The sequence below is a fragment of the Mesorhizobium sp. WSM4840 genome, from assembly GCF_055811755.1.
In genome coordinates this window covers 1-57,671 of the sequence record NZ_JBVVQD010000026.1, presented here as the reverse complement: position 1 = coordinate 57,671, position 57,671 = coordinate 1, and the positions used below count along the sequence as shown (strand labels likewise).

The 57,671-nt window shown below is 60.4% G+C and carries 46 protein-coding genes and 2 pseudogenes (1 of these 48 running past the window's edge); 29 read left to right on the top strand and 19 right to left on the bottom strand.

Annotation, left to right across the window (positions count from 1 at the left end; genetic code table 11):
• The 7 genes from AC0L3I_RS27620 to AC0L3I_RS27590 all read right to left on the bottom strand — a co-directional run.
• Window positions 1-329, bottom strand: partial view of a TrbL/VirB6 family protein gene (locus AC0L3I_RS27620; protein WP_473528975.1) — the start only. It extends 679 nt beyond the left edge of the window; the window shows 329 of its 1,008 coding nt (coding positions 1-329); it begins with the start codon at window positions 327-329; its stop codon lies off the left edge, out of view.
• A 212-nt stretch (window positions 330-541) separates the two neighbouring features.
• A complete protein-coding gene (locus AC0L3I_RS27615; protein ID WP_473528974.1) occupies window positions 542-1,276 on the bottom strand; it encodes a type IV secretion system protein in 735 nt (244 codons plus the stop codon).
• 11 nt (window positions 1,277-1,287) lie between these two features.
• Complete coding sequence (locus tag AC0L3I_RS27610; protein ID WP_473528973.1) at window positions 1,288-2,448, bottom strand: transglycosylase SLT domain-containing protein; 1,161 nt, start codon at window positions 2,446-2,448, stop codon at window positions 1,288-1,290.
• Entirely contained in the window at window positions 2,432-4,834 is a 2,403-nt protein-coding gene (locus AC0L3I_RS27605) for a VirB4 family type IV secretion/conjugal transfer ATPase (RefSeq protein WP_473528972.1), read from the bottom strand. The genes AC0L3I_RS27610 and AC0L3I_RS27605 overlap by 17 nt, the downstream gene beginning before the upstream one ends.
• Window positions 4,831-5,124, bottom strand: a complete 294-nt coding sequence (locus tag AC0L3I_RS27600) for a VirB3 family type IV secretion system protein (RefSeq protein WP_095488713.1) — start codon at window positions 5,122-5,124, stop codon at window positions 4,831-4,833. Before AC0L3I_RS27600 ends, AC0L3I_RS27605 begins: the two co-directional genes overlap by 4 nt.
• A gap of 3 nt (window positions 5,125-5,127) precedes the next feature.
• Window positions 5,128-5,442 carry a TrbC/VirB2 family type IV secretion system protein gene (locus AC0L3I_RS27595; RefSeq protein ID WP_473528971.1) on the bottom strand — a complete coding sequence of 105 codons (315 nt, stop codon included), beginning with the start codon at window positions 5,440-5,442 and terminating at the stop codon, window positions 5,128-5,130.
• A gap of 18 nt (window positions 5,443-5,460) precedes the next feature.
• The gene (locus AC0L3I_RS27590) at window positions 5,461-6,138 is read right to left on the bottom strand and encodes a lytic transglycosylase domain-containing protein (protein ID WP_473528970.1); all 678 of its coding nucleotides are present in this window, start codon (window positions 6,136-6,138) and stop codon (window positions 5,461-5,463) included.
• An 88-nt stretch (window positions 6,139-6,226) separates the two neighbouring features.
• Here AC0L3I_RS27590 and AC0L3I_RS27585 point away from each other — a divergent pair, with 88 nt between their 5' ends.
• The 3 genes from AC0L3I_RS27585 to AC0L3I_RS27575 are packed head-to-tail and all read left to right on the top strand — an operon-like array spanning window position 6,227 to window position 7,546.
• Window positions 6,227-6,847: a cystatin family protein gene (locus tag AC0L3I_RS27585; protein ID WP_473528969.1), complete on the top strand. Its 621-nt coding sequence runs from the start codon at window positions 6,227-6,229 to the stop codon at window positions 6,845-6,847.
• Window positions 6,848-6,884: 37 nt separating this feature from the next.
• Complete coding sequence (locus AC0L3I_RS27580) at window positions 6,885-7,385, top strand: thermonuclease family protein (RefSeq protein ID WP_473528968.1); 501 nt, start codon at window positions 6,885-6,887, stop codon at window positions 7,383-7,385.
• Entirely contained in the window at window positions 7,382-7,546 is a 165-nt protein-coding gene (locus AC0L3I_RS27575) for a hypothetical protein (RefSeq protein WP_167697625.1), read from the top strand. Before AC0L3I_RS27580 ends, AC0L3I_RS27575 begins: the two co-directional genes overlap by 4 nt.
• Here the strand turns inward: AC0L3I_RS27575 and AC0L3I_RS27570 are convergent.
• Window positions 7,543-7,833 carry a hypothetical protein gene (locus tag AC0L3I_RS27570; RefSeq protein WP_292363412.1) on the bottom strand — a complete coding sequence of 97 codons (291 nt, stop codon included), beginning with the start codon at window positions 7,831-7,833 and terminating at the stop codon, window positions 7,543-7,545. The two genes, AC0L3I_RS27575 and AC0L3I_RS27570, sit on opposite strands and share 4 nt — an antisense overlap.
• Window positions 7,834-8,010: 177 nt before the next feature.
• Between AC0L3I_RS27570 and AC0L3I_RS27565 the strand changes: the two genes are divergently transcribed.
• From AC0L3I_RS27565 to AC0L3I_RS27540, 6 genes are all read left to right on the top strand, one after another.
• Window positions 8,011-8,664, top strand: coding sequence for a response regulator (locus AC0L3I_RS27565; RefSeq protein ID WP_473528967.1), 654 nt, complete (start codon window positions 8,011-8,013; stop codon window positions 8,662-8,664).
• A gap of 4 nt (window positions 8,665-8,668) precedes the next feature.
• Window positions 8,669-9,373 carry an FkbM family methyltransferase gene (locus tag AC0L3I_RS27560; protein ID WP_473528966.1) on the top strand — a complete coding sequence of 235 codons (705 nt, stop codon included), beginning with the start codon at window positions 8,669-8,671 and terminating at the stop codon, window positions 9,371-9,373.
• Window positions 9,374-9,407: 34 nt separating this feature from the next.
• A complete protein-coding gene (locus AC0L3I_RS27555; protein ID WP_128176377.1) occupies window positions 9,408-9,920 on the top strand; it encodes a hypothetical protein in 513 nt (170 codons plus the stop codon).
• On the top strand, window positions 9,917-11,164 hold the full coding sequence (locus AC0L3I_RS27550; protein ID WP_473528965.1) for an ATP-binding protein: 1,248 nt from the start codon (window positions 9,917-9,919) through the stop codon (window positions 11,162-11,164). The genes AC0L3I_RS27555 and AC0L3I_RS27550 overlap by 4 nt, the downstream gene beginning before the upstream one ends.
• Window positions 11,165-11,501: 337 nt before the next feature.
• Window positions 11,502-12,170 carry a helix-turn-helix transcriptional regulator gene (locus AC0L3I_RS27545; RefSeq protein ID WP_473528964.1) on the top strand — a complete coding sequence of 223 codons (669 nt, stop codon included), beginning with the start codon at window positions 11,502-11,504 and terminating at the stop codon, window positions 12,168-12,170.
• A 10-nt stretch (window positions 12,171-12,180) separates the two neighbouring features.
• Window positions 12,181-14,328 carry an acetate--CoA ligase family protein gene (locus AC0L3I_RS27540; RefSeq protein ID WP_473528963.1) on the top strand — a complete coding sequence of 716 codons (2,148 nt, stop codon included), beginning with the start codon at window positions 12,181-12,183 and terminating at the stop codon, window positions 14,326-14,328.
• 272 nt (window positions 14,329-14,600) lie between these two features.
• Here AC0L3I_RS27540 and AC0L3I_RS27535 read toward each other — a convergent pair.
• The 5 genes and pseudogenes from AC0L3I_RS27535 to AC0L3I_RS27515 form a co-directional block, all read right to left on the bottom strand.
• A pseudogene (locus tag AC0L3I_RS27535) lies at window positions 14,601-15,071 on the bottom strand (transposase family protein); the annotation flags it as partial.
• Window positions 15,072-15,330: 259 nt separating this feature from the next.
• Window positions 15,331-15,837, bottom strand: coding sequence for an aminomethyltransferase family protein (locus tag AC0L3I_RS27530; RefSeq protein ID WP_473528962.1), 507 nt, complete (start codon window positions 15,835-15,837; stop codon window positions 15,331-15,333).
• Window positions 15,830-18,787, bottom strand: coding sequence for a sarcosine oxidase subunit alpha family protein (locus AC0L3I_RS27525; protein ID WP_473528961.1), 2,958 nt, complete (start codon window positions 18,785-18,787; stop codon window positions 15,830-15,832). The genes AC0L3I_RS27530 and AC0L3I_RS27525 overlap by 8 nt, the downstream gene beginning before the upstream one ends.
• Window positions 18,787-19,061, bottom strand: a pseudogene (locus tag AC0L3I_RS27520) (sarcosine oxidase subunit delta). The gene AC0L3I_RS27525 and the pseudogene AC0L3I_RS27520 overlap by 1 nt, the downstream one beginning before the upstream one ends.
• An 18-nt stretch (window positions 19,062-19,079) precedes the next feature.
• The gene (locus tag AC0L3I_RS27515) at window positions 19,080-20,330 is read right to left on the bottom strand and encodes a sarcosine oxidase subunit beta family protein (protein WP_473528960.1); all 1,251 of its coding nucleotides are present in this window, start codon (window positions 20,328-20,330) and stop codon (window positions 19,080-19,082) included.
• A 93-nt stretch (window positions 20,331-20,423) separates the two neighbouring features.
• Between AC0L3I_RS27515 and AC0L3I_RS27510 the strand changes: the two genes are divergently transcribed.
• The 5 genes from AC0L3I_RS27510 to AC0L3I_RS27490 all read left to right on the top strand — a co-directional run bounded on the left by AC0L3I_RS27510 (window position 20,424) and on the right by AC0L3I_RS27490 (window position 30,950).
• Complete coding sequence (locus AC0L3I_RS27510) at window positions 20,424-21,431, top strand: GlxA family transcriptional regulator (protein ID WP_473528959.1); 1,008 nt, start codon at window positions 20,424-20,426, stop codon at window positions 21,429-21,431.
• A 222-nt stretch (window positions 21,432-21,653) separates the two neighbouring features.
• Window positions 21,654-22,091 (top strand): transposase, encoded by a 438-nt coding sequence (locus AC0L3I_RS27505; RefSeq protein ID WP_473529012.1) that lies wholly within the window; start codon window positions 21,654-21,656, stop codon window positions 22,089-22,091.
• Between the two features lie 173 nt (window positions 22,092-22,264).
• Entirely contained in the window at window positions 22,265-24,079 is a 1,815-nt protein-coding gene (locus AC0L3I_RS27500; RefSeq protein WP_473528958.1) for a hypothetical protein, read from the top strand.
• Complete coding sequence (locus tag AC0L3I_RS27495) at window positions 24,079-25,623, top strand: hypothetical protein (protein ID WP_473528957.1); 1,545 nt, start codon at window positions 24,079-24,081, stop codon at window positions 25,621-25,623. Before AC0L3I_RS27500 ends, AC0L3I_RS27495 begins: the two co-directional genes overlap by 1 nt.
• Window positions 25,620-30,950 carry an FtsK/SpoIIIE domain-containing protein gene (locus AC0L3I_RS27490; protein ID WP_473528956.1) on the top strand — a complete coding sequence of 1,777 codons (5,331 nt, stop codon included), beginning with the start codon at window positions 25,620-25,622 and terminating at the stop codon, window positions 30,948-30,950. Before AC0L3I_RS27495 ends, AC0L3I_RS27490 begins: the two co-directional genes overlap by 4 nt.
• Here the strand turns inward: AC0L3I_RS27490 and AC0L3I_RS27485 are convergent.
• On the bottom strand, window positions 30,938-31,390 hold the full coding sequence (locus AC0L3I_RS27485) for a hypothetical protein (protein WP_269906734.1): 453 nt from the start codon (window positions 31,388-31,390) through the stop codon (window positions 30,938-30,940). The genes AC0L3I_RS27490 and AC0L3I_RS27485 overlap by 13 nt on opposite strands.
• 132 nt (window positions 31,391-31,522) lie before the next feature.
• Here AC0L3I_RS27485 and AC0L3I_RS27480 point away from each other — a divergent pair, with 132 nt between their 5' ends.
• The 6 genes from AC0L3I_RS27480 (at window position 31,523) to AC0L3I_RS27455 (ending at window position 42,353) form a co-directional block, all read left to right on the top strand.
• Window positions 31,523-32,656: a cysteine desulfurase family protein gene (locus AC0L3I_RS27480; protein ID WP_473528955.1), complete on the top strand. Its 1,134-nt coding sequence runs from the start codon at window positions 31,523-31,525 to the stop codon at window positions 32,654-32,656.
• Between the two features lie 40 nt (window positions 32,657-32,696).
• Window positions 32,697-33,632: a DUF4007 family protein gene (locus AC0L3I_RS27475; RefSeq protein WP_473528954.1), complete on the top strand. Its 936-nt coding sequence runs from the start codon at window positions 32,697-32,699 to the stop codon at window positions 33,630-33,632.
• Window positions 33,629-36,970, top strand: a complete 3,342-nt coding sequence (locus tag AC0L3I_RS27470) for a hypothetical protein (RefSeq protein ID WP_473528953.1) — start codon at window positions 33,629-33,631, stop codon at window positions 36,968-36,970. Before AC0L3I_RS27475 ends, AC0L3I_RS27470 begins: the two co-directional genes overlap by 4 nt.
• A complete protein-coding gene (locus AC0L3I_RS27465; protein WP_473528952.1) occupies window positions 36,967-37,815 on the top strand; it encodes a phosphoadenosine phosphosulfate reductase domain-containing protein in 849 nt (282 codons plus the stop codon). Before AC0L3I_RS27470 ends, AC0L3I_RS27465 begins: the two co-directional genes overlap by 4 nt.
• Window positions 37,816-38,004: 189 nt before the next feature.
• The gene (locus AC0L3I_RS27460; protein WP_473528951.1) at window positions 38,005-40,371 is read left to right on the top strand and encodes a sensor histidine kinase; all 2,367 of its coding nucleotides are present in this window, start codon (window positions 38,005-38,007) and stop codon (window positions 40,369-40,371) included.
• Window positions 40,368-42,353, top strand: coding sequence for a hypothetical protein (locus AC0L3I_RS27455; RefSeq protein WP_473528950.1), 1,986 nt, complete (start codon window positions 40,368-40,370; stop codon window positions 42,351-42,353). Before AC0L3I_RS27460 ends, AC0L3I_RS27455 begins: the two co-directional genes overlap by 4 nt.
• Window positions 42,354-42,446: 93 nt before the next feature.
• Here the strand turns inward: AC0L3I_RS27455 and AC0L3I_RS27450 are convergent, their stop codons facing one another.
• The 4 genes from AC0L3I_RS27450 to AC0L3I_RS27435 form a co-directional block, all read right to left on the bottom strand.
• Window positions 42,447-45,410 (bottom strand): hypothetical protein, encoded by a 2,964-nt coding sequence (locus tag AC0L3I_RS27450; protein WP_473528949.1) that lies wholly within the window; start codon window positions 45,408-45,410, stop codon window positions 42,447-42,449.
• An 89-nt stretch (window positions 45,411-45,499) separates the two neighbouring features.
• Window positions 45,500-46,498, bottom strand: a complete 999-nt coding sequence (locus AC0L3I_RS27445; protein ID WP_473528948.1) for a toll/interleukin-1 receptor domain-containing protein — start codon at window positions 46,496-46,498, stop codon at window positions 45,500-45,502.
• A complete protein-coding gene (gene scpB / locus AC0L3I_RS27440; RefSeq protein WP_473528947.1) occupies window positions 46,464-47,153 on the bottom strand; it encodes an SMC-Scp complex subunit ScpB in 690 nt (229 codons plus the stop codon). The genes AC0L3I_RS27445 and scpB overlap by 35 nt, the downstream gene beginning before the upstream one ends.
• A gap of 2 nt (window positions 47,154-47,155) precedes the next feature.
• Entirely contained in the window at window positions 47,156-48,058 is a 903-nt protein-coding gene (locus tag AC0L3I_RS27435) for a DUF1403 family protein (protein WP_473528946.1), read from the bottom strand.
• Window positions 48,059-48,304: 246 nt separating this feature from the next.
• Between AC0L3I_RS27435 and AC0L3I_RS27430 the strand changes: the two genes are divergently transcribed.
• The 9 genes from AC0L3I_RS27430 (at window position 48,305) to repC (ending at window position 57,231) form a co-directional block, all read left to right on the top strand.
• Window positions 48,305-48,586, top strand: a complete 282-nt coding sequence (locus tag AC0L3I_RS27430) for a type II toxin-antitoxin system TacA family antitoxin (protein WP_473528945.1) — start codon at window positions 48,305-48,307, stop codon at window positions 48,584-48,586.
• Window positions 48,583-49,104 (top strand): GNAT family N-acetyltransferase, encoded by a 522-nt coding sequence (locus AC0L3I_RS27425; RefSeq protein ID WP_287306649.1) that lies wholly within the window; start codon window positions 48,583-48,585, stop codon window positions 49,102-49,104. The genes AC0L3I_RS27430 and AC0L3I_RS27425 overlap by 4 nt, the downstream gene beginning before the upstream one ends.
• 2 nt (window positions 49,105-49,106) lie before the next feature.
• Window positions 49,107-50,258 carry a site-specific integrase gene (locus tag AC0L3I_RS27420; protein WP_473528944.1) on the top strand — a complete coding sequence of 384 codons (1,152 nt, stop codon included), beginning with the start codon at window positions 49,107-49,109 and terminating at the stop codon, window positions 50,256-50,258.
• A gap of 263 nt (window positions 50,259-50,521) precedes the next feature.
• Window positions 50,522-50,731 carry a hypothetical protein gene (locus tag AC0L3I_RS27415; protein WP_473528943.1) on the top strand — a complete coding sequence of 70 codons (210 nt, stop codon included), beginning with the start codon at window positions 50,522-50,524 and terminating at the stop codon, window positions 50,729-50,731.
• Between the two features lie 351 nt (window positions 50,732-51,082).
• Complete coding sequence (locus AC0L3I_RS27410; RefSeq protein ID WP_473528942.1) at window positions 51,083-51,361, top strand: hypothetical protein; 279 nt, start codon at window positions 51,083-51,085, stop codon at window positions 51,359-51,361.
• Window positions 51,358-51,642, top strand: coding sequence for a type II toxin-antitoxin system RelE/ParE family toxin (locus tag AC0L3I_RS27405; RefSeq protein WP_126092831.1), 285 nt, complete (start codon window positions 51,358-51,360; stop codon window positions 51,640-51,642). The genes AC0L3I_RS27410 and AC0L3I_RS27405 overlap by 4 nt, the downstream gene beginning before the upstream one ends.
• Before the next feature lie 1,949 nt (window positions 51,643-53,591).
• Entirely contained in the window at window positions 53,592-54,797 is a 1,206-nt protein-coding gene (repA, locus tag AC0L3I_RS27400) for a plasmid partitioning protein RepA (protein WP_473529011.1), read from the top strand.
• A 67-nt stretch (window positions 54,798-54,864) separates the two neighbouring features.
• Complete coding sequence (repB, locus tag AC0L3I_RS27395) at window positions 54,865-55,869, top strand: plasmid partitioning protein RepB (RefSeq protein WP_473528941.1); 1,005 nt, start codon at window positions 54,865-54,867, stop codon at window positions 55,867-55,869.
• A 156-nt stretch (window positions 55,870-56,025) separates the two neighbouring features.
• Window positions 56,026-57,231: a plasmid replication protein RepC gene (gene repC / locus AC0L3I_RS27390; RefSeq protein WP_473528940.1), complete on the top strand. Its 1,206-nt coding sequence runs from the start codon at window positions 56,026-56,028 to the stop codon at window positions 57,229-57,231.
• 320 nt (window positions 57,232-57,551) lie between these two features.
• Here the strand turns inward: repC and AC0L3I_RS27385 are convergent.
• Window positions 57,552-57,671, bottom strand: a 120-nt coding sequence (locus AC0L3I_RS27385) for an integrase (protein WP_473529010.1), incomplete at its 5' end; no start/stop codon positions are given.

Here is a 57,671-nt window from a genome sequence, read left to right as displayed (position 1 = left end):
CCGGTCGCGCGCGACACGGCCCCGACGATGATCTTGCCGATTTCGCTCGGCACGGCTTGCACGAGCTTATAGATCGTCTCGGAGAACGTGCCCCAGCCATTCAGCAACAGATAGATGACCACCGCGCGACCGAGGCGGTATGCCGACTCGATCGGAGAGATCGTCTCGCGGCCGCTGAGGATCGAGTAGCCCCACCAGATGATGTAGACGGTGAGCATGAGCGCGTATACATCCCCCAGCGCATAGCCGAGCTGCATGTAGACGCTGGAGACAAAGCCCCGTCCGACGTCATCGATGCCTCCCAGAATGCTTGTCGCCAGCCCGTTCATCCAGCCTCGACAACACGATCGAAGGGCGCAGCGTTGACCGGCTTCAAGGGTCCGCAGCTTGGATCGCCCACATAAGCCAGCGGCGCGCACGGCGCTTTGAGCTCGCGACCTGGCCGGGCGCAGCCGCCTACCATGACACTCGCGACCGCGACGGCGACCACACCGGCCCGCCGCCACCAAGGCGGCATCTGTTTCGCTCGCGCGGTCAACGATCAGTTCCCGCTTGTGCCAAAATTCTGGAACGGATTGATTTGCGCCGGCGTCATCAGCTTTTGCACTTGGCTTTGCCGCAAAAGCCGCGTCTTCATTTCCTCGTTGAGCGCGGCGACGGCACCATTCTGGACGCCGATGAGCTCGTTGACCGCACGCGCGTTCTCGAGCTGCATGCGCGTGTTCTGATCGACCGAGCCTTTGACATCCTCGGACTGGCCGATCTGGCCACTGGCCGACTGCAACGACTGTTCGCGTTGGGCGACGCCTTGGGAGGCCTGCGAGGTGAGGGCGCTCAACAGCGACGCGACGTTGACGCTGCCGCCATAGGCTGTGTTGACGGCACTGCTGCCATTGCCGGTGATCTGCTGGAGCTGTTTGACCAGCTGCAGGCCGTTGATGACCGCTCCGGCGATCTTCTGGATCTCCGGAGACAGCCCGCCGAAGGAGAGGGCGCCGCCATTGAGGATCGAGCCGAAGCTCGGCGCTTGCGCAATCGACATATTGCCGCCCAAGCCCATTTGGCCGATGCCGAGAGAGCCGTTGCGACTTCCTGTCAGGGCTTGCAGGATCTGACTGCTCTTTTCGAGGATGTCCTTGTTGGAGCCCATGATCGAATTGGTATTGTCGGCGTTCTGGCGGGCAATGTCCAAGTTCGCATTGTCGATGACGGCGATTTGCGCATGAGCGGCGCTCGCCAGAAGTGCCGCCCCTGCTGCGATAGCGATTTTTCTCACTCTCAGACCTCCTATTCCTGGATTGCTTCGATCGCGCGCGCCGCGCCGCTCGGATCGGCGTTGATCTGCACGGACGGCGCGTCCTGAGAAACGCTCCCAGCGCTCCGGCTCGCGCAGGGTAGCCATTGGCTGCGATCGATCCGCAGGCGTTCAAGCTCGGCCGGGTCGCATGAAAAGGGATTCGGGCTCCCATCGGGCGGCGCAGCAATGATCCGCGCGGTCTGCGAGGCTCCGACGTTGTTCAACGACAGGAACTGTCCGAGCAGCGCGGTGAAGTCTGAGGCCTGGTTGATATATTGGCCGGTCACGCCGGCATTGAGACTTCGAGCGGACGAGTTGAGCTCCCAGGCGTCCTTGTATTCGCCAACCTGTCCGACGCCGCCGGCGAGCGCATCGATCCGCGAGGAATTGGCCGTCATCTGTGCGGAGCTGGTGTCAAGGTTGGCCGCGGCTTTGGAGACAGAATCGAGAGCGCCGCTTTGGGCGGCCCCGCCCGGTCCGCTCGATGTCACGATGCTGATCGCCGGCGGGGACGCCGCCGGCGCCTGTCCGCTGGAGACGTAACTGTCGAAGGTGCCGTGCCATCGGCCGACGCCCGAGGCCCACTCAGCCTGTTCGGCGGCATTCGAGCCGTTATAGAAGCTCGCCAGGCAGCTGTAGTTGCTGGCGCCACATTGTGCGACGCCTTTGCCGAGATATTTGACGCCACCCTCGATGTTTTGCTCGTTGATGTCGCGATCGAACCCGAGCTGCCTGCCCGTTCTCTTTGTCAGTTGCATCACGCCCTTGACGCCGGTGTGCGAGCCGGCGCAGCTGTCGAGGCGGGATTCCTGGTAGGCGACCGACAGCGCCAGGCCCTCCGGAACGCCATATTTTTGCGCATAGTAACGGATGAGCTTTGCGTTCTCGGCGTCGCGGCTCAGCGCCTCGCCAGGCGAGCGGCTGAACATTTGCGACCTGTACTTGTTCGTATAGGTGCAAACGAGGCTCTTTTTCTTCTCCTGCTCGGCGGATTTGGATTCTTGCGATTTTGTGCTGTGCTCTTCGTCTTGCGCGCGCTGATCCAGATTGGAATTATCGATAACGGCGATCTGGGCCAGCGCCGGGGCAACCGCCGTCTGTCCGGGCATGATCGCGGCCGCGGCGATCACGCTGCTAAGCCGCTTCTTCATGCTCGCTCTCCCATCCGCACAGGTATGGCAGCCACGCTTCCGGCTCTTGCCCGTAAATCTCGCGCAGCCGTTCGCATTCCTTGATGCTGGCTTCGTTGGTCGACAGCACCTTGATGAGGTCGGGCATGCCCGACAGGTCGAGCTTGGCCACGATGGAATCGCTGTCGTGCTTGACCAGGAACGTGCGCGTTTCCTTGGCGGTGCGGCGCACGAACTCGAACTCTTTCGCCGTCAGCGAGAAGCGCGCCATGTAGGAATCCTTGCTCGCCTTCGGATTGGGAAAAAAGATGTTGGTCTTCGTCTGCTCGATCAGCGAGGACGAGATCGAGGAGTTCACCACGTCCTCGGCCGTCTGCGTGCCGAACCCGACGACACCGTTGCGCCGGCGGATCGTTTTCAGCGTCTCGTTGATGAAGGCGGCAAACACCTCGTCATCGAGCAGCTTCCAGCCTTCATCGAGGAACATGAGAAGCGGCGTGCCGTCGATGATCTCTTCGAGCCGATGGAAGATGTAAAGCAGGGCGGCCGAGCGCAATTTTTTGTCGGCCAGGATTTTTGTCATGTCGAACCCGACCACCGGCTTCGAGAAATCGACGAGATCGACGGGGTTGTTGAAGAGCCAGCCCTTGTCGCCAGGATCGAGCCACGGGTCAATTCGCGCCGCAAGATCGTTCATCCCTGGCGCCAGCGAGCCGCGCAGCACCTCCGGCAGCAATTCGAACGTGCGCTGTTGGCGCGGGATCTTGTAGACCTTGTCGACGGCCGTGTTGATCACGCGCATTTCCGCCACGTCGAGCGAACCGTCGTCTGGGGTCAGGATGTAGCGCAGCAGCCCTTCCAGAAACGTGCGGTTTTCTGCGGTGTCGTCCAGCTGGAGCGGCGCAAAACCGGTGGCCTGCATCGGCTCCATGACTTCGTAGCGGCCGCCGAGCGCTCGGATGAAGAGCTCGGCGCCGCGCATGTAGTCGAAGTAGACGCATCGCGGCCGTGGAGAAATCCGCATTGCCTGCGCCATCAGGAATGACAGCACGACCGTCTTGCCGGAACCGGTCGGACCGAAAACTGTGAAATGGCCGACGTCGTGGACGTGAAAGTTGAAATAATAGGCGGTCTGGCTGGTCGTTTCGAGGAGCGCGATCGGCCGCTTCCAGTGCAGTCCCTCACGCTGGCCTGAGGGAAAATTGTGGCCCGAGAACAACCCGGCGAAGTTCAGCGACGAGATCAGGGCGCGGCGCGCAATGTAGCTGAAATTGCCGGGCAGCTGTGCCCAAAACGCAAGTTCGGTGTTGAGCGTTTCCCGCACCGGGACGATCGACATGCGCGACAGTTCGGCGGTGATGTCGGACAAGGAGCGGTTGAGCCCTGGTACGTCGGCAGCCAGCGCCATCACCGTCATGTGGTGCTGCCCGAAAATGACCTCGCCACCGGCAAGCTTGTCGGCGCCGGCGTGCACGGAATCCTCGACCGTGGTTCCGGCCTCATCCGAACCACTGACCTGGTTCGAGATGGTGTTGATGCGGCGCATGGCCGTCACGCGATCTTCAATCGCGAATGACTGCGTTAGGATGAATTCGTGCGGCAGCCGCAATAGACCATCCAGCGACCCGGGTGCGGTGAAGGGCGGGTATTCCTTGATCGACACCATGGCGCCAATCTTGCTTTCATGCGCCCCCCTGATCTCCAGAGCGGACTTGCCGAAGAAGATTTGCCGCGTCGCACACGCAGTTGCCAAGCTCATGCGCGGCAGCGGCATTTCGACGTCCGCGCCGCCGGCAAGGATCTTGGCGATGAATTCGGCAGGTTCGGAAAACACGCTGTCGCGTCGCGTCACCACGCCCAGGAGCCGCGCGCCATAAGCGGAAAAGTCCTTGGTGACGGCATTGAGGACATCGTGCAATTCGGCCATGGTCTCTTCACGTGTCTCTTCCCCGGCCGTGCTGATGCGCAACGCATTGAGCGCCTTGTCGACCCAGCCGACGCGCCCGACCATCGGGCGGCGGATGAGCGTCAGGAAAGCCTCGTTGACGAACAGGTTCTTCGAGCCCAACTCGTCCATGTAGCGGGCATCGAGCTCCGCCATGAAAGGGTTTTCGAAATCTCCTTCGATCTCTGGTGTCACATGACGTCGAATGATGGTCGCATAGGCGGCAAAACGGGACGTGGAGAGATTGCGGAAGGTCGTGTTGCGATTGAACATGCGGTTGTTGAGCTCTGCCTGATCCATTGTCTGGAAGGGCAGGCCGCTGAGCTGAATGACGCCGAGCAGAAAGCCGCTTTTGGTGACGACGAGGTTGTCGTCGACATGGCGCAAATAGGGGACATGGGCCTCGACAGGCCTTTCCCGTTTGCGCGCTTTTGCGAATTTCAGGTCGGCGTTCACGCTCACGGCGAATAGCTCCTCGCGCCCCAAAAGCCCGAGTTTGCGACCGCGTCCCGTTTCGACAGTCGGCGTTCGACTATGTGGAAGATGTACGGGTCGCGCTGGCACAGATAGGCGCTGATCAAATGGGTCGCGCTGAATAGACCGAGGCCGAGCGTGAAGCTGCTGGTCGCGATGAATCCGATGACGGCAGCCATGCCGTTAAGCGCGAACACCTCGTAGCGCACACCCCATTTCATCGGCGGGCGCGTCAGGGGCAGGCTGACCGGCTCGACATAGACCTCTTCGTCCTCCATCGTTCACGCGCCTCCAGCGGTGGAGCGGATGGAATCGACCAGAGCTGCAGCACCAAACACCAGAGCAATGCCGATGATGATCGAAAGCGCCATCATCCAGACAAGCCGGCCGGTCATGGCCAGGAAGCCGAGAAAGCAAACCGCTATGATCCCGAAAGATCGAGCAATGCTGCCCTGCAGGACACCGACGAACCATTCCAGTACGCCCTCGACCGGGGCGGCTGACTGCGCGTATGCGCTCGCCGGCGCGAGCGCCGTTCCGATCGCCGCAGCGGCCATAAACTGGACGGCGAATTTGCCCGCCTTTTTATATTCCATCGTCATCTCACTCCTTTGTCAGTTGCCAAAATCCATGACGTGTCCGTCTTGCCAGGCGACGCCATCGACCGCGTCGGTCGCGGCTGCAGGACGATGATCAACAGGGTTGGGAATGGGAGCCTTGATCAGCTTGCCGAGCTTCCAGCGATTGAGCACCTTGACCACGTATTTCGTGGTCTCGTCGTTCACGGGGATGCCGTTGGCTTTGTAAACGCTCTGCTCGCCTGCATTGTAGGCAGCCAACATCAACAGCGGATCATGGAACTCCTCATAAAGCGCTTTCAGATAGCGGACGCCGGCACGGATATTGGCTCCCGCGTCGCATCTGTCGGCCACACCAAGACGCGAGGCTGTCGCCGGCATGAGCTGCATGATGCCGAGAGCGCCCGCGCGAGACGGACCTTGATTGCCGCCCATGTCGCTTTCTGCCCAGGCCACCGCCTCGCTCAGATCTGGATCGAAGCCCTCTTCTTCGGCGACCTGGCGCACCAAGGCCGCGGCCCGCCTGCGATCCGTCGGCGCACACCCGCCGCCAATCGTCGATCCGTGATCAGCATCGGAAAAGGTCGAAACCGCCGGGCGGGCCGGCAGAGCAAACGCCGCCGCGATGCGCGTCGAGGTCGTGTTATCCGCATGTGCGCCGAATGGCGCCATGACGCCACACAGAGAAAGCGCAAGCGCGATCCGGTTTTTCATTGCGCTACCAAGTTTGACACTTTACTATGGGTACATGGTACCAAAGTAAAGTGTCAATACGAGAAGCAGAGTCGAGGCCATTTTTCCGATGAAGCAGTTTTTCTTCCTCGCGGCATTGTTGCTCCACAGCACCGTCCTCGGCGCCGCCGATTTGGGTACGAACGAGCCGCATCCGTTCGAGCAGCCCTCGACCGCGTATCTGCAGAAGTTCGCCAAACCTGGCGAAAAGACCTTCGTCTACGAGCGCTACGACGCACGCGGAGGCCTTTTTCAGCGCGACGTAACAGCGCTAACCAAGCCGGTGGAGATCAAGTCCGCGACCGAACGCGTCATCAACGGCGTCACCTATAGGCTGCGGGGCCTCGCGGCCTGTCCGAAGCCCAAGATCACCTACAAGGCTGAGGAGTGGGATTGCACGAAGGCCGTGCGGGACTACGACGACGCTGTCTATAACACCCGCGCATCCGTCGTGTTGTGCAAGACGCTGGTCCTCAAAAGCCAGCCCGGCGTTCCGGACGCGGTTTCGTGCTTTGCGCTCGTCGGGGCCGGCAATGCCAACGATCCCTATTCGGTCGCTTACGACGACGATTCCATGGTCTTCTTCGACATGGCTGCGATCGGCCGCAACAAGGAGGGCAGGTCCCTGCGGCCGGATCTCGAACATGCCTCCGATCTCGGCAAACAGTTCCAGACCGATGAAGCGAACTAGCCTCGCCGCGCTCTTTACACTCACGTGCGCTCACGCCGTGGGCGCCGAAGGCGCCGCGCCAGCAAACGCGACAGCCGCGCCCTTCCGGGTGTCGAAAAGCGTCGAACTGCTGACCGGAGATACGTGGCGCGACCGCGGCAAGCTCTACCGGCTTTATGGCGTGCAATCATGCTTGCGGGGCACGATCGCCCTGGATGCGAAGGGCAAGGGGCTCGATTGCGGCAACGTCTCGCTCGCCCACCTGGCCGCCTTGTTTTCGACGGTGGCCGTGACCTGCCAGCCGATCGCCTTGGCGCTCGACAAAGCGACGTTTGTGGTATGTGGCGCGAAACTCGACGGCAATACGATCGACGTTGGGACCGCCCTCATCGCGGCCGGCTACGCGTTCGCTGCCACCGATCAGAAAGGCAACACCGTCAGCGCCAGCTATCTGGTGGCTGAGCTCAACGCGAAGATGAAGGCTGATGGTCTGTGGGCGATGAAATTTCAACATCCCATCGAACTTCTGCTGAGACGGGCAGGGGAGCACAAGCAATGAACCACGAGGATCAATCGAGCCGCTACTACTACCCTGTCGAGGGCCGCACGGACGGTGCCATAGCCGGGGCGTTCGCATTCATCGCCATCATCGCGGTGCCGGCGCTGACCTACGCCGCATGGCACGCGTTCGCGTCTTGGATGTCCGCCCTCTTTTCTTAGATTTGAAAGTCCACGAAAGATCGCAGCAGCTCATGCAAGTCATCCGCATCCACGTCGCACCAACCGTCATTCATGAGCCGCTCGAAATATGCGGCCTTCATTTTCAGCTCGCAAACATCGGCAACCGGCGCCATCGCTGCCTGGCGGCGGACAAGCGCCTCGTCCGCCATCACGGCGTCAAGCCGTGGTCCGATCAGCGCGGCCTCGGCCTCTTCGGCCTGCATCAACCGTTTTCCGAGACTCTCCACCTTTGCCACGGCATGGCGATGCGCCGCGATCAGATCCACGACTCCATCCGCCTCTCGTGGCTCGCCATTGCTGCTGCACACAAGTTGGATCGGCATCGACTGCTCCGAGTGGTTCGGCTCCTCCCGCATAACAAGACTGTCCCGGTCCCGCCGCGGAAAAAAGGGATGATGGCATCCCTATTTTTCCGTCGCGAAAGATGAAAACCTGCCTGCCAAGTGATCAGTGAGGACCTGCCGCCAGTGTTTCGCGCGCTCGTTGTCGAAGATCAGAATCTGATGCGGCTGGCGCTTATGGACCAGATTCGGGCGAGTCTCGGAAATTGCGTTGTCCTTGGCGCCGAGACATTGGAAATCGCTGCGCGAGAGCTTCGGAGCGCTGAGTTCGATCTGGTCGTCATTGATCCGGGACTTCCCGGCTTCGATCCGACGCTGGACGCTGATCGCGTTGCCGTCGTCGGCACAATCATCGAAGCCTCGCCAAGCGCGATCCACATCGTCGTGACAGGCTCAGACAGCGATTCTGAGGCCGAAATTTTTCGTCAAATCGGCGCGGCCGGCTATCTCGGCAAGACCGGGCTGGAGCCCGGGGTATTTAATGACGTGCTCGATGACATTTCCACCAACGGATTTGCAGTTCGGCTTTCGCGTGTGGCGATGACCCAGCCCGACGTTCGGTATTCCGTCCTGACGCCAAGAGAACAGGAAATTATCGACATGATGACCCGTCGCGAGCCAGGCATGACGCGTACGCAGTTTTACCAGGTAATGGCGGATCGCCTCGGCATCGATCCCAGCTCGGCGGAAAAATATTACAAACAGGCGCGGGCAAAATTGATGAAGAACGGACACAGGCTACCGCAGGGTCTTTAATCAGATGTCATTGATGACCGTCCATGGGGTCAAGGTGCCCCTGCGCCCTGACGACGTCTCGCCTGTCATCTGGCAGGCCCTCGACAACGAAACCTACGAAGCCAAGGAAGCCAAGTGGATATCGAAGGCCGTGAAGCCCGGTGATCGTGTTCTGGAACTCGGCTCAGGCATTGGCATCATCACCTCGCTTATCGCTCAGATCCCGGACGTTCAGGTGTGGGCCTTCGAAGCAAATCCGGCGTCGGTTGCCCTTGCCAAGCGCGTCGTCGACGCCAACGATTTGGACAACGTGGTGCTACTGAAAGGGATACTTGCAGCCGGTCCGCCACGCCCATTCACCTTCTATGTCCGCAAGGACCTCTGGATGTCCTCGATGGACAAAGATCAGGGGCCGTACGAGCGCGAAATGACGGTTGTCTCGACTGACGCCGACGACTTCATCGTCCAGCACGGCGCCAACGTCCTTGTTATGGACATAGAAGGCGCCGAAAGGGAACTCTTGGAGCACGCCAAGCTCCCAGGCATCGAGCGCGTCTACCTAGAGCTGCATGATCACTTGTATGGCCTGGATGGAATCCGCGATATCACCCAGGCATTGGCGTTAAAAGGCTATGCGTATGATCCCCGCGGGTCCCGCGGACCGTGCGTGCTTTTCGCCAAGGACGACGGCCCACGCGAATATGAAGAGGTTGAACCAGATGCGGCGTGATACTCTTGCTCCTTGTCTTGCCTTCGCAGTCGCCATGGCTGTTGCCGGGCCAACGGCCGGCAACGGCGCCTTCGCGGATCCCGATACACTCACGCTCGAAGATGCATCGGGCAAGGCCATCCAAACCCTTACCGTCGAGCAGTTGAAGACCGAATTTCCGCAACAGACCTACGATACGCGCACGCCCTGGACGAAAGAGGACGAGAAGATCGTCTATCGGGGCCCCCTGCTGAAGGACATATGGGCGAAAACCGGGCTCGCCAACGTTGCTAAAGTCAAGGTGGTCGCCTACGACGACTTCGTGTCTGAACTCCGCATGGACGAGATCCAGTCATATGCGCCTATCCTGGCGGTCGAGCGCCAATGTACAAAGGATGACCGCAGCCAAGGACGATGCAAAGGCGATCAGCAGTTCCGCCCCATCACCATGAACGAGAAAGGTCCGATCTTCATGGTCTGGCCCTTCGATCGCCTGCCCGCCTCCTATGTCCCAGCCCGTAATGCTATCTGGGTCTTCTTCCCGGTGGTGCTGCGCGCGGACCAATGAGATTGGGCACCAGCCGCTTTTTTGCTGCCTTGCCTTATCTTGGGCTGGCGCTCGCCCTCCTCCTCAGCACTTGGGCGTTCGTCCGATCGGACCGCTACAGGCAAGAGACGGACGAGATCCTCAACCAGACCTACGAGATTCAATGGCGTGCGACCCAGGTGCGCGAGCGGCTTGTCCGGGTCCATGGTTATATCCGTCTCGCCGACGAAGCCGGCAAGCTCGATCCTGACATCAACCGGCAAATGGCTCTTGTGAGCGTCAACATCGCTCAGCTTCTGGCGCTGCCGTACCTGCAGCATTTCTTCCCGCAGAAAGACATCGAACTCCTGGAAAACGTGCGTCGGACAGTCGAGCAAAACGTCGCGCCGGTCGTCGAAGCTGGTTCCAATTATGCGGATGCCCTCGACCACATGACCAATCTCGAACAGGACATGTACGAGATCTCCAGCGCCACCGTTGATCACAGCACGACGCTCCAGGAGACTGCTCAAATCGATATAGCCGCATCCCGCAACTGGTTCATGTTCGCGATTGCGCTGGGACTGGTCGCGATCTTCTATCTCATAACCCATCAGCGTCACGCTTACGTCAGCCGTCGCGATCGACACATGCGCTCATTCGCCTCGCTGTTCGCGCATATGACGCGCTCCCGCGTCACCGCTTTGCGACTGTTTCTGGAGGGTACCGGTTCGGAGCAACCTCCGAGAGAAGAGATGTTGAAGGCTGCCCGCAGTGCGGCGAATGAGCTTGAATCCATCAATGACGGTTTGCTCAAGATCGCCTTTTCGCAACGAGATTCGCGTGTCCTGCCGCTCGCCAAGCTTTTGCTGGACCTCAAAGATCGGGACGGCATCGTGCAGCTGTCAGTCGATTCCGAGGCGGGAACACAAGCCGTGCCGGCAACCCAGTTTCAACTGGTGCTGAGCGAGCTCGTGCAGAACGCGCTCATGGCGGTCGAAAACACCGACAGGCCGAGCGTTGTCGTAAAGGCATCGGTCGTGCACCGGCCGATTTTTCGCCGCAACGTTCTGTTCCTGGAGGTCGCAGACAACGGTCTCGGCATGACGCCAGAAGTCCTGCGCAAAGCAAAGACGCCCTTCTTTTCGACCCGGGCCGGGAATCACGTCGGCCTCGGCCTCACCGGCTGTTCCCAGATGGTCGCCACACTCAATGGGAGCCTTTTCATCGACAGCAAACCCGGAGCGGGCACTGTTGTCAAGGTCCGCATCCCAATCGGGGCATAAATGATTGGCCTCATGGGGCATAGGCCTGGCTCTTCCCTTCACGCTTTTCGGCGTATGCCACGCCCTAATTGAAACCCATACCGGCCACCCGTGCGGGCGTCTTAATCCAACACGTTTTTAGCTCACCGTCGCGATCCACTGCACTGCAGCGCGCTCTCGCCACCCGCCTTTCTGCGCAACACCAAGCTAAAAACGCTCTGCATTATGCAAACAGCGACGTGTTGACATTTCGTCCAATATGCCATTTTGTCAACATGGAAAACCTCAGATCTACCATTTGCATTCGGAGCTGCTAGTGGCATTGAGGTCAGGGCCGAAGCATAGGCTGGGTATAGTTATGGATCAGTCGAGCGGACATAGTGAACAGCGCGTGCAGGATATTCTGGATACGCTGGCCCAGCTTGTGCCTCAGATCGCACGCAGCATAACAAAAGATTGTGAGGTAGTGCTGCACGACAATCGCACTTCGCCGCCCCGGATTATGGCCATAGGCAATGGACATGTTACCCGTCGTGGTGTGGGCGACCTCATGACCCGCATTGCGGTTGGCCAGGCTGAGTTGCAGAATCTTCAAGAGCCGCTGTTCAACTACAGCTCGGTTGCTCCGGACGGTAGGCAGTTGAGGGTCAGTTTGCTGCCAATCATCGTCGATGGGAAGACGGTTGCTTATCTCGCCCTAAACTTTTCTACCGGTGACCTGCTTATGGCGCAAAAAGCGATTACCGAACTGACCCGGACAGAGCCGCATCAGAAAGACATTCAGGAAACCTTTTTGCCAAGTTCTCTGCCCCTGAGGCAGATAATCGAGAACTTTCTTGAGGATTGCCATCGTCCAGCGCACCTTCTCGACCGTGAAGACCGCATCGAACTTGTGCGCCGTCTGCACGATCTGGGGGTGTTCCAAATGCGCGGGACGGTGCGAGAAATTGCCGGTCGACTTGGGATCAGCCGCGCCGCTGTCTACAACTATCTTAAGCTCGCGACTGGGGAAGCGGACACGTCGTAAGCCGCACCCAGTGTTGTTGCATAACCAAAGCGAGAATATAGGGGCATCTTCCAATGACACACAGGTTGGAGCCACTTTTGGCTCCGCGTTCCATTGCTTTGTTGGTGCGAGCCCTCGTGCGGGAACGCCGGGCAACGACATGCTGCGCATGATTGGGAAAGGAGGATTCACGGGTGAAATCTATCCAGTTAATCCAAAGTACGAAAACATTGACCAGTACCAATGCTGGCCCTCAATTGCTGCTCTGCCGATTCCGGTAGATCTAGCGGTTCTTTCAGTAGCCAATTCGCGACTTGAAGAGACTGTAAAGGGGGTCATCAAGGCCAAGGCACGGGCGGCGGTGATATTTGGCAGCGGGTACCTTGAAAACGACATAGACCCTCCTCTGACGGAAAGGATCTCCCGCTTGGCCCGGGAGACTGGACTGGAAATCTGCGGCGGCAACTGCATGGGCTTTTATAACGATGCTGCGAAAGTGTGGGCAGCCGCGTTTGCCACGGAGCGCGAGGCGCTACCGGGGAATATCACGTTCATTAGCCATGCAGGTTCCGCCTATGGCGCCCTCGTGCACAACGATCCACGCTTCCGTTTCAATCTTGCAATCTCCGCCGGGCAGGAACTGACAACCACGGCCGCGGACTACATCGATTACGCGCTAGAGCAGCCCGAGACGCGTGTAATAGGCCTGTTTCTCGAGGAAGTCAGGGACCCGCAGGCGTTCGTCGCAGCGCTTGAGAAAGCAGCAGCGAAAGCGGTCCCGGTAGTGGCTCTAAAGGTTGGACGCACCGAGGCCAGCGCCGCCCTCGCGGTCAGCCATTCAGGCGCCATCGCAGGAAACGACGCTGCCTATCTTGCGCTTTTCGACCGTCATGGGGTGCTGCAGGTCGACACCCTCGACGAGTTGGCAGCGACTTTGCTGCTCTTCGCGCAGCCGCGGCGGCCGGCGAAGGGCGGCCTTGCGGTGATCGGGGACTCCGGCGGCGAGCGGGAGATGATTGTTGATCTCGCGGAGCATTATCGGCTTCCCTTTGCCCAAATCAACCCGGCGACAGCGTCGCGTCTGGCTGCCAGGCTGGAGCACGGACTTGAACCGGTGAATCCGCTCGACGCATGGGGTACGGGGCACGAATATATCGAACGATTTGCGGACTGTTTCACAGCGTTGCTTGATGATCCGGATACTGCTCTTGGTGTCTTCTTCAATGACCTGCGTGATGATTATCCGGTGCACGAGGGTTTCGCTGAGGCCGCGCTGCGTGCCTTCGCCCGGACTGGCAAGCCGATCGCCTACGCGACCAATTACAGCCGCGTTCGCAATGCCACGGCTTCGTTTGCCCTGACGCGGAGTGGGATACCAGTCCTTGATGGCACGTCGGCGGCCCTGAAAGCAGTGCGCAACATGCTTGCACATCGCGACTTCTTGGGGCGCACAGTCGATCAGCCGCCACGTCGAACGACAAGTAGAGATTGGCTGCCGCTCCTGCGTGGCGGGGCGCCGCTGAGCGAGGCGGATGCCTTGGCCCTCCTCGCTGACTACGGGATCCAGACCCTGCCGTTTCAAATCGTTGAGACTGCGGACGCGGCAGTAGAAGCGGCCCGGGCAATTGGCTTTACGGCCGTACTCAAGACGGCCGAGCCAGGAATTCTGCATAAGACGGAACGTATGGGTGTTATCCTCAGGCTGCCCGACGAGTCCGCGGTAAAAGCTTCCTGGACAGACCTTGCTTGCCGTATCGGTCCGCGCGTTCTTGTCACCCGAATGGCACCCCCAGGCGTCGAATTGGCACTTGGCTTGACGATCGATCCGCAATTCGGCCCCCTCGTCATGGTCGCAGCAGGGGGCGTGTGGATCGAAGTCTTACGCGACGCGCAGCATGCGCTGGCCCCCTTCGGACCGGCTACCGCTCACCGGCTTCTCAGCCGGCTGCGCATTCGCCCGCTTCTCGAGGGCGCGCGTGGCCAAGCCCCCGCCAATCTCAATCGGCTTGCGGAAACAGTTGCCCGCTTCTCAGTGCTAGCAAGCGATCTTGCCGAAGTAGTCGCGGAAGTCGATGTCAATCCGATCATTGCATCTGCCGATGGCACGTTTGCGCTCGATGCACTCGTCGTTCCTAGGAAGGAAGCATCTTCATTAGTAGTGCGTGCGAATGGATTGTGAGATGTCTGAAGTCAGTATTTCGGGCGGGCGCGGTTGCATGCACCTTGCTCGTGTAAACTGTACGAAGCCACCGGGGGCACTTGCTGCCGAACTAGTACAGTTGCGCATGTCTACGCCGTTTGTAGTGACAGATGATAGCTGCGGCCCGATGTCGTGGTCTCGCCATAGCGACCATGCGATGATGAAGGGCTTTTGTGTCGGTGGGAAGATGAGGGTCCGGGCGAGGAGATTGCGGATCTCGAGGACGCTCGGGACGAGCGCAGTCATCCGGATCAGGCGGCGATTGACTCCAGTGGACACGTTTCGTTCGGTTATGCTCCATGCGCTGCGGTGAAGATCCGCCGATAACTTGAGAGGAACGCCAGGGCGGCCATGCACAAGCTCATGTGGCGATGCCATCCATGCCAGGACCGAGCCTCGCAATGATCAAGTCCGAAATCATCCTTAGCGCGCTCAAAGCACTCCTCGATCGCCCGGGGCAAGCCGGCCACCCGCCAATTCGGCCAAGGAGCCGGGCGGGGCGAAGACCAGGTAGTAGGCTTTATTCCTTATTCCGCGGATGTCGTCGCTTGCGGCGGACCAGAAGCCAATGCTCGAAGCCACCTTTTGACGTCCCAAGGACGGCGGATGCGTGCCCGGTCGTAGAGCCGAGGCCCATTGGCCCCTACACCTGCCGCATACCAGCCCCAGTCCTCGGGCGCGAGTTCGCTGGCCAGTTCCTCGGGCGAGGTTTCCTCAAACCGACGACCCCTGGCACCTACAGAGCGGTGAGACGCCGTCGAAACAGCATTGCGCCTGTTTGTACGACTCCAGGGGCACGAATGGCGAACATGGAAAGTGCGAAATCAGCTTTCAAGCGACCGATCGGATGGACGCTCGGAAGCTAAAAACCGCTCAGTTAGCGGCTGACGGTTGATGGCCTGAAGCTGCTCGACACTTGTCCCGCCACGCGCACTTCCGTGCCGCCGCGGCCACCAAGGTCTCAGTGGAGGTCGGCGCGCATCAGAGCAACTCGTCCCACAGACTCTGACCATAGCCCCGCAGCACGACCAACTCGAATCGATCCGCTGCGCAGCGCGTCATGTGCACGGGGATATGACCTTTCATCGTCATCACGGACTGACTCATGGCCATACCTTCGAAATCGACGGCCGTGCCCTTTGCCAGCACCGACATGACCGCATGGCCCGAGACTTCGATGCGGATGCGTCCATGAGTTTGATCGACGGCAAAGGCCTGTGAAGCGATCTGTTCAAACGCTGCGTGCAGGTCGACGCGAGACATCGGCTCATCCCTGACGACGAGCCATTGGCCGGGGCCGAAGGTGCGGATCCTGTTGGCCTCGCCGCCGAACAGGCCTTGCAGCGTAGACCTGAGATCCTCGCCGCCGGGCTTGCCCAGTACGTGGATCAGGGTGCCCTCGGGCATCGCCTTCATGGCGAAGGCGTGGGAACCCCGCACTGGTTCGGTACTGATCGCAGGACGGTGGACGAGATCGAAATCAGACATGGAGCTTCTCGTTTGTTGAATCGAAGAAGACCGGATTGCACAGGCGCGCAGCGGTGAATTCCTTGCTCAGACCATTCCAAACCACCACCTCTTCGCCATGTCTGGCATGGCCACGTTTCACTAACGCCAAGCCGATGGTCGAGCCGACATGTGGTGAAAAGGCACTCGACGAGACATAGCCCTGGTCGTTCTCGAGCGTCGGCGCGGCGTTCTTGGCGAGGATGTGCGAGCCGGTGCGGAATGTGGTCGCGGGCACGACGCCGACAAGGCTCGGGCGATCCTCGGCCATCAGGCCCTCGCGGCCGAGCATTGCCTTGCCGATGAAATCCGGCTTGGCTGTCGACACCATCCTTGCGAAGCCGAGATCCGACGGGATCACCGTGCCGTTGATCTCGTTATGCGTCACGTGGCCCTTCTCTATACGCAGCACGCTGAGCGCCTCGACGCCGTAGGGCTGGATGCCATGCTCTTTGCCTGCCTGGAGAACGGCGTCGGCGACGCTCTCGCCATAGCCGGCCGGCACGGCAAGCTCATAAGCCAGTTCGCCTGAGAAAGAGATACGGAACAGGCGGCCATGCAGCCGGCCCCCGAACAGCGAGACTTCGTTTGCCGCAAGGGAGGGGAAGGCAGTGTCGGAAATATCATCATCGACGATCGCCTGTAGTGTAGCGCGCGCCTTTGGACCGACCACGGACATCTGTGCCCATTGGTCCGTCACCGAGGCGAGCCGCACGTCGAGCTCCGGCCACAGCACCTGGGCGCAGAATTCGAGATGCGTCATGACGCCGGCGGCATAGGCGGTGGTCGTCGTCATGAAGAAGCGGTCGTCAGCCAGGCGGCTCGTGGTGCCGTCATCATAGACAAAACCGTCCTCCCGCAGCATCAGGCCATAGCGCGCCTTGCCGACCGGCAGTTTCAAAAAAGCGTTCGAATAGACCCGATTGAGGAACTCTGGCGCATCCTTGCCGCAGACCTCGATCTTGCCAAGCATGGACACGTCGCAGATGCCGACATTCTTTCGAACGTTCAGGACCTCCCGGTCGACACTCTGTCGCCATCTGGTTTCACCCACGCGCGGGAACCAGGATGAGCGATACCAGAGGCCGGTCTCGACGAAGACTGCGCCGTGCTTCTTGGCCCAGTCATGCAGAGGCGACTTGCGCACCGGCTGGAAATGATGGCCGTGATGCGGGCCGGTCAGCGCGCCGAAGCTGATCGGCGCGTAGAAGGGCCGGAAGGTCGTCGTGCCGACTTCCGCGGGGGAGACACCACGCGCTTCAGCCAGCAGGCCAATAGCGTTGACATTGGAGAGCTTGCCCTGGTCGGTGGCCATGCCCGATGTCGTGTAGCGCTTGGCGAGTTCGACATCGCCATAGCCTTCCTGCACGGCAAGGCCGAGATCCTTGCGGCCGACATCGTTCTGGAAGTCGACGAAGGCCTTGCCCTTCACGCCACGGATATTCCAGAGCGGGCGGGCCGGTGGAGCGACGATGTCGCCATCGACTGGACCGGCGTCGAATGCTTGGGCGCCGAACCCGAGGTCTTGGGCGATGGTAGCGCCGCGCGCGGCGCCCTCTGCAAAGCTTGCTGACAATCCGGTTGTGCCCGTGACGGCGCCCGCGAGCGCGAGGCCCCTGGTGTCCGACGGGGCCATGAAGGCGCCATGGGCATCCGACCATTGCGGCTTGCCGCCGCGATGGCATGCAAGGTGGATAATCGGGCTGAAGCCGCCCGACATGGCGAGCGCATCCACAGCGATGGTTTCGGTAGCGCCGTTTGCGGTCGTGACATTGACGCCTGAGAGCGCCTTGCCGCCTCTGGCGTCAGACACGAAGGCACCCTTGATCAGGCGCGCCTTGCCGGTATAGGCGAACGCGGCATCGGCGCGGCTGTCGATGACAGCGGCGAGCTCGACACCCGCCTCCTCGAGATCGCGGGCCAGCGCATAACCGCTGTCATTGGTGGTGAAGATGGCGGTGCGCTGGCCGGGGGCCACGGCAAAGTGGTTTAGATAGCTGCGCATAGCACCCGCGATCATCACGCCGGGAATATCGTTGCCGCCGAACACGAGCGGCCGCTCCTCGGCGCCGGTGGCAAGCAGCGCCGTCTTGGCGACGATGCGCCACATGCGCTCGACCGGCTTGTTCGGATCGGGGTTGCGCACGTGCTTCTGGGCGCGTTCCACAGCGCCAAAGACATTGCCGTCATACCAGCCGAAAGCGGTGGTGCGGGTCAGTAGGCGCACATTCGGCAGCGTTTCCAGCTCGTCGGCCAGCCGCTTGGCAAAGGCCGGCGCGCTGTCCCCGCCGATGGTGGCGGTCTCCGATAGCAACGATCCGCCCGCAAGGCTGTGTTCGTCGAGGATGATGACACGTGCCCCTGCACGGCCTGCGGTCAGCGCGGCGGCCAGCCCGGCGGGGCCGGCCCCGATCACCAACAGGTCGCAATGCGCCCAGCTCTTCTCATACCGGTCGGGATCGGGCTGGTAGGCCGCCTTGCCGAGACCGGCGGCGCGGCGGATAAAGGGCTCATAGAGACCTTCCCAGAGCTTCGCCGGCCACATGAAGGTCTTGTAGTAGAAGCCCGCGGCGAGGAAGGGCGAGAGCAGGCCGTTCAGTGAACCGATATCGAAATCGAGCGAAGGCCAGCGGTTCTGACTACGGGCTTCGAGGCCGTCGTAAAGGTCCTGCATCGTGGCGCGGGTATTGGCCTCGGTGCGCCCTCCGCTGCCGATGGTCATTAACGCATTCGGTTCGGCGGCACCCGCGGTCAGGATGCCGCGCGGCCGATGGTATTTGAAGCTGCGGCCCAGCAATTGGCGGCCATTGGCGAGAAGGGCGGAAGCCAGCGTATCGCCCGCGTGGCCGGTGAGCGACTGGCCGTCGAAGCTGAAGCCGAGGCGCGACTGGCGATCGATCAGGCCACCCTTGGGCAGTCGATAGGAGGTCATCAGAGCACCTCCGCCGATCGGCCGAGCACAAAGTCGCGGCAGCCCGAGATTTCATGCGTCGCCGTATCGCGGCTCACCACCAGCCAGCGCCGGCAGCCCGACGTATGATGCCAATATTCCTCATAGGGGCCGCGCGGATTGTCGCGCAGATAGACATAGTCGATCCACGCATCCGTGCCGGCTCGGGTGTGGGCCGGGCAAGTGCCGCCCCCTTCACAGTGAATTCTTCTTTCGGTCGAGAGCCACAATGAGGGCATGGAATAAGGCTTGCCATGTTCAGGTACCCTGGAAATCAGTGAAGGTTGGGCTGGGCGCCCTGGCCCTTTTCGTCGACGATATGGCCGCGCGCGAAACGGTCGAGCCGGAAGGCGCGAGCGGTCTCGTGCGGCGTGCCGCGTGCGATGAGATGCGCAAAGCAGAGGCCCGATGCTGGCGTCGCCTTGAAGCCGCCATAGCACCAGCCGGCATTGAGGTAGAGATTGTCGATATGGGTGCGGTCGATGATCGGTGAGCCGTCCATCGACATGTCCATGACGCCACCCCAGGAACGCAGCACGCGCACGCGGGAAATGCCTGGGATCATCGCCTTACCCGCCTGGGCGACATGCTCGACAGTGGCGAGATTGCCGCGTTGGGCGTAGGAATTGTAGCCATCGATATCGCCGCCGAAGACGAGCCCGCCCTTGTCGGACTGCGAGACGTAGAAATGGCCCGCGCCGAAGGTAACGACGCAATCGATGAAGGGCTTCAGGCCCTCGGAGACGAAGGCCTGCAGTACATGGCTTTCCAGCGGCAGCTTGATATCGGCCATCTCGGCAACGCAGGAGGAATTGCCGGCAGCCGCAAGCGCCAGCTTGCCGCAGCCGATGAAGCCGCGCGTGGTCTCGACGCCGACGACCTTACCGTTTTCGCGCCGGATGCCAGTGACTTCACAATGCTGGATGATGTCGACGCCGCGCATGTCGGCGCCGCGCGCATAGCCCCAGGCCACCGCGTCATGCCGCACAGTTCCGCCTCGCCTCTGCAGCAGGCCGCCCTGGATCGGGAAGCGTGCATTGTCGAAATCGAGGAATGGCAGCTTGGCGCGGACCGCCTCGCGGTCGAGCAGTTCCGCATCGACGCCATGCAGCAGCATCGCATTGCCACGTCGCGTAAAGGCGTCGCGCTGCGCGTCGGAATGATAGAGGTTGAGCACGCCGCGCTGAGAGACCATCGCGTTGAAATTGAAATCCTGCTCCAATGCTTCCCAGAGCTTCATCGAAAGTTCGTAGAAGGGGTTGTTGCCGGGCAGCAGATAGTTGGAGCGGATGATCGTTGTATTTCGCCCGACATTGCCGGAGCCGATGTAGCCCTTCTCCAGCACTGCGACATTTGTTACGCCAAATTCCTTGGCGAGATAGTAGGCCGTCGATAGGCCATGACCCCCACCGCCGACGATGATTACGTCGTAGTAGGATTTGGGCTCCGGCGCGCGCCAGGCGGGGCTCCAGCCGATGTTGCCGCGAAGGCCGTTGAGAAAAATCGAAAGAGCGGAGTATCGCATCGCTGCCCATGTCCAAGCTGGAGAGTGGCCAACCTATGGCGGTCGTCCGCGTTGGAGTTCCAAATATGGGACGATTTATTATATAGAACGGACATGACGATTGAATTGGACAGACAGACTCAGCGGTTCGGTTTTCTGCTGCTGCCGAATTTCGCGCTAATGTCCTACGCGTCGGCGACCGAACCCTTACGGGCCGCCAATCTGCTAGCGGGGCGCAGCCTTTATGCCATCGGGCAGCTTTCGCAGGGCGGCCGACCGGTGCGCAGCTCCGGCGGCATCGACATCGCGTGCGATGATCTTTCGTCCGCGGGAGCGGAATTCCATACAGTATTCGTCTGTGCGGGTGGCGATCCCCGCAACTGGGTGGAAGCGGACAGGCTGTTCAGCGCGTTACGGCGGCTGTCGCGTGTCGGCGTCCGTCTCGGCGCGATCTCGAGCGGCGCCTATGTCCTGGGCGCCGCCGGTCTGCTCGACAACAGAGACTTCACCATTCATTGGGAGCATGCCCCGGTACTGCGCGAGGCCTATCCGGATTTGACGCCCCGACAGGCCCGCTACGTCATCGACGGTGATCGCATTACCTGCGGCGGCGGCGTGGCTCCGCTCGACATGATGCATGCGCTGATCGCTGAACGCATGGGCGCGCATTTCGCAAGGCGCGTCAGCGATTGGTACCTTCACACCGCGATTGCCGACCCCTCCGACCCGCAACGCGGCTCAGCGGTCGAGCGATTTGGCACCCACAATCCGATCCTTCTGGCCGCGCTTGAAAAGATGGAGGCGACGATCGAAAATCCCCTCGATCGCGGGGCAATGGCCCATTTCCTCTCGATCAGCCCCCGCCATCTCGATCGCCTCTTTACACAGCATCTGAACGCCGGTTTTCTCCAAACCTATCGTCGGATCCGGCTGGATCACGCGCGGCGGCTGATCGAACAGAGCCCGCTTGCGATCGCCGAAATTGCCTTCGCGACCGGGTTCTCCAGCACCGGACACTTTTCCCAGGCATTCAAGGCCCATTACGGCAGGCCTCCTAGCTCTTTGCGTTCCATTCATCCCAAGGAGCGGGTCCCTTCGCGCGATAGAACGCGGGGCGGGTGAGATGCACCTTTCGGCGTTCGCTAGCTTTGGAAAATTGCCGAAGGCGGAATTCTTACCCAATTCACAGGGTCCGGCGATCTCGATCCAGTTACAGACTATGCGACGCACGCGTCGTTCTTTGCCCGTGTCTCGACCATCTACGCAACTCTGCTCGAGGTCGATGATTTGCCTGACGAGGATCGACGTTTTGTCGAGGCACTCCTCCAGCAGTCGCTCCGGTTTATGGAAAGTTCCCGACGGTTCGTTTCGCTTTTCAGCACAGCGGGAGCTCATATACCCGTTTTCGCGGTGCGATGCGGCCGCGACCTGAAGCTCATCGACGAAACAGCAGGGATCTACGCGATTCCGATTGCCGATGCCCTCGCAGCGGGTGTGGTCGAAGTCAAGCAGCTTCATCGATTGCAAGCCCTCGATGACGCCGGCCAAAATACGTTAGAAGTGCGTTCCGCAGCCTGTGCAAAAGACGGTCGGCTGGCCAAGCATCGTGTTCAGCACAGCTACGATCCTGTCCTATACCGACAACGCCACAGGATCGAGAACATGTTCGCACGCCTCAAAGACTGGCGACGCATCCACACCAGATACGACCGATGTGCTCACACCTTCCTGTCGGCGATCGCCTTCGCTGCAGCCTTCATCTTCTGGATCAATGAGTCCTGACCCTAGACTAGCGCGCGGCCAGCTTCAGCGATCGGCTCGTGAGGATCACTGGGGTTGTATTGTTGCGTTTCACGAGTTCTACAGTAGTCTGCAAACTAACTGATTTTCATGGGGCTGCGCTGGAATTCCAGGACGGTCGTCAGCGCACGGCGGCAGTCGTGGGGGGATAGAGCATGCCGACCAACAACTGGATCCGGTTTCTTCGGAACTACGGACCCATTCCGACCAACGATAACATGTACGACGAGACCATCCAGCGGGCGTTGGCTCGCTTGAAGATGCAGCCAATCGAGCTGCCGGCCCAGCATCTGGCATGGTTGGTCGACAATTTCAGGTCAGAAGAATGCCAGTCCATTATCCTCACGGGCACCGCCGGCGACGGAAAGACCTATCACTGCCGACGCGTGTGGCTGGAGCTTGGAGGCACGATTGAAGATTGGAACGGCGGAGAGAAGATCCAGCGCCTCAGCTTGGGGTCTCGCCAACTCATCGTCGTCAAGGACCTGAGCGAGCTTCGCTCCGACGAGAGTAAACCGCTGATCGAGCAGATGGCATGGGATGTCGCAGACCCCAATTCCCCCAGGGTCTATTTGATGGCGGCCAATCATGGTCAGCTTCTCGAAAAGATGAAGACCGCCGGCAGCGACAAGACGACGAGCGCTCTTGTCGAGGTGGTCGAGAATCTCCTGGTCGTTGGCCGCAGCGGGAATTCTGCAATTAAACTCGATTTAAGGGACCTTAGCCGGTCTGCCGCCGCCGTGATGATCGATCAGGTCATCGATGCGGTGACGCTGCACCCCGGTTGGGACGGCTGCGCGGATTGTCCGGCCCTGAATGGGGCAACCTGTCCGATCCGCGAGAACCGCGAACGGCTGGTCGGGACCAGCGACAATGGTCTCTTCCGGCGACGGCTCGGCAATCTGGTCGAAGCCAGCGAACAGAATGGTGGTCACTTTACCATCCGGCAGGTTCTATCCCTTGTCACGAACATCATTCTTGGCCATCCCGATGCACGCGACGGACTAATGGCGTGCACTGATGTCGCCGAATTGGCAGCTGCGGGAACCGCGGAGCGAGCCAGTCCCTTCCGCAATGTGTTTGGCGGCAATTTGAGACCGAGCCGGGCTGAAAGAACCGAACCCTTTCGCAAGCTCAACCTGTTCGGCATCGGCTCGGAAACGAGCAACAAAGTCGACAATATGCTGGTCTACGGCGCCGACGATCCGGCACTGGTAGAAACCTACCGGGCCCTGGTGCAAACCGATCAGGTCTACGGCGAGACGACAGCCTATAAACGGGCGCAACAGTCCTACCTCGAGGGCGACGATCCGAGCGCTGTCGTCCGTTTTCTCGGGCTACTTCGCGGGCAGCGTCAGCGATTGTTCTTTACCATCTCAGATGAGCTGGCAGACGCGCTAGACCTCTGGGACCTGACCGTCTTCCGATACGCTGGGCTTTATCTCGAAACCAGTCGCGCCCTGGCCGAGAAACGAGCGTTGCCGCGGCAGGTGATGCCCATGCTCATGCGCGGGCTAAACCGGGTGTTCACCGGCATGCTGATCCAGAACCAGGACGAGCTGGTTCTTGCAAGTTCGGGAAGCCAATCGCAGTCGAGAACCAGTCCTCTCCTTGAGGAGTTCGTGTCGGTCGCCCGCCGGGCTGGCGAGGAGGTGGCGCTGCTCGGTGACGGGGATGGAGGCATGAAGCTCGTGGTTGGGCTTGCACGTGATGATCCACCTGCGGTTACGCTGCAGCTGTCGACCACCCGCTTTGAATTCTTGGGACGTGTGGCCGAGGGTGCACTGCCTACGAGTTTTTCGCTCGAGTGCCACGAGGACCTTCTCGCGTTCAAGGCACGGCTTCTGAGCGCCGTCGAACGGCGGCGATTCCTTGATGGAGACGATCGCAATGACGGGATCGTCCTCAAGTTCATCGACCTCAATTCTGATGGCCGTGCATCATCGCGTAGCGTCACGGTGAGGCTCTGATGATGGAGATCCTGAAACGCCCTATTTCCCATGAGGATCGCACAGGACCAGCGTTCTGGGTCGACGAAGCGATCTGGGGGCATCGCCTGCATGACGAACAGACGCCCTGGCTGATACTTCTTGAATTCCTTGGCGTGCTCCGATCCGAGCAAGTCGCCGGCCGCGCTTTTGCGGAAGGGGAGTTCAACGCCCTTTCCTATCGTCCGCAGACCCAATTGCGACTGCGCAATCTCATCTTCAATAATCCCTACCTTTTGACCATCGGGGCAGAGGGGCTCTCCGACGATGCAGCCTGGACCAAATGGCTGGAGTTAATGGAACAGAACGCCGGCGGCCTCGAGAGCCGGGACTTCAGTTATCTCCGCGGCCGCTTCGACTCCTTCGATGATTTTGCCTCTGTGGTGGGGTTTTTGCAGTCGTCTGCCATCGAAGGCGCCAGCAACAAACGCTGGAGTTCAAAGTTCGTTTTCCCCTTCGGCCCCAGCGCGCTCTATGAGGATGCCGCGGTGACGGCGTCTGGTGTCTCAACCGACAGGCGATTTTTTGCCCGAACCGGCGAAGTTCTCTATTTAATGCTGTGCCGGTCCAAGCGGGCCGCCGAGCTCAAAGAACGACTGGTCGGAAAACTCTTCGAACAGCCAACGGTCTACGATCGGCTGGTCGCCGCGCTGCAAGGCGAGCCACAATTAGCCGAGCGTGATCGGCCGGGCGCCTACCTGCCGTGCTCGACCCACCCGATCTTCGATCAGCTCGCCGAGGATTGGATCGCCATTCTCGATAGCCCGATATCGGTGTTCGACGCTCTGCCGCACATCGTAACCATCACCGGGCTCAATCTTGTTCGATACCAGCTTGACCGGGCGCGTGAGCTGCTGGACTCGGTGCCCATTACGATGATCTGCGAGATCGTATCGCCAAAAAAGACCGTGATCCGTGACCTTGCGGCGGACTCTTTTCAAGCGAATAATGCGCTGCCCGGTCTTGCCATTGAGCATTACGTCCGCAGTGCCGAAACCTCTCATGAGTGGCAGCTCGCCGTTGCATCGGACGATGCCGTTCTCAGCGCCGCGGAGGTACTTGGCCGCCAATTTGACTGGCCCGACCCTGACGACCTACCGACCGGGATGAGCAATCCTCGAGACTTGATCGATGAGCTCGTTGGCAGGGCGAAGACAAGGCACGCGCAACATGTGGGCAAGGTTCATTCGACTTGGGCGCGCCAGATCGGATTGAGCTCGCGTCGCTCAAGCCGGCGCGTGCGCTACGCACCGACCGACCGCCTGCTCAAAACGCTTGTTGTCTGCTGCGTGAGCGAGCGGATGGAGTTCAAGGACTTCCTTGCCGCCCTCCACGATCGCTACGGCTTTGTGATCGGAGATCAACAGGCCGCGAGCATCATCGGCGCCGGAAAAGCCGATCAAGAAGACTTCTCCGACAATGCGCGGCGGCTGGAGGAAAGGCTGATTAGCCTCGGGCTGCTCAACCGGCTGTCGGACTCGGCAGCCTACGTAGAAAATCCGTTTCGCCGCGAGGTGCGAGCATGAACGCCCTCGATCTGATCGGCACGGCGGGGGCTGCAGCGCTCGAAGAGCGCCTGCAGGGCCTCGGGGCCGACAGCGGCACTGCTCGCTTCATGCTCGATCGCCTTACGGGGCCGCAGGTTGCTGCGATCGTCAGGCAGCTGGTTTCGGACTCTTCGATCCAGTCCCAAGTCAAGATTGCAGTCCCCCGCGCACTCGTCGATGGCCAGGGTCTCCCAGAATCCGTGATCACCGATGAGAGGACTGTCGCGTGGCGTCATGCCGAGTGCGACCGTCCCGCGCTCCTTATCGCGAACACCGACGATGATCAGGGCGCTTCACTGCACGATGTGGCGCTGATCGGCGCCAAGGAACTCAAAGAAGGACCCGCCTATTGGGTTCTGCCCGCGTCCGACGGTCTGGGGTTACCGGAAGAGCACATCGAAGCATGGCACATTGCCCTCAAGGCACTGTCCAGTGTCGATGACTGGCCACTCGCTCAGCTCAGCAACTATGTTGCCATGACGCGAGCCGCGATCGACAGCATGTCGCTGCCCGTGGCGGACGCACTTGGCTGGGCGCTGCCGGCACTGCAATTGCCGCGCGACACAGGATACTTCCGGTCGCAGCGGCCAAAGGATCTGCAGCAGCAAAGCCGCTGGAGGCGCCTCTACGACAAACTCATCACTGACCGTAGGCCACTGCTTTCCAAGCAGCGGCCCAATCGGCAGCCGATCGAAGCCGACGAGCTGCGGGATCAGTTCGAGACGGTTCGAGACGAGATCGCCGCCGAGCTGCACCCGGTGATCGAGGCATTCGTCGACTCGCCGGCCGGATGGCGCGAGGCGACCGAAAAGCTCGCTGAGCTCGAGTGGGAACAGGACAATATTCTTCTCATCTTCTCGGGCCTCAAGCTCAAGAAGCTGAAGCTTCCGGAAGAGACCGCTCAGTTTTTCGACTACGAGCGTCCCGATCGCCTCAGCGACCCGGACAAGGCCTATCTCAGCGATCTCAAGGGTCGATCCCTCAAGGAGTCGCGAGAGGATGATCGCGAGTTCTTCGAAGCTCATCGGGAGGACCTCGCGGCCAACAGGCAGTTGCGCGCTAAATGGGAAAAGTTCGTCTACGGACGCCCGATTGAGTGCACGGATTTCCTCGATGGTTTGGTCCGCAGCATCGAGCGGCTCTTTGCGCAGCTCGGTACGCTCAAGATGCCGCGCGGGATCGAGATTCGATCTTCACGCCGGACCAAGACGCAGTGGTTGGACATGAATGCCGACGTGGCCCGCGCCTTCAGCCTCAAGTACAAGGCCCTGCGTCAGGTTCTCCCACCAGCGGTTAGCTGGGACACGCCGCACATTTTCGAGTTCGAGGCCCTGCTCGAAGCCGCAAGCAAGAGCCGCAAGTTCCGCGAGAACGTCTCGACGTCGCGCGCAAACATTCAGATCAAGTTCGACCTCACTCTGACGGTGGGAAGCGGCCCCGGTGCGGAGAAAAACACGGTTCAGTTGATCTGGCGGGCCGAGCCAAACGCGATCGGATTGGCGTTGCCCGATGACTTGGCCAGGCTCGAAAAGAACCCATTCGGCATTGCCGAAGTGTCACGCATGCTGGTCAGCAAGAAGGGAGCGATGCAGTCGGTGTCGCTCGCCGACGTGGGTACTCTACAGCCCTCCTTCCGCCAGGATGCGGGATCGTTGGTTCCACGATCGACCAATGTCGAAGACTTAAGCAAGGCCTTGCCCAGGGCCATTAAGGCAGCCGTCGCGGGGGGGCGCATGACGCCGCCTGCAGGCGCGGACCTTGGAGAGACATGGACTGCCTTCGTTGCGGGCTACTCCGCTGCCATCGAAGATTGGCGGACGAACGGCATGGGGGGAACACCTCAGCTCGAACAGGCCGATTTGTACGCCGGCCTGCTTGAGAAACTTCGCATCTCGGCGCCAGGTGACTTAAACCGGCGAGATCTGTGGGAACCGATCCTGAGGATAGGAACGGTTCAGATTGCCGGTTCGACGCCGGCTGCGATCGTAGCACCTTGGCACCCGATGCGGATGGCCGCGACGGCAGTCAAGATGCGATCTCTTTGCGGCCTGATTGATCACCTGCTCAAGGCGGAGGAAGTCAATTTCGGCGACCAGCGGCTCTTTTTTGCCGATCTCCGGTCCGAACTCGCTCACCCTTACTATCCGGAGGCGGTCCCGGGCTTCACGGGTGGCGAAGCGGTTCTCCTGACGGAGACGAGCACACTCAACGACTACAGCTTTATGGAACGGCCGGTTCGCGATCCCTCGGAAGCGTCCACCGATGTGGATCCGGCCGAGGCCGCGCGTGAGATTCGCGGGCTGATCGGCCGTTATCTCGACTTGCAGCCGCATGAGCGCGCCAATCTGAGCATCATGCTCTACAACTGCGATGCTGCTGGCCTTCCGTTGGCCACGGTCAACGCGTTGGGGTCAGTTCACGAAGACGAGGTCCACTGCAACGTCCTCGTCCGCCATCGAGACCGCTCTAAGCTCAACAAGGTCTATACCGATCTGCTGGATCAGTCCGGCAACGACCCCGACGCCATCGTCGTCAGTGAAACCTCGCTCAACTTCATGTCGAAGCTCAGAATTGGGGTTATGCTTGAGGGCAGCACGGGGCGCCGGGCGCCTGACGAGCGCAGCGTGGACGTGGCGTTCCTGCATGATGTCGTATCGCGTCAGGCAAGGGAGGCCTGGTTTTCTGTCCCGCGCAACGACGACACGGACCCCTCGATCGCCGACCATGTGCCGCCTCGCTGGTCGTATCGCCGGGTCGTTGGAGAAGAACAACTCACCGCCACAAGCTATCTGGTTTCGCCCCGCCAACCTCGGGTCGGCTGGTCCTATCTCGACGCTCTGGCGGCCGTGATCCGCAAACAGTCACATCGCGACAACGAGCATTACCTGCCCGCGCGTCAGATTTCGCTGCAGGACCATGGCCTCGAAGCTATGTTCAAGGATGTTCACGGCTTGGCCGAGTGGGTCGCCACTTATGACGACCTCCTCGACAAGCGGCAGCTCATGGCGCAGGGCATCAAGGTCATCCGATATCGGCGCGAACGGACGCACGGCCGCAACATGGTGGTATCCTCGACCTCGGACCTGCGCGTGCTGCCGGTGCTTGTCCGTCGACGCCTCGATCAACTCAGCCTCGGGCTTAGCGACGACCGTCTATCTGCGCTTGCCGAGAGAATGATCGCCGATGCGACGGCCATCTCTGGCGATGTCATATTGCGTGCGGCCAAGCGGGGCGTGTCAGCGGGGGAGTTGATAGGCCTGGTTCTCAGTCGTGCACTTGTTGCTGAGGAGCTTATGAAGCGTCCGGCATCATGGTTCCTCCTCGACGACTACGCGCAATGGCTGGGCCAGCGGGAGGAAGGGATTGCCGACATCCTTGCTCTCAGCGTCGACCCGGGGCCTGATGGGCGCCCAAGGCTTCGCGCCGTTGTCACCGAAGCGAAGTATGTCGAGGCCAGTAGTCTGGCGGAAGCCAAACGTCATTCCAGCCAGCAGTTGCGACAGACAATGCGCCGGATCGAGGACGCGCTTTTCGGCGATCCCGGGCGACTTGACCGTGACCTGTGGCTTTCGCGTCTTGCGGACATCCTGCTCGATGAACCGTCGGCTCTGACCGCGAGCTTTTCGCTCGAGGAGGTGAGGAATGGCATCCGCAATGGCACGGTGGAGATCGATCTAAAGGGCTACTCCCATATTTTCGTTTCGGGACCCGCAGACGCGGGTGGCTCGCCCGGCGATCAGGACGAAGTGACCGAGGTCCGGGGACTGCAGGAGATCTACACGCGCGAAGGTCTGCGGCAACTGATCAAGGCCTATGAGGCCTCTGACCCGTTGATGCCGATCAGAAGCGCCCTGGGAGATCGCAGGCCGTGGGAAACATCTGAGTTTCGCGCGCCGGCACCGCGCGTTCGGTGGACTACCAAGAGTGGCCCAGCCAATGGTACCGGCCCAGAGCCGGACGCACCTCCGCCAAGCCCTCCTCCAACGACACCCACGCCCCTTCCGCCCGAGCCCAACGTGAGCGCGAGAACAGCGCCTGTTGCTGATGCCGGCGAGGCTCAGCCTCATGCCACTGCCCGCTCCACCGCGCCTGATCGGGAGGAGCAGGAGGCGGCCGAACCGATCTCAGGGGACAACGAGAGCTTCGCCGGCTTGGTGTCCCGGAGAGCGGGGCAGGTGCAAGAGGCGGCTGGCGAGGACGAACAATGGCTCGAGGCCACAGCCGGCCGGCTGCGTACGGCGCTTATGGGTTACAATCTACAGGCCAAGATCGCTGGGATGCGATTGACGCCAAACGCCGCCTTGGTGCGATTTGTCGGCAGCGACCGCCTGCGCGTCGAAGACATCGAGGCTAAACAGTCCCCCCTTCTGACCACTCATGGCCTGAGAGTAATCTCCATCTCGCCGCTGCCCGGCGAGATCGTGGTGGGCGTGGCAAGAGCAAAGCGACAGATTGTCTCGATGTGGGATCTTTGGGAACGCCGCGCCCTGAACCGCAATGCCGCCGGTCTCAACACGAGCTTCCTCCTCGGTCTGCGCGAGCTCGACGGCGAAATTCTCTATCTCAACTTGGGTGGGCCGTTCGCTGGCGTATCTCAACACGACCCGCACACGCTCATCGCCGGCGCGACGGGCAGCGGCAAATCAGTGCTGATCCAGGCGCTGATCCTCGACATCGCCGCGACCAATCCTAGCGCCCTGGTGCACATTCACCTGATCGATCCAAAAATGGGCGTCGACTACTCCGCGATCGAGCGGTTGCCGCATGTGAAGGGTGGGATCATCATTGACCAAGCGGCCGCGATCGAAATGATGGAGGGGCTCGTCATCGAGATGGACCGGCGGTACGAGCTGTTCAGGCAGGGCGGGGCTCGCGACATCCGATCGTTTAACATCAAGGCCGCGCCAGAAGCACGGTTGCCGATGAAGTTTCTCATCCACGACGAGTTCGCCGAATGGATGCTGACCGAGGATTACAAGGGTGCCGTCACCTCGATTGTTTCCAGACTCGGGGTGAAGGCGCGAGCCGCCGGCATCCACCTGGTCTTTGCGGCACAACGGCCAGATGCCGGGGTCATGCCCGTTCAGCTGCGTGACAATCTCGGCAATCGGCTGATCCTCAAGGTCGCGAGCGTCGGAACCTCAGAGATCGCCCTCGGGACGAAGGGTGCCGAGAACCTGCTCGGCCTTGGGCACCTGGCGGCGCGGCTGAGCGGCGAGGCCTCTACCGTCTTCGCTCAGGCACCATTTCTGTCCGACGAGGACATAGAAGACGTGGTGTCGGCGATCGCGGCTCAGGACGGTTGAGCTGGCAAAACCGGAGGCGCGGGAGGACAAAACAGGGGGGCGAGGGCGTAAATGACCCCGGCGCACGAAATCGCCGCCGCGACCCACAACAGGAACTGAATGATCTTCACCGTCGAGGGCGGCCATTTCTTGTCCTTGTTCTTGATCGAGACCGCATAGTCGCCGTCGAGCTTGTTCAAATTGGTAATGTAGAGGCTGAAGGCCTGACTGAAGCGACCCATGATGAAAACGCTGGCGATACTCACGACGGCCGCGAACAAGAAAATTGCGACGGCAATGAGCCGATCGGTTTTGAGCTGGGATGCCGCGAAGTACCACAAGCCGCCGATTGCCACCGAGAACAGCGGGGGAATCTTGTAGAGGATGTCGTTCATCGCTCTGAAGTGGGCGTATTGCTCTTTGTAGATTTCTTTGACGCTGACGTCGTTGCCTTCGGGCATGGGGATGCGCATCTCCTGTTCCGCCAGTACTCTATCAGCAAATTGCCTGGGCCTCGACCGTGGGGCCGATTTCGAGTTTTTCCCGTTCCGGATAAGGTTGAGCTTGATCCGAAGACAGAGTCACACGCGCCCATGCCGATATATCTTGATGGTCACTCGACAACACCATTGGCGCCAGAGGCGATGGAAGCGATGGCACCTTGGTGGCATGCTCAGGTCGGAAATCCGCACTCACCTCACCTGAGCGGTATGTTGGCGTCACAGGCCGTTGAGACTGCGCGCTCGGAACTCGCGTCCCTCATCGGCTCTGATCCACAGGAACTCGTCTTCACGTCCGGGGCGACCGAGGCAAACAACATCGCGATAAGGGGCATTGCTCTCGCCGCGCTTGAAGGTGGCATCGGGCGGCGTGACATTGTCGTATCGGCCATCGAGCACAAGAGTGTGCTGTCGTCCGCGAGTTCGCTGCGGAGTGCCGGCTTCCGCATCATCGAAGCGCCGGTTGATGTGAACGGCATCATCGATATTTCAGCTCTGAAACGGTTGGTCGGCATTGAGACACTCTTGGTGTCGGTGATGGCGGTCAACAACGAGGTGGGATCCATCCAACCGCTTGCCGATGTCGTTCGTATTGCCCGTGCGGCGGGCGCGCTCGTGCATGTCGATGCTGCACAGGGCGCGGGCAAACTTCCTCTCGACTGTGCGGAGTTCGATTTAGCGAGCCTTTCGTCGCACAAAATTTACGGCCCAATGGGCATCGGTGCGCTGTTCATATCATCGGCCGCTTCTCTCCGGCCGTTGCCGGTGTTGTTCGGCGGCGGTCAGGAGGCTGGCGTTCGCCCTGGAACCGTACCGACGCCGCTCGTGGTCGGGTTTGGCGCGGCCGCCAAGGTCTCCAGGACACGGCTCGTAGCGGACGCCGCCCATTCAGGGCGGCTGTCGGCTCTGTTCCTCGAAGAGTTGCGCAGCAGGCAAGTGCAATTCATCGAGAATGTTTCCGCGCCGAGTCGGGTACCCGGAAGTTTGAGTCTGAGATTTCCCGGTAATGAAGCCATGTCGATAATAGTGAAGGCCGGTGATCTTATCTCTATTTCCGAAGGATCAGCTTGCACGAGTGGGCAGATCACCGCATCGCACGTCCTACTTGAGATGGGATTTACTCATCAAGAGGCTACGGAAACTATCCGTTTATACTTCTCCCGCTACAATAGCGAGGCGGACGCCATGGAGGCGGCCGCGGTGCTATCAGCAATAGTGGCGCGCTAGGGATTGCCAACTGGCGACACTCTCCAGTAGCATCCCCTCCATGTTGAACGACCTTCATGATCCGGCGACCGCGATTCGCGTTTCGGGCCACGAGACCTTCCCGCTTCGGCTCCTTTGGCTGAAGAAGGCGTTCGACCATGCATCCGACCCGGATGGAGTCGATCGTAGAACATTTCAGGAACAAAACGCAATCGCCACCTTCGGCGTCGGCAAAAATATGGCGCTCTCCATGCGTCATTGGGCGTTGGCGACGAAGATTCTGAGAGACAGCCCCACCCATCTTCACGCCACTGATCTAGGGCGGTTGATCTTCACCGACGGCACCGGGCTCGACCCATACCTCGAGCATCCGTCCACTCTGTGGTTGATGCATGCCCACCTCGTGAGTGAGCCGCGCGCCGCAACGACATTTTACTACGCGTTCAACCTGCTCAATCAGATTGCCTTTACCAGGGACGATCTCGTTAGGGCCATGGCAGCGATCGTCGAAGCCCGTGCAACCGCAAGGGCAACCGCCGAGACCCTCAAGCGCGACGTTGAAGTGTTCGTACGCAGCTATGCGCCCCGTCACTCCGATGCAGGGGAAGACGCGGCAGAACCGTTGCTAGTCGAGCTCGGCCTGTTGCGGGAGCTGCGGTCGACAGGCCAACTCGAATTTGTCCGTGGGCAGAAGCCTTCACTGGACAACAGCATATTTGCGCTCGTGTTAAAGCAGTTCTGGGAGCGTCAGCACTCGTTGTCCCCCACCCTCTCCGTAGAGCAGGTGCAGTATGACCCCGGGTCTCCCGGGCGTGTCTTCAAGCTTGACGAGGATAGCCTAGTGGCACGGCTGATGAGCATCGGGGACGCCACCGGCGGGAAAATGGTGTGGACCGATACGGCGGGACTCCGTCAGGTCGCTCTGGCTGGCCGTCTCGAGGAAATCGACGAGATCGATCTCGTCAAAGCCGGTTACCGTGGGCGGAGAGCGGCATGACCAAGCTTGCCGACATCGTCAAGGTCGAACGCCGGTTCGCGCTGTCCGCTCGGATCGACACCGATCTCAATGGAACACCGCCGCTCACCGGGTATGTGTTGCAGGCGAGCGTCCGCAAGTCGCTATTGGCCATGCTGGCGGGGATCGCCGATGGGTCGCAGTTCGCCTTCACCTGGACCGGCCCGTATGGCGGCGGCAAATCTTGTGCGGCGCTGCTTGTTGCCAATCTGGTCGCCGGCAACAAGAAACAGCGTGCTCTCGCCGAAGGGATCGTTGGGCAAGATTTGGCGGAGCAGTTTTCCTCGGCGTTTCCTGGCCGAGGACGCTCGTGGGATGTGGTTGCACTGACCGGCCGGCGCACGAGCCTGGCGGGCGCGTTGGCGGATGCGGCCGCAGAGCAATTTGAGTGGACTCAGGCGGCGCGGGATGCAGCGCGCGACGAACGAGCACTTATCGACCAATTAGAAGCGCGTGCTCGTCAAAAGGGCGGTTTGCTGATCGTCATCGACGAGCTCGGCAAGTTCCTCGAGCATGCGACGAGTTCTGCCGGCGACGTGCATATTTTGCAGGATCTCGCCGAGCGAGCAGCACGCTCTGACGGTAGGCTGGTGGTTGTCGGCATCCTGCATCAGTCGTTTGAGCAGTACGCCAACCGGCTGAGCCGGACTGGCCGGAACGAATGGGCAAAGGTTCAGGGCCGATACCAGAACGTGCCCTTTGTTGCGCAAGCCGATGAGGTCGCGGCGCTCATTGCTCGCGCCATTGGCAGCGACCAAGCTCCGGCCAGCGCCAAAGCGATCGCTGGACTGACGGCGGAGGCGATCTCGCACCGTCGACCGGTCGATGTCGTGGTGCTGACGGAAATCCTCACCCAAACGTGGCCATTGCACCCGGTTTCGGCGCTCTTGTTGGGGCCGGTGTCACGCCAACGGTTCGCACAAAACGAGCGAAGCGTTTTCGGCTTTCTATCATCATCTGAACCGAACGGATTTCAGGCGCACTTGGCTCGGACCGAGGTCGGCGGAAACGCTTGGTATGGGCCGGATCAGCTTTGGGACTACCTGGTCGCAAATTTCGGCAGCGCGCTTTCTGTTGGTCCTGAAAGCAATCGGATGACACTTGCTATGGAGGCCGTGGAGAAGGCTGCACTCTACGGCTCGCTGGCTGCCAAGCTCGCCAAGGCCGCAGCGGTCGTCGAGTTGTTCAGGAACGGCTCCGGACTCGCGGTTGCCGACGACATCCTCTCCCTTTGCGCACCAGAAGCGAAGAAGGCCGACGTCGCGGCGGCCATCGACGAGCTGGTCAACCGGGCTATCCTCATTCGGCAGCCGCGGCTTGGCGGATATGCCCTCTTCGCCGGCAGCGATTTCGACCTCGACGAGGCCATCTCCAAGGTCGCGCTGAAGCTCGACGCAGATGTCCTGGCTGATTTGCCTTCACGGCTTGGCGTGGGACCGATCGCAGCCAAGAGCCACTACTTCGCGACCGGTGCACTGCGCACATTCGATGTCGTCATTCAGTTTGCCGACGAGAGCCCACAAAGTCCCGCTGCGTGGGCTAAAAGGACCGCCGCGTCATTGGCCAAGACGAAGCGACGGTCGGCGGGTCTTCTCATTATGCTGCTGCCCGATGCGCGAAGCTTTGAAGCGCCGGTCAAGGTCGCCGCCAAACAGCTCAGCGTCGAATTGGAAAATCTGGGCGTCTTGGCTGGCGTTGCCGCCAGCGAGCAGGTCTATCTGCTAAGGGATCATGCGAGCGACCTCTATGCCTTGGACCGCATCGAAGAGACGCATCCGCAGCTCGAGGGTGATCGGATCGCCCGCCGAGAGTTGTCGGCACGCAAATCGTTGATCGCCGAAATTGTTCGCAGCGACTTGCTGAAGGCCTTCTCTTTGGCCCGCTGGTGGGCATTCGGTGACAGGGCAAAGGATGCAGCCGGCAAGAAACTCGATGGCGGGGAACTGACCGTCTTGGCGTCGGCGCTTGCAACGGCCGCTTTCAGCAGCGCACCCGTCATCCAATCGGAGTTGCTCTATCGGGACAAGCCCTCGACTGCCGCCATGGCAGGCCTGAGGACCTTGATGCATGCCATGGTTTCGAAGTCGGATGTGGCAGACCTTGGGATTGAGAACTTCCCGGTCGAGCGTGGGCTCTATCTGACGATTGTTCGGCCGTTGGGGCTGCATCGGCAGGACGATAAGGGCGTGTGGCGCTTCGCCGATCCTGCCGATGACGGGGCGGGCGAGACACTCAAGCCTGCCTGGACGGTGTTGGGTGAGAAGCTGGTCAATCTGGCCGAACTCTTCGACACCTGGGCCGCGCGGCCATATGGCATCAAGCGCGGGATCATGCCTGTGCTGGTATTGTCCTATCTGCTGGCGCATAGAAACGCGGTCGCGGTTTATGTCGACGGCGCTTTCCAGCCCGCCATCGACGATATCATCGCCGACCGCATTCTGCAGGATCCGGCAGCCATCGAGTTTCGCCGAATTTCGCGCTCCAAGCGGGATGACGCGTTCGTCCAGCAGCTCGCCGCACTTCTTTCGACCGAGGCAAATCCCGTTGAAGCGAAGGCGTTGCCGGTCGCATCGGCGCTCTATCAGCGCTTTCATGCTCTTCCGCTGTGGGCGCAGCGCACTCAGACGCTGGCCGAAAATGTTCGTAAGGTTAGGGACATCGTGTTGAAAGCCAGCGACCCTGAAGCGCTGCTGTTTTCAGACCTCGCGTCCGCGCTTGTGGGAGAACCCGATCCCGGGGTCAGCGTGGTCGCCGCACTGAACAAGGCAGAGTCCGCCTATCCGAAAATGCTGGAGGAACTCCGCAAGGATCTCGCCGAGCATCTTGGGGTCGACACGAAGACATTTGAGGGCATTGGGCCGCGCTCCTCTACGGCGTCGGGGGTGTCAGCAGAGTTGCGCGTCGACGCCTTCATCATGCGCGCCGGCGCTTTCGAGGGAAACAGCGGCGACATCGAAGGATTGGCGAGCCTGCTCGTTCACAAGCCGCCGCGGAACTGGTCCGACCGCGAGCAAGAGCAGGCCATGTTCGAAATGGCTAAGCTCTGCCTGCGCTTTCGCGAGGCAGAGACATTCGCCGCGGTTCGCGGCCGCTCCCCAACCTCCCAAGCCATTTCGGTCATGGTAGGGTTGGACCCCAAGGAGAAGCCACTCTTCCATGCCTTCCAGGTGTCGAAACAGGAGCTTGCTACTGCAGACAAAGCGGCAGACGACTTGATGGCGCAGCTTCGGCTAAAGGGCATGAGGCCGGCCGTAGAGCTTGCCGCTCTCGCGCGCATCGTAGAACGCCTTTCCGAAGGCAAGGGATTGGAGCCAGCATGACGATTGCGGTGCGTGAGCGTCATATCCTTGGGATATCAGGGGGTCGCGATAGCGCGGCCCTTGCCGTCCATATGCGGCAGACCCGGCCAGAGGTCGATCTCGAATACTTCTTCACCGACACCGGCAAGGAGCTGGAAGAGGTGTATTCGTTCCTCGACAAGCTTGAGGGGTTCCTGGGAAAACCGATCACCCGGCTTAATCCGGACCGGGATTTCGACTTCTGGCTTAAGGAATACAATCACTTCCTGCCCTCCCCCAAAACTCGGTGGTGCACGCGGCAGCTCAAGCTCCGTCCGCTCGAGCAGTGGCTGCGTGAAGACCTCGATGCCGGGGTTGTCGTACATTCCTACGTGGCCATCCGGGCTGATGAACCCAGTCGCGAGGGCTATCAGGCGACCCATGGCAACATGCAGGTGCACTTCCCTCTGAGAGAGGACGGCATCAGTAGGGCCGGTGTGATCGAAACGCTCGAGAGCGCCGGCCTAGGCGAACCCGAGTACTATCGCTGGCGGACTCGTTCGGGCTGCACATTCTGTTTCTTCCAGCAAAAAATCGAGTGGGTGCGATTGATGCGCGAGCACCCCGACGCGTTCGACGAGGCCAAGGGATATGAGAAGACCGCCCGCGATCACGGCTCACCCTTCACCTGGAGCCAGGGAGAGGGCCTAGATGAGCTCAGCGCCCCGGCGCGGGTCGACGAGATCGAGCGGGAGTTCGAGCAGCGCCGCGCGCGACTATTGGCGCGGCGCCGCGTGAACCCGCTCGCCGGCAATGTTGTGCCTACGATCGATGACGTCTACGGAATTGACGAGGCCGCGGCAGGATGTGTGATCTGCCACAAGTGACAGGATGAGGTGTCGCGTAACCGCCCGGGCAACCCTTGCATTGCCACTGCCAAAAGAGCTGTAGACGGCAAAGTCACCGGCATTGGGCCGGAAGTCAGAGGGAGGTTCTTGACACCTTCGCTTGATGCTAAGCTGCTGGGAACTTAGAGCAGTCAGTTCTGCCTGGATATTGCCGACCGAGGGGGCCACTTGTTCAAAATATCTGCCCGCACAGTCTTGGAGCTGGGCGCCGAGCTAATTAGCTCGGATATCATTGCCTTCTACGAACTCATCAAGAATGCCATCGACGCCCATTCTCGGAAAGGGGTGGAGCTGGCATTCAATGTCCCGCTTCGGCGCAACTCCTATCTTAAGATCCGTGCTCGTGCTCTTGAGGCGAGCAGCGCCGAGGCGCTCAGTGACCTTCGCAACGATCTCGAGAGTCGCCTCGACCCTACCGCCACCAACGCTCGCGCATCATTCGCGCCAGCTCTGGCGAGCAAGTCCATCGAAGACTTCATTGCCAACCTTGATGACGGTTACGCCGAAGCCAACACCATAACCGTCTCCGATACAGGGGACGGTATGTCGATGGACGAACTGAAACGCTACTACCTGACTATCGGAACCCCTTCGCGCAAACACGAGGTCGACAGCTCGATCGCCACCGGCCGGGCGACGACGCCCTATTTGGGTGAGAAGGGCATCGGGCGTCTTTCCGCCATGCGGCTGGGTGAGCGCCTAAGAGTTGAGACTGCGAAGTCCGACGATCGGACTGTCAACGTTCTAGACATCAACTGGAAGGCCTTCGCTGATCTTGATGCCATGATCGAGGACGTGAAGTTCGAACCCCGTACTGGCGGCTCTAAGCCGGATGGGGCTTGGAGCGGCACACGTCTAACCATTGGTGACCTCCGGGAGGACTGGACCGAGGCGCGCCTACTGCAATTCGCTCGGTACGACTTCGCGCGACTTACTGATCCCTTCCTTGACCCTAAAAAGCGACCCCGCATTGTCCTTTCCTGGAATGGAACGCGCATCCCTATCGACTTTATGGACAAGACGCTTCTGGAAGCCGCCCACGCCTCGTTTACGGGCCGATATGAGGTCAAGGAGGGGAAGCCCGAGCTGTTTGTCCGAATGGACGCGGTCAACCTCGGCTACCCCCATCCGCGGGAGTCGGACGTCTTGACACTCACGGAGCCCGATCTTGAGGGTCTCCTCACCGGAACCTCGGGAGAAATTCCATCGACTGCGCTTGTCTCCGTTGGGCCCTTCTACTTCGAAGGTTACTGGTACAATCGCCGCCACTTCACCGCAATCGACGGCATCGGTACTCGCAATGACGTTCGCGACCTGCAGAAAACTTGGAGTGGAATTCTGCTCTTTCGCGATGGCTTCCGCGTTTTTCCCTATGGCGATGAGGAGGATGACTGGCTCGGGCTAGACAGGCGCGCGCTCGGCCGCACCGGATATGTCCTGAACAAAAACCAGTTTGTCGGACACGTTCAGATCACGCGGGCAGGCAACCCCCACCTGCTCGATCAAACCAATCGCGAAGGTCTCCGGGTCAACCCAGAACAAGCTGCCTTCGTTCAAGTCCTGGGCCATGTCATCAAGGACCTACTCTGGGGCTTCTTCAAGGACGTAGACAGGCGACACAAGCTCACCCCAGTTGAGCTCGGCGACATGAAATCGCAAATCGACGAGCTGAAATCGCGCGCTTCTGCCGCGGTTGCCCGAGTTCGGAGGCTGGTTCCCAAGGACGAACAAGATGTCGTCGATGACCTTCAGCATGCACTCGTCGAGTTCCAAGATCTCACAGCACGAGCTCAGAAACGCATCGAAGAAGTCGAAGCGGATGGCAAGCAAATGATTCAAATGGCCGGCGTGGGCCTGATGGTCGAGGTCGTGGCTCATGAGCTCGCGCGCGCAACCGAGGGCGCACTGCAAGCTCTGGAGGCCCTAAAAGGCCGAGACCTGCCATCCGAGCTCAAGGCGCGCCTCGACACCTTGCGCTCCGAAATGAAAAGTGTGTCCAAGCGGCTTCGCGTACTTGATCAGCTCAGCGTTTCCGGTCGCCAGCGCTCCGAAACATTCGATCTCGCAGAGCTCTTCGACGACATTCAAGAGGGCCACGCGGCGCAATTTGCGCGCCATGGCGTGTTGCTCAAGATCAACAAGCCCAAAAATCCCATTCGCGTGCGACTTGTAAAAGGCATGGTGATTCAGATCATTGAGAACCTGCTTTCCAACTCTCTCTATTGGATTCAGATGCGGCAAAACCGGGAGCCGCGGCTCGTTCCCACCATAACCGTCACCATCGAAAGCAACCCGCCCACTATCACGTTCGAGGACAATGGCAGCGGCATCGCGCACGATCACATCGAAAAGATCTTCCGACCTTTTTGGTCGCTGAAGGAAAAGTCGAAGCGGCGCGGTCTCGGGCTCTATATTGCGAAAGAGAACGCCGAACATCTCGGCGGCACCTTGTCGATATCAGACAAGCAGGATTCACAGACACGTCGGCATAACGAGTTTGTTCTTGAGCTACCGGAAGCGGCGTTCGTCCCATGACACTTAATGCGCTTCTTAAGGACAAGGGCATCCAGACCGCGGTCATCATCGATGACGCCTATGACGAGGTGCCTAAGGCAAGCGACATCGATGCGGACGCATGGTCGACCTTCTTTGCTGATGCCGGCGCGTACGAAGACGTCTTGGTGGAGCTCTTCCCAGATTACGAGAACATCGACGGGTCCCAGCTGATCCATAGTGATGCTTTCGTGACGGCGGTATGGAAGGGGAAGGAGGGGCTGGCGGCGCTCGCGAGCGAACTCTTCACGGATTACGAAAACAACAAGAAGGCCGACACCAAATTTCTCGCTGACCTCGAAGTCGCGCTGGGTACTTTTGGAATTACCCCGATCCGCATGGGACGGACCGTTGTCGAGGCCGCCAAGACTGCCGATCTCATCTTCGCCGATCTCTTCCTTGGAAACCTCCAGGAGCCTGATGACATTGCGCAGTCAATCACGCTGGTGAAGGAGCTGATGGTTGCACGTCAAGCCTCGCCGCCGCCCGTGGTGCTCATGTCACGCAGCCATTTACTAAATGACAAGCGAGCCGACTTCCGGGACCAAGCGAAGCTCCTTGGGGCCCTGTTTAGGTTTTACCGTAAGGACGATTTGCTTAAGGCGGACAATCTTCCACGTACGCTAGAGCGCTTAGCGACGCACCTTGTTGATGCGGTAAAGATCGCAACTTTCCTATCGAATTACGAAGGGAGCCTCAAAGAGGCGGCGGCTCGTTTCTTCAAGACCGTAAGACGGCTCGATCTCTCCGACTATGGTGAGATCAGTCAGTTGCTCTTGAACTTCGAAGGGCAGCCGCTGGGCAGCTACCTTGTCGACGTGTTTGATAGCGCCCTCCAGTTTGAGATCGAGGCTGATGGCCCGACCATCGAGGCGGCCCGCGCACTCGAGGAGGTCGACCTTAGTCTCTATCCCGCTCCCCATATTGCCGGAACCAGTGACCTCCAGCATCTCGTTCACCAGACCGTCTGGCAGCATCGCGCACGTCTTGGCGTGGCCACCAACAAACTCGAACCCTCAATTGCTTTCGGCGATGTTTTCCTGCGCCGCGACTATCCCGCACCCAGCCAGGAAAAAGACCTTCGCGACGCATTCATCGTGATGACGCCGGCATGCGATCTCGTGCGCGAAGAGGGTACGAAACGAATTCTGCTGCTTGCCGGCGACGTCAGCCCGTTGACACACACGTCGTGGGACTACGGCAATTCCCTGACGACGCCTCTGGGCCGCTTAGAGGACGGCAGCGCCATTCGACTGGAATGGGATGCTAAAGACTTGCGATCCGAGAATCGCGCTGCAATTGGAAAACTGCTTGCGGCTGAGGGACCTTATTTCCTGTTTCAGCGAATGCGGGAAAACTACGCGCTCGACCTGCAACAATCGCTGTTAACGCGCCTTGGTCGGGTGGGATTACCCGCCAAAATGCCGGCGACGTTTCCTGTGACGGTCACCGTCTCGTATTTCGACGACACAAAGACCCTGCAGACTCTCAACCTGCCGACGCTCGCTCAAGATGGAGCCGTCTGCTACCTCGGACGTGACGAGGATAATGCCGAGAATGCCCGCCTCGTCATGACTGAAGCCGCCATCGATGAACTGATGGCCGCGGTTGCGGCAATTCCTGACGACAAGGTCATTCCGAAGGGAAAGGACCCGCTCAAAGCTCTCAAAACAACCGACACTTTAGCCCGGCTTCTGCAAAGGGGCCTGCCACTCGGCAAGCTGGCTGGCGGATATGGCGAGATCCGCTCCCACGAGAAACCCGCGGACGGCACAAAACCTCCGCTTTTGGGTTTTATCACCAGAAACCCAGAGGCAAAGCAAAATAACCAGAACGGCGGAGTACTCATAACGGTGGAACACGATTCGATATTCATCGCCGCCAACGTCTCCGCGCAAATAGCGGAGACCGCCGTCTTCGAAGAAGCCGTCGCGGCCCAGTCTGGTGGTGAGGCAGCGGGCTAGTGGGTTCCATCGAGGGCCAGGCGGTGTCGCTCTCCCGTGGCTAAGCTGCGGCCTTAATTGAGCCAAGCGGAAGTCGAGCTGGCGGTCCCCTGCTCATGTAGAGTTGGCGTGACGTGAAAGGTCGAGGTAGTCCGTCGCGTCCTCGTCGTAATTCTTGATGAACTCGTGTAGACGTGCCGAGTTTCCGCCTTGATAGCCCCAGTGGTGCGTAAGCAAGGCGGCGAACCAGTCGACTATGCGCATGGTATCTCGCGCCCAGCTGTGGGCATCACACACAGTGCGAAGCATCTCCCCGACCACAGCTCTTGGAATGTCGCCCTGGTCCTTAAGCCACTGCTCCCCATCGCTGGCGAGCGCGCCAAGCCGAAGTGCGCTTTCAATCATCGAAAGGGGAAAGACCTCATCGCGGTCCCTCTCCCCATTCGCAAGTTGAGAGCCGAAGATTACTACAACTTCGTTTCCCAACATTGCACAGAACGCCCCGAGAAGCCTCCCTTGCCCGACAAGGGTGATGAGAGCGATGGAACCGAAAAGCTTTCGGATGATCCCGATACACCGACTGTGATCGAGTGGTCGGCGAGGATCGAAATCCCGCTTGATATGCCGCGCCAAGTCTTCCAAGCCGCGCGCGATCAGGTCCGGCTCTATATCCCTAGGCCAATCGTCAGCGTTGACATCGAGCATGGCGTAACCCAGTTCGCCAAGCGCGTTGCTGAGGTACTCCTCCATGCCAATAAAGTAGAAGATCCCGGCCGCCTCAGCGTAATGGGCCGCGGCCTCGCTGTACTGCCCCAAATGGCTTTCGCTATTGCCCAATTGATGGAGCATCTGCCCACGATTAACTGCGATCGACGCCCCGCGCTGATGTTTGATGGAAAGTCGGTAGGCCTTTGCAGCCTCCTCATACCGGCCAAGCGATAGAAGGGAGAAGCCAAGAAGACCAAGCGCGCCCGAGATGTCATTGTGTAAGTCGTTTCGGCCAACGACGTCGCTCCCCTCGTCGAGGGCATCCGAAGAAGGCTGTGCGTCAAGTCGCTGCAGTACCGATCTGTATCCTTTGAGAGCCTTTTGGGCATTTCGTTCCGCCGATGCGAACTCGCCGAGGTCTCGCGCGACAATTCCGCGAGCCATCGCAATGTCTGCTGACGCCCCCGATTCTTGGGTCAGGAGCTCGAGCCGATCGGCCAGTGCCAGCCCAGCTTTGACTAAACCCGGGCTCTGCGCTCGCTGCGCCAAGGAAACGAGTTGAAGTACCAGGGCGCTTGCTCTCTCCACCCGCCCCGCCGAAAGCGCTAGCTCGGCGGCACTATGCATTACCTGCGCGCCCTGTTCCGACAGGCCCAGAACGAAAAAGTACCGCATCAGCGAGCCGACGATTGCCAGCGCGGTCGAGACCATTTCAGGATTGGATAGCCGTTCGCGTGCGAGCTCAAGAACGTGCAGCAAATTCGGGAGTTCCTCGCCAAACCGCGCGATCACATATGGTGTTTCATTGGGGTCGTCGTGTTTCACCTCCAACACAGCAACCATCATGCCGTGAGCGGCCACGACTTGATCGAGGACTGCCTCGTATCGATCCTGATCTTCCCGAGCAGCAAGCTCGATCGCAAATGCTCTGATGGGGCTGAGTACGCTGACCCGACTCAATCTGTCCCTGATCTCTAGGATCTCGACCAAGTGCCATCGCCGTAAAGTCGCGAGAGCGTCTACCGGATCTGCGAGGTCGAGCCATTTCCCTTCTAGGTAGTGTGCGAACACCCCAGCAGGTGATTCCGCGACCGCCCATAGAAGTTGGCGAGCCTCAATCGGCAGGGCGTCGTACGCGGTTCGCAGGCAAAGCTCGAGCGAGCTGCTTCTATTCTGGCGCTTTCGACCTGGGAGACTGACAACTGCCACACCCTTTTCGAGCACGGCCCGCAACGCCGTTGATGCGCCGCCATAGTGCTCGACCAATGCTGATGCCAACTTCAGCGTCAGGACATGGCCATCGCAAAATTCCAACAAGCGCTCGAGTTCTTCGGGCTTGTCGAGCGAGCTCGCCCCAGCGAGTAGCTGCTTGCTCGATGTTTGGTCGAGTTTCCCCACCTTAATCTGCGGATCAGCGGGAAGTTTGTGCAACAAGATTTGCGTTGTGGTCACAAACTGTGTGGTCGAGGTCGCGGCATACAGCGCTGCGACGGTGTCCTCGAACTCATCAAGGTCAGCCAGCGTGGCGCGTTCGATCCCATCAAACACCACACATGCTTGGACGGAGTCTAGGCGAGCTGGCAAAGCGGATTCCGGACAGGCGACACCATCGCTTCCTAACGCCGCCTGAAGCGCGGCCACGATGTCGGCCGTGTTGCGATATTGTTCCACGTCGATCCAGAAGACCGGACGTCCTATCTGCGATTGTCTGAGCGCCTGAACGAGCAGCTCGGTCTTTCCGATACCGCCAACACCAGTAATGACTGCCGAGCGTCCTGACCGCAAAGCGTCCACCAATTCCAGCAGCTCCCGGTCACGGCCTACGAAATTGCTGGCTGGGCGAGGAATGTGGCCAAGATCTTGTGTCGGCTGCATGCGCGCCATGAGATTGGCGCGGGTGCGATCGACAAGACGGGTTTTGAGCGAAATCAGCTCCTCAGTCGACAGACTGTGCTGAGCGTCGTGCTCGCGATGGCATTGAGAGCACAAGCGAATGAGGTTCGCGTGGTGGTGCGACCGACTTTCAGCCCATGATCGAATGTGAGCGGTATCAACGCCGATCCCACTTCCGCACCGCGCACATTGGTTAAGTGACTCCGCCCGAAGGTGATCAAGAACCGCCTTTGGTATGGGCGGTCGATCAGCACCGAGCGGCCGCCATGCCCCGGCGAGAAGCGCATCAAATGTATCCAGTTCCGTGGTCGAAAAAAGCGTCGCTCCCGATCGCTCTACCGCCGACAGCGCCCTCAGCCTGCTTGCCTTGGCAAAGCCGGACTTCGTGTATTGAAAGAGCAACTCCGACGTGATGCCTAAGCGGTGAGCGGCAGCTAGCGGGCGTAATAGCGCTTCGGAACTATCCATGTCGATCATCGCTCCTCATGCGCCGTTTAAACCAGCGGCTCCTGGCTCTTCCGAGAAGTGATCTGTCTGGCCGCGGCATTGGCTTGCTGTCGCGGGTGCTAGCCCGCAGTGGTCTTGAACCACTCGGCGTTCGTGATCTTGCCAGCAGCGTAAAGATAGTGGGCTTTGAGGCGCGTTCGAGCCTGTTCCTCGGTCGAACCGGAGCCGGCGTTGATGCGAAGCTTTCCGGCCATGTCCGTCTTCGGCCGCGCCATCGCCGTGAACCCTTCATCGCCGGCCGATGGCCTGGGTAGAATAACGATCTCGTAGTCCTCGAATTGGGGAAACTGTGGGTCATGGGGACAGGGGCTGTCGATTGATCCGCCGAAACGCCGGAAACCGCATTCAAAAGCCTCGATGACATCCCAATGCTTCTGCTCCTCGTCCATAGGGGCATCTGCGCGCGTCGAAAGAGCAGCACCGCAGTGCGGGCACCGATACTCCTCGAGTTCGGCCTCTAGGCTCTCGATTTCCTCCTGCAGTTCAGCAATGGCGGTGCCGCTCGCCAGTCGCTCAAGCTCCGCTCGAGGATGGGAGGAATAAAGGTCGGGACGCACGGCCCTCAGAATCCTGATGGCCGCCTCCATCGCGTCGACCTGGCTCGTATCCACGGCGAGCTTGTCGGCGAGAGAGGGGCTGAAGTCCGACACCTGCTTCTTGGTTACGCCATGCCATACTGGAATGATGCGGACGTCCTGGTCGACCTCGCGACTTACGAGGCTACGCAGCTCATGTTGGGTCCAGTTTCGGGAAATGAAAGCCGGGCTGACGACGACGATGCCGAACCGCGAGTTCGCGATTCCGCGGTCGATCTGCTGTGAGATGCTGTCGCCCAGTTCAAGGGAAAACTCGTCGTACCAAACCGCGACACCAAGCTTGCGCAGTGCCTCGGCGAGCGGCCGCACAAAGGTGGCCTTATCTGGTGAGGCATGGCTTATGAACACATCGGGCTTTTCAGTCATGATGCTCACCCCTTCTCGCTTGTGAATTGGCTTTGCGGTACGGTCGCTCCTGTCGTGTTGCTCATGCAGGGAAGCCCTCTTCATCATCCTGGCCATCCGGCTCTTCGTCGTCCGCGTCAGCCATCGGCATCGCATCCGTCGCGTGACGATGTCTATCCAACAAACCAGCGTCTTCGAGTGCTTCCAGTTCAGGCAGGTCGCGGAGCGTGTCGAGCCCGAAATGCGAAAGAAAACCCTTGGTCGTCACATAGGTGAACGGCGCGCCAGGCGTCGGACTGCGCGGTCCCGCGGTGATCATGTTCTTGTCGCGGAGCGCCCCGATCACATCGCGGGAGACCTCGCGCCCGAGGATGTCTGCCACCCCTGCCCGAGTGACCGGTTGGTGATAGGCGATCGACACGAGCACCATGGCTTCGTTTTGCGTCACCTCCAGCCGCCGCTCTGGCGATGCCGTGGACGCCTCGATGGCGACAGCATAGGCTGGCCGCGTCCGCATCTGCCAACCGCCGGCAACGCTGACGACGTCATAGGGCTTGCGCTGCAGGTCGGCCCTTATGTCCTCGATCAACAGGTCGATGCTGACATCACGGCCGATGATGCGAGCCAGCGCCACGCGATCAACCGGCTGGGCTGCAGCAAACAGGACCGCTTCGACGCGGTTCATCCATTCGCGCCACCGGGCCTGTGCCGGTAGCTCGGTCAGCTCGGGATCGAAGTCCAAACTCTCGGAGCGTCTTGCGCGGTTGGCCATCGTCATAGCCCGTAGAGTCGGAACGTCGGCCGACCGCTGAGCTCGCGCACGGCGCCGAGATCACCAAGCCGCTCGAACAGGCGGCGCGCGCTGCGATCAGTGAGGCGCGCGCCCGATCGCGAGGACGCGACCGCGTCATCCTCCAACAACCGCTTCACCACCTCGGCGGCGCCCTTCGCCCGCAGCCTCGGGGCAACGCTGACCAGATGCGCGGCGCGCCCCTCCAGTTCCACACCAAGATCGCAGGCCTCCGCCACGGCCTGGGCGTAGGCGAGCAGCACCGCCCTGCCCCAGCCTTCTCCTCCCGGGCGCACTCGCCGTCGGCCTTCACCAGTCCTGAAGGATGAGGCGTTCACCTGCCCCATCAATAAGGGAACCGCGACCGGCCAGCGATGCTTCTTCGCCAGCAATGCGTCGGCGAGCCAAAAGGCCAGGAGTTCTGCGTCTGGTCGGGCCCGATAAAGTTCGGCGGCGAGCTCAGCAGCCAATAGCGGCGCTGGCCGTGACGACGCTGCCAGATCCTCGGCGTTGCCCAGAACCACGGCGAGCGCGTCGTCCCATTTCAGATCCAGATGCTCGGTAACCGGCCGCACGGCTGCCTCATCCAGCCCAGTCGTCCGATTGGCCAAGCGCCGCCAGGCCAAGAGCAGGTTCCCTGCCGGTCCCGGGTCGTCGGCTGCAGAACGGAAAAAGTGGGCGTCGCGCAGGGCGCCCTCTTCCTCCCTGCGACCGAGCAACCGAGTTGCAGCGCTGGCCGATTTGAGGGCCAGCCGCTGGCGCCAGACCCCAGCCCAGTCAGGAGAACTGCGGACAAGATTGTCGAGCGAATTCAGTGCCGCACCAGCGAGATAGCCGGCATCGACGTCGCGCTGAACATCGCCACGCGGCCGCGCCCATGCCGGCACTTTCGGCACCACAGGACGATGGACAGGTGGCAAATCAGTTCGGGATTTCATCATCGGAGGCTAGCAGATGGCGGCGGTTTATGCCACCATAGTTGCGCCTAACCGCCCCACCTGTGGGTAACAAATAACGAATGATAAGGTTGCATTATCGTTCGTTGTTGAAATGTACGGCATGAAACTGTACATCTTGACGCCGAGCCCCCGAAATCATACAGTCAAAGTTCCGAAAAGCGAAGGATTCGCCCCATGCCCCGCTCCGCCGTCAGTGACAGCCAACGCCTGTCGTTTCGCATCAAGCCCGCCGACAAGGCGGTGATCCTGCGCGCCACCCAGTTGGCGGGCGCCGCCGGGATAACGGAGTTTGTCCTGCGCACCGTGCTCGACGCCTCGCGCGAGATCATCGAGCGCAACGACCGGATCGTTCTGTCCGAACGCGACGGACTGCGCGTTCTGGAGGCGCTGGAGAACCCGCCTGCCCCCAACGAGAAGCTGATCGCGGCTGCGCGGGCGCTGCCCGCCGATCTATGAGCCTGCCGGCGTGGGGCGAGGAGCCCGTCGCCCGGCACGACCGCGACAGTTTCGACTGCGGCGATGCCGCCCTCAATGAATTTCTTCGCATGCATGCGCGCCGCAACCATGAGCGGGGCGCCTCGAAGACATTTCTCGCCGTGGCAAAGCAGGACGCAACGGTTCTCGGTTTCTACACGCTGAGCCCCGCCGCGGCGGAATTCGAGCGTGTGCCGGAGAAACTCCGCAAGGGCCTGGGCCGCTATGAGGTCGGCGGCTTCCGGTTGGCGCGCCTCGCCGTGGCGCGGTCGGTCCATGGTGAGGGCCTGGGCGGCCAGTTGCTGCTTGCGGCGGCGTTGCGCTGCATTCGGGCAGCGGCCGAGGTTGGCGGCACCCTGATGTTCATCGATGCCAAGAATGAGCGTGTGGCGGCATGGTATCGATCGTACGGCGCCCTGGGTCTGGAGGATCGGCCTTTGTCGCTATTCCTGCCGTTGGCCTCTTTCGAGGCCGCGCTTCGTCTCGGCGGGAGGCTTTGATTATGACGGCCGCCGACAGGTCCAAAGGCGCCGGGCAGGACGACGATCTACCGGACGTCATCGAGATCGTCCGTGCCATGGGACTCCCTGGGGTGGGCGAGGACACGGACCCCCCCTCCCCTGCCCTTCCGGCGGCCGCAGCTCAGGCGGATCATGGTCCGCGCCTGCCGGCGCATCTCGAGAAGCTCGCCGATCGAGCGCGGGACTATGTCGAAGCGGCAAGCTCCGCCAACACCCGCCGCGCCTATGCCGCCGACTGGAAGCATTTTTGCGCCTGGGCGCGGCGGCAGGGTGTCGACGCGTTCTCGCCCGATCCGCGAGTGGTCGGTCTCTATATCACCGCTTGCGCGTCCGGGTCTGTCTCCGGAGACAAGCAGCCCAACTCGGTATCGACCATCGAGCGGCGGCTGTCGTCGCTGAGCTGGAATTTCACCCAGCGCGGGCAGCCGCTCGACCGCAAGGACCGTCACATCGTGACTGTCATGGCCGGCATACGCAATACGCACGACGCGCCGCCCCGGCAAAAGGAGGCGATCCTGCCGGAGGATCTGATTGCCATGCTGGAAACGCTCGACCGCGGCACCCTGCGCGGGCTGCGCGACCGCGCCATGCTGCTGCTCGGCTTTGCCGGCGGGCTGCGCCGCTCCGAAATCGTCGGTCTCGACGCCGCCAGGGATCAGACGGAGGACGGCCGCGGCTGGGTCGAGGTTCTCGACAAAGGCATATTGGTGGCGCTGCGCGGCAAGACCGGCTGGCGGGAGGTCGAGATCGGCCGCGGCTCGTCCGACGCCACCTGCCCCGTCGTCGCCCTGCAGACCTGGCTGAAGCTCGCTCGCATCGCGCACGGACCGCTGTTCCGCCGCGTCGCCGGCCAAGGCAAGGCTGTTGGCTCGGAGCGGCTGCACGACCAGGAGGTAGCTCGGTTGGTCAAACGCACGGCCTTGGCCGCCGGCGTGCGCGGCGATCTTCCGGAGGGCGAGCGGGAGATGAAATTTTCCGGGCACTCGCTGCGCGCGGGCCTCGCCTCCTCCGCCGAGGTCGACGAACGCTACGTGCAAAAGCAGCTCGGGCATGCCTCGGCCGAGATGACCCGAAAGTATCAGCGGCGCCGCGACCGATTCCGGGTCAATCTCACCAAGGCGAGTGGCCTCTAGAGGTCGGGAAAAAGCCCCCTCCCCTTCCCGTTTGAATCGAACAACGAGTGCTTTTCCGTCAAGGGCCCGACGTGATCGGTCTCAACGACGGAAAATAGGTCCGTATCGCCGATATCGCGGACTGCGCGAGGAGAAACGGCTTGCCCAGCGACCTTGACGCTGCAAACACTCGAGGAGTGTATTGGCGCGAACGCAATACCCATCGCGCGCCCTGATCCTAGCCCGAATTGGCCAACAAATTGTAAACGCAGGAGCGCGCATCGATGGAAACCAGAATCATCGACAGCCGTAACGATTTTGCGCAATGGGCTATCGATAGGTCCAACGCGATCCTCACGGATCAGGGTTCGGAACTCGCCACCGCGGCCCGCAAGGGAAACGAAGCTCAGATCACTGAGACAGCACAGGCGCTCGGCCAGGCGATCGTCGATGCGCTGATGGAGGCGTTCGATGGTCTCGCCGGCGACGAATGAGCCACCTCTTGGCCGGCACGACCGGCGGCGCCAACGGAAACGACGGCCGGTACGCGCGCTCCCAAATCCATCCAGCCATCATGATTTCAGACTGCGCTGAATCCGCCTCGGTGACATCGCGAGAGCCTCGCGCGTCCTGCCCATATTCAAAGGCAACAAGACCGTCGACGTCGAGCGGCTATCCGACAAGCATGTCACTCGCCCGGTAAGGCGGCCGCGCTTTGCCCTCCTCACCAAGGTGTCCTTTGAGCAAGCCCCATCCCGCGCATGAGGGCGGTCGACTTTGCCGGCTTGCCGGCTGGTGATGACAACGTATATACTTCATGAGTATCTAGCCCCCAGGAGCCGAGCATGCCGAAAGAGGCGGTTTTCACGTTGAAGCTCGAACCGGAGCTGCGCGACGCCTTCATGGCCGAAACCGAAGCCGACCATCGGCCGGCATCGCAGGTGGTTCGCGAGCTGATGCGTGATTACATTGAGCGCCGGCGCGAAGAGCGGGAGTATGACGAGTTCCTCCGCCGCAAGGTCGAGATCGCGCGGTCCTCGATGCGGACCGGCCGAGGCCGGACGAATGATGAGATCGAGGCTGACTTCGCCGCCCGGCGTGCCAAGACGGCAAGCCAGGCGTGAGGGTCGTATGGACGCCAGAGGCCGAACAGGACCGAGCCGACATTTGGGACTACATTGCGGCCGACAGCCCGTCAGCGGCTGCTCGGATGGACCAGCTTTTCAGCGACGCAGTGGCGAGGCTGGCGGATTTCCCCAAGCTCGGCCGCACCGGAAAAATCACCGGCACGCGCGAGCTGATTCCACATGAGAGCTACCGTCTGGTTTACCAAGTCGAAGGCGAAAACTTGTGGGTGCTGGCTCTGGTGCATACAGCTCGCCGGTGGCCGCCGACAAAAGAGTAAGGCGGGGCTGATCTCAAAGGGAGGATTTTCGCGCCACACTCCCGTAAATGCACCCCGCAAGGACCGAAATTTGGGCTGGAATTTCAGCTTACGCTTCAACTGAGATCGGAAACTAAAGGCTACAGCGTTTATCACAATCACTCTTGTCGACAGTGATTGGTCTCGCCGCCCAGATCCGCGAAAATTCTGACCTTGGATCGTTGGGCGGCCTGGAAACGCAGGGCTTTGTGGCCCTTGATCTGGTTTAATGGAACCGCTCGCCCTGCTTGAGTGGACCACCTGGATGTGAGGAGCGCCGGAATGACAATAGAGCCGATCCGCTTGCCCGATGTCCGCCACCGTCGAGGCCGAGCTCGCATCTCTGGAGGGGTAGTCGGCCGATGCCGAGCTCGCCCCTGCCCTCAACAAGGACTTTCCAGGTTTTGCCTTCACCGTCGTGACCATCGATGATCCTTATTGGTGGAACCCTCGCGCCGTCCGTCTACTGCCTGCGCGGCATCGTCCATATGCGGAGTTTTTTGGCGCGCCGTGGGCGCCTTGGACGCGAGCAACGCCAGGCGAGGCGGCCCGAGCTCGAAAACCGCATCATCCGTGAGGTCGGCCCCGACGGCACGCGCGACAGAGCGTTTTAGCCGCCAATCCGGACTGGTTCATTTTCGTGCCGCGCGATGTCCGCTTTTTTGCCGACTGGGAGCGATCGAGCGCGGCCACCGACCGCATCTTTGCCACTGGGCCTTCGACATCCACGAGGCCTGCCCTTCGCCCGGTTCTTTCTGATGACGCACGGACACTGGGTTGATCCGAATGTCGGCCACGCGATCGCCGAACGCCTCCGCGCGAGACAGGTGCGGCTGCCCGACCAAGATGCTGCCATTCTGCTAGCCTGGACCGACAAGCCGTATCTGTTCTGAGTGGCTGCCATGAATTCATGTGCCAAAGCTCGCGCCCCAAGCAAAGCTGACGGCGCGCCAACGTCATCGACGCGCTAGATTAGGTCTGCCGTTCGATCGCCGCGCGTTTCTGGCTAGGTGCCATCTGGGAAAGGAAGACACTGGCGAGACCTCGTTAAACGCGCTTGCGTCGGACGTCGGCTATCTCGAAGTGTAGTTGCTAGGCCGTCATAGGTCGGCTGCTGCCCTTCGGCGCCGGAGGGCGCTGCTGATCAAGTTCGTCCGTGGGATCCCGCCAAGCGCGATCGTTTGTCCACGCACGACATGCCGGAAGACGTGAAGCGGCCCTGAAGGCGCAAGGCCTGTTGTGTCTCGACGGCCCGCACGCGCCCGCAGGTCCCCTGGCGGCTGTCGAGATGGTGACGCTTGCCTTGGCGGGAGTTCACGCTCTGGGGCGGGGGCACGACCGTCCGCCGTCGGCCATGCGCGCGGCGGACCGCGATGGCAATCGAATAGACTGCCGTCTAAATGGCAAAATAGCTAGTGAAAACAGTCTCCTGGCCGTTCAGATTGCCGGAAATGTGTCTCTTTCACGAAGCCGGATTCTTCGAGAACGCGGACAGCGCCGGCCGACAGACGCAATGATGCCGTGAATGGGGAAGTTGCAGAAGGCGCATTCGGTCAAACCGGGGCCGCTTCGGTAGCCTATTTTGATTCCAATATCGCTGCCTAGAGTAGACCAGATCTGCACGAGCCGGTTATCACTCTCGTATGTCTTGAGGCCGGAATCGCCGACAATCCTTCGATCTTCCTTGCGCTCAGAACCAAACTGGAACAGTCCCCGCTTGCATGGAAACCGTCGGATCGCATTCCCAACCTGCCCGGGACACACGGGTGCCGAGTTTCAAAATCACACAACCAGTTCCGCACAGCTTTCTGGCACAGTTAGCGTTAACCTTTTGTTAACTTAAAATTTCTTGTCGGCACGAACGAATCGGACATAATGACGGCATTCGAAAGAATTTCGCCGAAATGCCGTCACTTGAGGTTCCGGAAAACATGAACGTATTAGCGCCCGTGTCGAAACCTTTGTTCGACGACACCATTCTGGCACAAGGCCGCGAGATTTCCAGGAAACTGAACCAGCTTCGTTTCGAGACATTCCCGCCGAACGCAAGGAAGACCTTGCGGCAATTCTCACTCGGGGAAGCGGCGTATTTCCTCGGGGTTTCGACTAGCAATCTCAAGAAGCTGCACCTGGAAGGCAAAGGTGTCGCGCCAACTATACACGCCGGGGGTCGGCGGACATATTCGGCCGAGCAGATCATGGAGCTGCGTCATTGGCTCGACCGTCACGGCCGAGCCGATGTGAAGAAATACGTTCCTCACCGCCGCAGGGGAGAGAAGCTGCAGGTCGTTGCTGTTGTTAATTTCAAGGGGGGCAGCGGAAAGACGACGACGGCCGCACACCTTGCGCAACATCTGGCGCTAACCGGGCACCGTGTACTGGCCATCGACCTTGACCCACAGGCTTCGCTGTCGGCCCTCCACGGCATCCAACCCGAACTCGACAAGAATCCGTCGATCTATGAAGCGATCCGCTACGACGACGAGCGGAAGCCCATCACCGACGTAATTTTGCCGACAAACTTTCCAGGCCTTGAACTTATCCCTGCATCGCTCGAATTGCAGGAATATGAGTACGACACTCCACTGGCGATGCAGGATAAGAATTCCGTCGCCGGCAAGACGTTTTGGAATCGCATCGAAAAGGTATTGCAGGAGGTCGATGACCGTTATGACGTGGTCGTAATCGATTGTCCGCCCCAGCTCGGCTATTTGACACTGACTGCTCTGTCGGCGGCGAGTTCGGTGCTGATCACTGTACATCCGCAGATGCTCGACCTGATGTCGATGTCGCAGTTCCTTCTGATGCTCGGCGACATCCTGAAGACAATTCGCCAGGCGGGCGGCGAAGTAGATTTAGATTGGTTCAGATATTTGATCACTCGATACGAGCCGACCGACGTCCCGCAAGCCCAGATGGTCGGATTCATGCAGTCAATGCTCGCGTCGCAAATGCTCAAGACGCCGATGTTGAAATCGACCGCTATTTCGGATGCTGGGCTGACGAAGCAGACGCTTTATGAGGTCGAGAAATCCGGGATGAATAGGGCAACGTACGACCGCGCCATGGAGTCGATGGAAGCGGTTAACGCGGAAATCAGAGAACTAATCCACGGGGCCTGGGGACGTGCGAAATAGACGGCCGTCTAAGTCAGGTTTTAATGCAATGAAATCAGATAAATGACCCAGATTTTGGGACGCTGAAATGGCAAGAAAGCACATTTTCGACAATTTGATGCGGGAATCCGCGCCCGAAACGGCAGAAGATGGCGAGCCAGCTTCCGGGTTTCGCAAATTTGGAGCGGCGAGGTCCATCTCATCGTCGATCGATGAACTGGCCAGGCAAGCCTCCAAGCTCGCCGAAGGCGAAACGGTTATTGAAATTGATCCCGACCTCGTCGACAGGTCATTTGTGCCTGATCGCATGAGCGTTGATGAGGACGACGCATACCACGAACTGCTGGAGGCCGTCAGGGAGAGGGGACAGGATACCCCAATCCTTGTAAGACCCCATCCCAGCGCCGAAGGCCGCTACATGGCCGTTTTCGGACACCGACGGGTGAGAGTTGCCAAACAACTCGCCAGGCCTGTCCGCGCAGTGGTGAAGACGCTGGCAGACATCGACCACGTTGTCGCACAAGGGCAGGAAAACTCCGCACGCGCCAACCTTACGTTCATTGAGCGTGTTATGTTCGCCCAGCAACTGGGCGGGCTTGGGTTCAGCCGCGAAACCATCCAATCTGCTCTGTCGGTCGACTACCAGACGCTCTCTAAGATGCTGACGATTCCGAAAGCTATCCCTGCGGTCATAATTGATGCGATTGGGCCGGCCAAAGGGATTGGACGCGACCGGTGGTTGGATCTTCGGAAGCTCGTCGAGAACCCGAAGAACACGCCAATTGCCAAGAGCTATGTGGCCAGCGAAGAGTTCGCGGCCGCGGATTCTGACGAGCGTTTCAACTTGCTCTTTGATTTTCTGAACGGAGCAAAGTCCAACAAGGCGATCAGGAAAGGGCTCGCTCCGCGGATCAACAGAACCTGGGCACCGGCCGACAAATCAGTCGCCGCGACGATTAAAAACACTGGAAAGGCCTTCAGTCTGGCGCTGAAAGCGAAAGACGCGGCCGAGTTCGGCGAATACATTTCGGAGAACCTGGACAGCCTTTACGAGGCATTCAGGACATCGAAGAAAGAGGCAACAGGAGACTAAACCGCAAAAGAAAAAGGCCCCCGAACGTCACCGTCGCGGAAGCCCTTCTCAACCATAAGCAAGCTGAGAATCGCATCTCCACGAATCACTGTCAAGAGTCATTGGCGTCGTTTTGGCGAGCAGATTTCTTTTGCCTAATTGAAGGCGAAGGAAGAAATGGAGACGGGTATTGCAACGACGCCCTTTGGGCGGCGGCCGATGTCGCTTGCCATGCTGGCAGCGCAGAACGATTCACTTGAGATCCCCAAGGGCAGGGTGGTCGACAAGTGGCAGATCTACCGCAACCTCTGCGAGGGCAAGAGCATCGTCGGCATCGGCGATCGTGCTTTGGCCGTGCTGAATGCGTTGCTATCCTTCTATCCTGACAGTGAGTTGAGTGAGGAAAACGACCTCATCGTCTTTCCGTCAAACGCACAGCTGTCGCTCAGGGCGCACGGAATGCCCGATGCCACACTCAGGCGGCACTTGGCGGCCCTTGTGGACTGCGGCCTGATCATCCGTAGGGATAGCCCGAACGGCAAGCGTTATGCCCGCAAGGGCAGAGGAGGGGAGATCGAGGAAGCCTTTGGCTTCTCCCTGGCGCCGCTGCTGGCCCGTGCTTACGAGTTCCAAGGGGCGGCCGAACGTGTTCGCGCCGACAACCGGGCGCTCAGGCTTATGCGCGAGCGGATCACCTTGCACCGTCGTGACATCCAAAAGCTGATCGAGGCGGCCGTTGACGAAGATGTTCCGGGCGACTGGGGAGGCCTGTGGAAGCGTTTCCGCAGCGTCGTGGAGGCTATTCCGCGCCGGGCTTGCATTGCCGAACTCGAACCGATCGTTGCCGATCTGGCCGCCTTGCGTGATGATGTGGATAGGCTGCTGGAAATCCATATGAAATCTACGAATCCGAGCGGCAATGACTCTCAAAACGAGCGGCAGCAATCCGATTCAAATACCGACTCTATTTTTGAACTTGAACCTGCTTTAGAGAAAAGCGGGTCGACGGCCGAGCCCAGGACGAGGACCGCAGAACCCCCGAAAACCTATCCGCTGGGGCTTGTGCTTAAGGCCTGCCCCGAAATTGCGGACTACGCCGTCGATGGCATCGGCAATTGGCGCGATTTCATGATTACCGCTGCCCAGGTGCGGGGCTACCTTGGCGTCTCGCCGTCAGCGTATGAGGAGGCCTGCCATGCGATGGGTCAGGAGATCGCGGCAATCGTGATTGCCTGCATCCTGCAACGCGCTCAGCACATCAATTCCGCCGGCGGATACCTGCGCGTGCTGACCGATAAGGCCAGGGCAGGGGCGTTCTCCGTCGGACCGATGCTGATGGCGGCGCTGAAGGCGAACGGCGCCACAGCGAGGATGACGGGATGAGCACGGGGACGGTCTCAAGGGTGTCGGTCTGCATCGCGGCGCGAACGGCACTGGCGGAACTCCGCTTGTCCGGACAATTTCCAAAGGCGGTCCTGGTCAATTCGATCCCGCGCCTCGACGCGCTTATCACCGATCTACCGGGTCGGGATCCGAGGTTCGATTTCCCGCGGTCAGTTGCCTTGGGATTTTGTGCACTTGTGCCGGCCACTGCCTTTGGTCTCGACATCTCCGTGCAGCGTAAGGGCGGGAGCTTGTTGTACGGCGCGTTCCGCGCGAAACGGCATGCGCGCGCCGCGAGCGACCTGCACCATCATCTGGATCTATATGATCACCCGCGCCGCCCGCCCGAGCGTGCGTTCGGCATCGTTGTAGTAGTTCGACGCCTGCTGCACGGAGCGATGCTGGGACTGCTGCATCGCCTCGGGCAGCGGAATGCCGCG

What these genes read in the sequence shown, in the direction of transcription:
- AC0L3I_RS27585 (WP_473528969.1), top strand. Translation starts at nt 6,227, where the DNA reads ATGAAGCAGTTTTTCTTCCTCGCGGCATTGTTGCTCCACAGCACCGTC.
- AC0L3I_RS27465 (WP_473528952.1), top strand. Translation starts at nt 36,967, where the DNA reads ATGACGATTGCGGTGCGTGAGCGTCATATCCTTGGGATATCAGGGGGT.
- AC0L3I_RS27495 (WP_473528957.1), top strand. Translation starts at nt 24,079, where the DNA reads ATGATGGAGATCCTGAAACGCCCTATTTCCCATGAGGATCGCACAGGA.
- AC0L3I_RS27590 (WP_473528970.1), bottom strand. Translation starts at nt 6,138, where the DNA reads ATGAAAAACCGGATCGCGCTTGCGCTTTCTCTGTGTGGCGTCATGGCG.
- AC0L3I_RS27505 (WP_473529012.1), top strand. Translation starts at nt 21,654, where the DNA reads ATGGAAAGTTCCCGACGGTTCGTTTCGCTTTTCAGCACAGCGGGAGCT.
- AC0L3I_RS27455 (WP_473528950.1), top strand. Translation starts at nt 40,368, where the DNA reads ATGACACTTAATGCGCTTCTTAAGGACAAGGGCATCCAGACCGCGGTC.
- AC0L3I_RS27450 (WP_473528949.1), bottom strand. Translation starts at nt 45,410, where the DNA reads ATGATCGACATGGATAGTTCCGAAGCGCTATTACGCCCGCTAGCTGCC.
- AC0L3I_RS27530 (WP_473528962.1), bottom strand. Translation starts at nt 15,837, where the DNA reads ATGTCTGATTTCGATCTCGTCCACCGTCCTGCGATCAGTACCGAACCA.
- AC0L3I_RS27480 (WP_473528955.1), top strand. Translation starts at nt 31,523, where the DNA reads ATGCCGATATATCTTGATGGTCACTCGACAACACCATTGGCGCCAGAG.
- AC0L3I_RS27525 (WP_473528961.1), bottom strand. Translation starts at nt 18,787, where the DNA reads ATGACCTCCTATCGACTGCCCAAGGGTGGCCTGATCGATCGCCAGTCG.
- AC0L3I_RS27430 (WP_473528945.1), top strand. Translation starts at nt 48,305, where the DNA reads ATGCCCCGCTCCGCCGTCAGTGACAGCCAACGCCTGTCGTTTCGCATC.
- AC0L3I_RS27500 (WP_473528958.1), top strand. Translation starts at nt 22,265, where the DNA reads ATGCCGACCAACAACTGGATCCGGTTTCTTCGGAACTACGGACCCATT.
- AC0L3I_RS27595 (WP_473528971.1), bottom strand. Translation starts at nt 5,442, where the DNA reads ATGGAATATAAAAAGGCGGGCAAATTCGCCGTCCAGTTTATGGCCGCT.
- AC0L3I_RS27515 (WP_473528960.1), bottom strand. Translation starts at nt 20,330, where the DNA reads ATGCGATACTCCGCTCTTTCGATTTTTCTCAACGGCCTTCGCGGCAAC.
- AC0L3I_RS27445 (WP_473528948.1), bottom strand. Translation starts at nt 46,498, where the DNA reads ATGGCCAGGATGATGAAGAGGGCTTCCCTGCATGAGCAACACGACAGG.
- repA (WP_473529011.1), top strand. Translation starts at nt 53,592, where the DNA reads ATGAACGTATTAGCGCCCGTGTCGAAACCTTTGTTCGACGACACCATT.
- AC0L3I_RS27610 (WP_473528973.1), bottom strand. Translation starts at nt 2,448, where the DNA reads ATGAAGAAGCGGCTTAGCAGCGTGATCGCCGCGGCCGCGATCATGCCC.
- AC0L3I_RS27600 (WP_095488713.1), bottom strand. Translation starts at nt 5,124, where the DNA reads ATGGAGGACGAAGAGGTCTATGTCGAGCCGGTCAGCCTGCCCCTGACG.
- AC0L3I_RS27470 (WP_473528953.1), top strand. Translation starts at nt 33,629, where the DNA reads ATGACCAAGCTTGCCGACATCGTCAAGGTCGAACGCCGGTTCGCGCTG.
- AC0L3I_RS27485 (WP_269906734.1), bottom strand. Translation starts at nt 31,390, where the DNA reads ATGCCCGAAGGCAACGACGTCAGCGTCAAAGAAATCTACAAAGAGCAA.
- repC (WP_473528940.1), top strand. Translation starts at nt 56,026, where the DNA reads ATGGAGACGGGTATTGCAACGACGCCCTTTGGGCGGCGGCCGATGTCG.
- AC0L3I_RS27560 (WP_473528966.1), top strand. Translation starts at nt 8,669, where the DNA reads ATGTCATTGATGACCGTCCATGGGGTCAAGGTGCCCCTGCGCCCTGAC.
- repB (WP_473528941.1), top strand. Translation starts at nt 54,865, where the DNA reads ATGGCAAGAAAGCACATTTTCGACAATTTGATGCGGGAATCCGCGCCC.
- AC0L3I_RS27490 (WP_473528956.1), top strand. Translation starts at nt 25,620, where the DNA reads ATGAACGCCCTCGATCTGATCGGCACGGCGGGGGCTGCAGCGCTCGAA.
- AC0L3I_RS27510 (WP_473528959.1), top strand. Translation starts at nt 20,424, where the DNA reads ATGACGATTGAATTGGACAGACAGACTCAGCGGTTCGGTTTTCTGCTG.
- AC0L3I_RS27555 (WP_128176377.1), top strand. Translation starts at nt 9,408, where the DNA reads ATGGCTGTTGCCGGGCCAACGGCCGGCAACGGCGCCTTCGCGGATCCC.
- AC0L3I_RS27425 (WP_287306649.1), top strand. Translation starts at nt 48,583, where the DNA reads ATGAGCCTGCCGGCGTGGGGCGAGGAGCCCGTCGCCCGGCACGACCGC.
- AC0L3I_RS27550 (WP_473528965.1), top strand. Translation starts at nt 9,917, where the DNA reads ATGAGATTGGGCACCAGCCGCTTTTTTGCTGCCTTGCCTTATCTTGGG.
- scpB (WP_473528947.1), bottom strand. Translation starts at nt 47,153, where the DNA reads ATGGCCAACCGCGCAAGACGCTCCGAGAGTTTGGACTTCGATCCCGAG.
- AC0L3I_RS27475 (WP_473528954.1), top strand. Translation starts at nt 32,697, where the DNA reads ATGTTGAACGACCTTCATGATCCGGCGACCGCGATTCGCGTTTCGGGC.
- AC0L3I_RS27575 (WP_167697625.1), top strand. Translation starts at nt 7,382, where the DNA reads ATGAACCACGAGGATCAATCGAGCCGCTACTACTACCCTGTCGAGGGC.
- AC0L3I_RS27420 (WP_473528944.1), top strand. Translation starts at nt 49,107, where the DNA reads ATGACGGCCGCCGACAGGTCCAAAGGCGCCGGGCAGGACGACGATCTA.
- AC0L3I_RS27545 (WP_473528964.1), top strand. Translation starts at nt 11,502, where the DNA reads ATGGATCAGTCGAGCGGACATAGTGAACAGCGCGTGCAGGATATTCTG.
- AC0L3I_RS27410 (WP_473528942.1), top strand. Translation starts at nt 51,083, where the DNA reads ATGCCGAAAGAGGCGGTTTTCACGTTGAAGCTCGAACCGGAGCTGCGC.
- AC0L3I_RS27415 (WP_473528943.1), top strand. Translation starts at nt 50,522, where the DNA reads ATGGAAACCAGAATCATCGACAGCCGTAACGATTTTGCGCAATGGGCT.